The sequence below is a fragment of the Comamonas sediminis genome (assembly GCF_041107495.1).
In the GTDB taxonomy this organism is placed as follows: Bacteria; Pseudomonadota; Gammaproteobacteria; order Burkholderiales; family Burkholderiaceae_C; genus Comamonas; species Comamonas sediminis.
Window position 1 is genome coordinate 57,672 of the sequence record NZ_JBGBDC010000006.1, and the last position, 56,044, is coordinate 113,715.

General features: G+C 64.3%; 53 protein-coding genes (2 of these 53 only partly in view). 38 read left to right on the top strand and 15 right to left on the bottom strand.

Annotated features, from left to right (window positions below):
• The 8 genes in view from AB7A72_RS14330 to AB7A72_RS14365 are tightly spaced (at most 11 nt apart) and all read right to left on the bottom strand, a layout consistent with a single transcriptional unit that may run on beyond the window.
• A protein-coding gene (locus tag AB7A72_RS14330) for an EamA family transporter (RefSeq protein ID WP_239810661.1) crosses the window boundary here: on the bottom strand, positions 1 to 146 show its 5' end (the start). It extends 289 nt beyond the left edge of the window; 146 of the gene's 435 nt are visible here — the first part of the coding sequence; its start codon is at positions 144 to 146; its stop codon lies beyond the left edge, outside the window.
• Positions 147 to 150: 4 nt separating this feature from the next.
• Entirely contained in the window at positions 151 to 525 is a 375-nt protein-coding gene (locus AB7A72_RS14335) for a hypothetical protein (RefSeq protein ID WP_369460377.1), read from the bottom strand.
• Positions 515 to 1,450: an alpha/beta hydrolase gene (locus AB7A72_RS14340; protein ID WP_239810663.1), complete on the bottom strand. Its 936-nt coding sequence runs from the start codon at positions 1,448 to 1,450 to the stop codon at positions 515 to 517. The genes AB7A72_RS14335 and AB7A72_RS14340 overlap by 11 nt, the downstream gene beginning before the upstream one ends.
• Positions 1,447 to 2,157 carry an MtnX-like HAD-IB family phosphatase gene (locus tag AB7A72_RS14345; RefSeq protein ID WP_369460378.1) on the bottom strand — a complete coding sequence of 237 codons (711 nt, stop codon included), beginning with the start codon at positions 2,155 to 2,157 and terminating at the stop codon, positions 1,447 to 1,449. The genes AB7A72_RS14340 and AB7A72_RS14345 overlap by 4 nt, the downstream gene beginning before the upstream one ends.
• Positions 2,150 to 3,079 carry an efflux RND transporter periplasmic adaptor subunit gene (locus AB7A72_RS14350; protein WP_369460379.1) on the bottom strand — a complete coding sequence of 310 codons (930 nt, stop codon included), beginning with the start codon at positions 3,077 to 3,079 and terminating at the stop codon, positions 2,150 to 2,152. Before AB7A72_RS14350 ends, AB7A72_RS14345 begins: the two co-directional genes overlap by 8 nt.
• Entirely contained in the window at positions 3,076 to 3,804 is a 729-nt protein-coding gene (locus AB7A72_RS14355; RefSeq protein ID WP_369460380.1) for an ABC transporter ATP-binding protein, read from the bottom strand. Before AB7A72_RS14355 ends, AB7A72_RS14350 begins: the two co-directional genes overlap by 4 nt.
• Positions 3,805 to 3,815: 11 nt before the next feature.
• Entirely contained in the window at positions 3,816 to 4,961 is a 1,146-nt protein-coding gene (locus tag AB7A72_RS14360; protein WP_369460381.1) for an ABC transporter permease, read from the bottom strand.
• The gene (locus AB7A72_RS14365) at positions 4,958 to 6,382 is read right to left on the bottom strand and encodes a TolC family protein (RefSeq protein ID WP_312529253.1); all 1,425 of its coding nucleotides are present in this window, start codon (positions 6,380 to 6,382) and stop codon (positions 4,958 to 4,960) included. Before AB7A72_RS14365 ends, AB7A72_RS14360 begins: the two co-directional genes overlap by 4 nt.
• Before the next feature lie 239 nt (positions 6,383 to 6,621).
• On the opposite strand from AB7A72_RS14365, the gene AB7A72_RS14370 reads away from it, so the two are divergent.
• From AB7A72_RS14370 to AB7A72_RS14495, 26 genes are all read left to right on the top strand, one after another.
• Entirely contained in the window at positions 6,622 to 7,347 is a 726-nt protein-coding gene (locus AB7A72_RS14370; RefSeq protein ID WP_239810669.1) for a response regulator, read from the top strand.
• Positions 7,332 to 8,501 carry a HAMP domain-containing sensor histidine kinase gene (locus tag AB7A72_RS14375; protein WP_369460382.1) on the top strand — a complete coding sequence of 390 codons (1,170 nt, stop codon included), beginning with the start codon at positions 7,332 to 7,334 and terminating at the stop codon, positions 8,499 to 8,501. Before AB7A72_RS14370 ends, AB7A72_RS14375 begins: the two co-directional genes overlap by 16 nt.
• A gap of 144 nt (positions 8,502 to 8,645) precedes the next feature.
• Entirely contained in the window at positions 8,646 to 9,401 is a 756-nt protein-coding gene (locus AB7A72_RS14380) for an RNA pseudouridine synthase (protein WP_369460383.1), read from the top strand.
• 319 nt (positions 9,402 to 9,720) lie between these two features.
• Positions 9,721 to 10,824, top strand: coding sequence for a CobW family GTP-binding protein (locus AB7A72_RS14385; protein WP_369460384.1), 1,104 nt, complete (start codon positions 9,721 to 9,723; stop codon positions 10,822 to 10,824).
• A gap of 438 nt (positions 10,825 to 11,262) precedes the next feature.
• On the top strand, positions 11,263 to 11,745 hold the full coding sequence (gene dksA, locus AB7A72_RS14390) for an RNA polymerase-binding protein DksA (RefSeq protein ID WP_027010726.1): 483 nt from the start codon (positions 11,263 to 11,265) through the stop codon (positions 11,743 to 11,745).
• Between the two features lie 42 nt (positions 11,746 to 11,787).
• Entirely contained in the window at positions 11,788 to 13,452 is a 1,665-nt protein-coding gene (locus AB7A72_RS14395) for a hypothetical protein (RefSeq protein ID WP_369460385.1), read from the top strand.
• Positions 13,453 to 13,564: 112 nt separating this feature from the next.
• Entirely contained in the window at positions 13,565 to 14,110 is a 546-nt protein-coding gene (gene hslV / locus AB7A72_RS14400) for an ATP-dependent protease subunit HslV (protein WP_239810674.1), read from the top strand.
• A gap of 91 nt (positions 14,111 to 14,201) precedes the next feature.
• Complete coding sequence (gene hslU, locus AB7A72_RS14405) at positions 14,202 to 15,518, top strand: ATP-dependent protease ATPase subunit HslU (RefSeq protein WP_239810675.1); 1,317 nt, start codon at positions 14,202 to 14,204, stop codon at positions 15,516 to 15,518.
• A 387-nt stretch (positions 15,519 to 15,905) separates the two neighbouring features.
• The gene (gene mraZ / locus AB7A72_RS14410; RefSeq protein ID WP_312417427.1) at positions 15,906 to 16,331 is read left to right on the top strand and encodes a division/cell wall cluster transcriptional repressor MraZ; all 426 of its coding nucleotides are present in this window, start codon (positions 15,906 to 15,908) and stop codon (positions 16,329 to 16,331) included.
• A 7-nt stretch (positions 16,332 to 16,338) separates the two neighbouring features.
• On the top strand, positions 16,339 to 17,268 hold the full coding sequence (gene rsmH, locus AB7A72_RS14415) for a 16S rRNA (cytosine(1402)-N(4))-methyltransferase RsmH (RefSeq protein ID WP_407064989.1): 930 nt from the start codon (positions 16,339 to 16,341) through the stop codon (positions 17,266 to 17,268).
• 43 nt (positions 17,269 to 17,311) lie between these two features.
• Complete coding sequence (ftsL, locus tag AB7A72_RS14420) at positions 17,312 to 17,596, top strand: cell division protein FtsL (protein ID WP_239812616.1); 285 nt, start codon at positions 17,312 to 17,314, stop codon at positions 17,594 to 17,596.
• Positions 17,593 to 19,338 (top strand): peptidoglycan D,D-transpeptidase FtsI family protein, encoded by a 1,746-nt coding sequence (locus AB7A72_RS14425; RefSeq protein WP_312529263.1) that lies wholly within the window; start codon positions 17,593 to 17,595, stop codon positions 19,336 to 19,338. The genes ftsL and AB7A72_RS14425 overlap by 4 nt, the downstream gene beginning before the upstream one ends.
• Positions 19,335 to 20,870, top strand: coding sequence for a UDP-N-acetylmuramoyl-L-alanyl-D-glutamate--2,6-diaminopimelate ligase (locus tag AB7A72_RS14430; protein WP_369460386.1), 1,536 nt, complete (start codon positions 19,335 to 19,337; stop codon positions 20,868 to 20,870). Before AB7A72_RS14425 ends, AB7A72_RS14430 begins: the two co-directional genes overlap by 4 nt.
• A gap of 2 nt (positions 20,871 to 20,872) precedes the next feature.
• Complete coding sequence (locus AB7A72_RS14435; protein WP_239812617.1) at positions 20,873 to 22,288, top strand: UDP-N-acetylmuramoyl-tripeptide--D-alanyl-D-alanine ligase; 1,416 nt, start codon at positions 20,873 to 20,875, stop codon at positions 22,286 to 22,288.
• Complete coding sequence (gene mraY, locus AB7A72_RS14440; RefSeq protein WP_239810679.1) at positions 22,282 to 23,460, top strand: phospho-N-acetylmuramoyl-pentapeptide-transferase; 1,179 nt, start codon at positions 22,282 to 22,284, stop codon at positions 23,458 to 23,460. The genes AB7A72_RS14435 and mraY overlap by 7 nt, the downstream gene beginning before the upstream one ends.
• 5 nt (positions 23,461 to 23,465) lie before the next feature.
• Entirely contained in the window at positions 23,466 to 25,451 is a 1,986-nt protein-coding gene (murD, locus tag AB7A72_RS14445; protein ID WP_407064985.1) for a UDP-N-acetylmuramoyl-L-alanine--D-glutamate ligase, read from the top strand.
• Positions 25,448 to 26,716 carry a putative lipid II flippase FtsW gene (gene ftsW, locus AB7A72_RS14450; protein WP_239810680.1) on the top strand — a complete coding sequence of 423 codons (1,269 nt, stop codon included), beginning with the start codon at positions 25,448 to 25,450 and terminating at the stop codon, positions 26,714 to 26,716. Before murD ends, ftsW begins: the two co-directional genes overlap by 4 nt.
• A complete protein-coding gene (murG, locus tag AB7A72_RS14455) occupies positions 26,713 to 27,777 on the top strand; it encodes an undecaprenyldiphospho-muramoylpentapeptide beta-N-acetylglucosaminyltransferase (protein WP_312458341.1) in 1,065 nt (354 codons plus the stop codon). The genes ftsW and murG overlap by 4 nt, the downstream gene beginning before the upstream one ends.
• Entirely contained in the window at positions 27,774 to 29,207 is a 1,434-nt protein-coding gene (gene murC / locus AB7A72_RS14460; protein WP_369460387.1) for a UDP-N-acetylmuramate--L-alanine ligase, read from the top strand. Before murG ends, murC begins: the two co-directional genes overlap by 4 nt.
• Positions 29,204 to 30,178 (top strand): D-alanine--D-alanine ligase, encoded by a 975-nt coding sequence (locus AB7A72_RS14465; protein ID WP_369460388.1) that lies wholly within the window; start codon positions 29,204 to 29,206, stop codon positions 30,176 to 30,178. The genes murC and AB7A72_RS14465 overlap by 4 nt, the downstream gene beginning before the upstream one ends.
• A gap of 30 nt (positions 30,179 to 30,208) precedes the next feature.
• The gene (locus tag AB7A72_RS14470) at positions 30,209 to 30,994 is read left to right on the top strand and encodes a cell division protein FtsQ/DivIB (protein WP_239810684.1); all 786 of its coding nucleotides are present in this window, start codon (positions 30,209 to 30,211) and stop codon (positions 30,992 to 30,994) included.
• Between the two features lie 59 nt (positions 30,995 to 31,053).
• Positions 31,054 to 32,283, top strand: coding sequence for a cell division protein FtsA (gene ftsA / locus AB7A72_RS14475; protein WP_230770449.1), 1,230 nt, complete (start codon positions 31,054 to 31,056; stop codon positions 32,281 to 32,283).
• Positions 32,284 to 32,448: 165 nt separating this feature from the next.
• On the top strand, positions 32,449 to 33,696 hold the full coding sequence (ftsZ, locus tag AB7A72_RS14480) for a cell division protein FtsZ (protein WP_021026171.1): 1,248 nt from the start codon (positions 32,449 to 32,451) through the stop codon (positions 33,694 to 33,696).
• Positions 33,697 to 34,023: 327 nt separating this feature from the next.
• The gene (gene lpxC / locus AB7A72_RS14485) at positions 34,024 to 34,947 is read left to right on the top strand and encodes a UDP-3-O-acyl-N-acetylglucosamine deacetylase (RefSeq protein ID WP_182325531.1); all 924 of its coding nucleotides are present in this window, start codon (positions 34,024 to 34,026) and stop codon (positions 34,945 to 34,947) included.
• Between the two features lie 14 nt (positions 34,948 to 34,961).
• On the top strand, positions 34,962 to 35,138 hold the full coding sequence (locus AB7A72_RS14490) for a hypothetical protein (protein WP_239810686.1): 177 nt from the start codon (positions 34,962 to 34,964) through the stop codon (positions 35,136 to 35,138).
• Between the two features lie 254 nt (positions 35,139 to 35,392).
• Positions 35,393 to 35,875 carry an RcnB family protein gene (locus AB7A72_RS14495; RefSeq protein ID WP_312417419.1) on the top strand — a complete coding sequence of 161 codons (483 nt, stop codon included), beginning with the start codon at positions 35,393 to 35,395 and terminating at the stop codon, positions 35,873 to 35,875.
• Between the two features lie 251 nt (positions 35,876 to 36,126).
• Here AB7A72_RS14495 and ruvC read toward each other — a convergent pair whose 3' ends face one another.
• The 6 genes from ruvC to AB7A72_RS14525 form a co-directional block, all read right to left on the bottom strand.
• Positions 36,127 to 36,675 (bottom strand): crossover junction endodeoxyribonuclease RuvC, encoded by a 549-nt coding sequence (gene ruvC / locus AB7A72_RS14500; RefSeq protein WP_230770451.1) that lies wholly within the window; start codon positions 36,673 to 36,675, stop codon positions 36,127 to 36,129.
• 33 nt (positions 36,676 to 36,708) lie between these two features.
• Entirely contained in the window at positions 36,709 to 37,497 is a 789-nt protein-coding gene (locus tag AB7A72_RS14505) for a transglycosylase domain-containing protein (RefSeq protein WP_239810688.1), read from the bottom strand.
• A gap of 47 nt (positions 37,498 to 37,544) precedes the next feature.
• Positions 37,545 to 38,390, bottom strand: a complete 846-nt coding sequence (aroE, locus tag AB7A72_RS14510) for a shikimate dehydrogenase (RefSeq protein ID WP_369460389.1) — start codon at positions 38,388 to 38,390, stop codon at positions 37,545 to 37,547.
• A gap of 134 nt (positions 38,391 to 38,524) precedes the next feature.
• Positions 38,525 to 39,397, bottom strand: a complete 873-nt coding sequence (locus AB7A72_RS14515; RefSeq protein WP_369460390.1) for an energy transducer TonB — start codon at positions 39,395 to 39,397, stop codon at positions 38,525 to 38,527.
• A 9-nt stretch (positions 39,398 to 39,406) separates the two neighbouring features.
• Positions 39,407 to 41,473, bottom strand: coding sequence for a ribonuclease catalytic domain-containing protein (locus AB7A72_RS14520; protein WP_369460391.1), 2,067 nt, complete (start codon positions 41,471 to 41,473; stop codon positions 39,407 to 39,409).
• A gap of 104 nt (positions 41,474 to 41,577) precedes the next feature.
• The gene (locus tag AB7A72_RS14525; protein ID WP_239810692.1) at positions 41,578 to 42,168 is read right to left on the bottom strand and encodes a YqiA/YcfP family alpha/beta fold hydrolase; all 591 of its coding nucleotides are present in this window, start codon (positions 42,166 to 42,168) and stop codon (positions 41,578 to 41,580) included.
• 151 nt (positions 42,169 to 42,319) lie between these two features.
• On the opposite strand from AB7A72_RS14525, the gene rodA reads away from it, so the two are divergent.
• The 9 genes from rodA (at position 42,320) to AB7A72_RS14570 (ending at position 52,716) form a co-directional block, all read left to right on the top strand.
• Entirely contained in the window at positions 42,320 to 43,492 is a 1,173-nt protein-coding gene (rodA, locus tag AB7A72_RS14530; protein WP_239810693.1) for a rod shape-determining protein RodA, read from the top strand.
• A 146-nt stretch (positions 43,493 to 43,638) separates the two neighbouring features.
• Entirely contained in the window at positions 43,639 to 45,129 is a 1,491-nt protein-coding gene (tldD, locus tag AB7A72_RS14535) for a metalloprotease TldD (RefSeq protein ID WP_312529284.1), read from the top strand.
• Positions 45,130 to 45,554: 425 nt separating this feature from the next.
• A complete protein-coding gene (locus AB7A72_RS14540) occupies positions 45,555 to 46,709 on the top strand; it encodes a 3-deoxy-7-phosphoheptulonate synthase (RefSeq protein WP_312417414.1) in 1,155 nt (384 codons plus the stop codon).
• A 57-nt stretch (positions 46,710 to 46,766) separates the two neighbouring features.
• Complete coding sequence (locus AB7A72_RS14545) at positions 46,767 to 47,078, top strand: hypothetical protein (protein ID WP_239810696.1); 312 nt, start codon at positions 46,767 to 46,769, stop codon at positions 47,076 to 47,078.
• A gap of 202 nt (positions 47,079 to 47,280) precedes the next feature.
• Positions 47,281 to 47,988: a response regulator gene (locus AB7A72_RS14550; protein WP_312417411.1), complete on the top strand. Its 708-nt coding sequence runs from the start codon at positions 47,281 to 47,283 to the stop codon at positions 47,986 to 47,988.
• A complete protein-coding gene (locus AB7A72_RS14555; RefSeq protein WP_369460392.1) occupies positions 47,985 to 49,472 on the top strand; it encodes a sensor histidine kinase in 1,488 nt (495 codons plus the stop codon). The genes AB7A72_RS14550 and AB7A72_RS14555 overlap by 4 nt, the downstream gene beginning before the upstream one ends.
• Positions 49,473 to 49,626: 154 nt before the next feature.
• Entirely contained in the window at positions 49,627 to 50,628 is a 1,002-nt protein-coding gene (locus AB7A72_RS14560; protein ID WP_407064986.1) for a Bug family tripartite tricarboxylate transporter substrate binding protein, read from the top strand.
• Positions 50,629 to 50,749: 121 nt separating this feature from the next.
• Positions 50,750 to 51,193, top strand: coding sequence for a tripartite tricarboxylate transporter TctB family protein (locus AB7A72_RS14565; protein ID WP_369460393.1), 444 nt, complete (start codon positions 50,750 to 50,752; stop codon positions 51,191 to 51,193).
• Positions 51,190 to 52,716, top strand: coding sequence for a tripartite tricarboxylate transporter permease (locus AB7A72_RS14570; RefSeq protein ID WP_312529299.1), 1,527 nt, complete (start codon positions 51,190 to 51,192; stop codon positions 52,714 to 52,716). The genes AB7A72_RS14565 and AB7A72_RS14570 overlap by 4 nt, the downstream gene beginning before the upstream one ends.
• Before the next feature lie 95 nt (positions 52,717 to 52,811).
• On the opposite strand, the gene mpl is transcribed toward AB7A72_RS14570, so the two are convergent.
• On the bottom strand, positions 52,812 to 54,215 hold the full coding sequence (gene mpl / locus AB7A72_RS14575) for a UDP-N-acetylmuramate:L-alanyl-gamma-D-glutamyl-meso-diaminopimelate ligase (RefSeq protein WP_312833770.1): 1,404 nt from the start codon (positions 54,213 to 54,215) through the stop codon (positions 52,812 to 52,814).
• 103 nt (positions 54,216 to 54,318) lie between these two features.
• Here mpl and AB7A72_RS14580 point away from each other — a divergent pair, with 103 nt between their 5' ends.
• From AB7A72_RS14580 to accB, 3 genes are all read left to right on the top strand, one after another.
• A complete protein-coding gene (locus AB7A72_RS14580) occupies positions 54,319 to 54,915 on the top strand; it encodes a hypothetical protein (protein WP_312529303.1) in 597 nt (198 codons plus the stop codon).
• A gap of 114 nt (positions 54,916 to 55,029) precedes the next feature.
• A complete protein-coding gene (locus tag AB7A72_RS14585) occupies positions 55,030 to 55,506 on the top strand; it encodes a TlpA disulfide reductase family protein (protein ID WP_369460394.1) in 477 nt (158 codons plus the stop codon).
• 117 nt (positions 55,507 to 55,623) lie between these two features.
• Positions 55,624 to 56,044, top strand: partial view of an acetyl-CoA carboxylase biotin carboxyl carrier protein gene (accB, locus tag AB7A72_RS14590; RefSeq protein ID WP_239810704.1) — the 5' portion only. It continues 35 nt past the right edge of the window; 421 of the gene's 456 nt are visible here — the first part of the coding sequence; its start codon is at positions 55,624 to 55,626; its stop codon lies beyond the right edge, outside the window.

Here is a 56,044-nt window from a genome sequence, read left to right on the forward strand (position 1 = left end):
ATCCAGGGCTGGGCAAACACGCGCCAGAGCCAGGAGGGGCTGAACTCCAGCGGCAGTGCGGCATCGCCCGCCTTTTTGAAACTCAGCTGGGCCAGCGTGTCGAAGGCCATCAGCACCAGAAAGCCGACCAGGTAGAAGCGCTTCATGCCGTTACCCCTTGAGCCCGACGACGGCCACACCGATGGAGACCAGTACGATGCCTGCGACCCGCAGCGGTGCCAGCTTTTCCTGGAAGAACAGGCGCCCGGCCACCATGATGGCCACAATGTTGATGCTGCCCAGCAGTACGCCATCGGACAGCGGGACCAGAGACAGAAAGGCCAGCCAGGCAACGAATTCCACCACGTAGCAGGCACCGCCGATCCAGATCCAGGGGCGTGCCAGCATGAAGCGCCAGTGGGCCATGCCGGTGGCCGTGCTGGGGGTCTGGGTGGCAGCGGCCTTGAACGCCAGTTGCCCGCCGCTGTCGACCAGGATATTGATCAGCCACAGGCTGACCACCAGCGGCGTGATGTCAGCGCCCATGGGCCACTGCCTGTGTGCGTGCGCCGCCGATACGGGCGACAAAGTCATGCACCTTGGCGATCACCGTGCGGCGCTCGCGGTCGATCGTGATCATGTGGTAGCAGTTGTCGAGCAGCACGACCTCGACCCTCGCATGGACCGCGCCGGTGGCGATGTCCTCGGCATTGGAGCGGTGGGAGATGTCGTCCTCCCTGGCATGGATGGCCAGGCAGGGCGCGCGCAAATCCCGCAGGTGGCTGCGAACATGGGCCGAAAGCCTGCGCAGCTCGATGATGGACCACCAGGGATTGCCAGGCAGGCCGGCAGCAGCGCTGTCGCCGCTGTGCATCTGCGCCACCACCCTTGCGCGCAGGGCCTCGTCCTTGATGCCGTAAGGGGGGGCTTCCATGAACACGCGGTCGCGGCCGATGCCCAGCAGCCGAAACAGCGGCAGCAGAAAGGCCAGCCTGGTGTAGCGCGGAATGCTCCAGCCGTCATAGCGGAAGGTGGTGGACAGCGCCGCCACCCCGGCGACCTGGCGCGGGTGCGAGGTGGCCACCGCCAGCGACAGCAAGGCGCCCATCGACAGACCGCCGACGACGACCCGGTCCACATGGGGTGCAAAGCGCAGCAGCGCCGATTGCACGCTGGCGAGCCAGTCGGTCCAGCGCGTCTGGACCAGGTCCTGCATGCTGCCGCAGTGGCCTGCCAGCTGCACCGCGTAGACGGTAAAGCCTTCGCGGTTGAGGCCCTTGGCCAGCAGGCGCATTTCGGCTGGGGTGCCGGTCAGGCCGTGCACCAGCAGCACGCCGGTGCGTGCGGCCGTGCCGGAGCCGGGCAGGGCGAATTCGTGGGGTGTCAGGCACAGGGTTTGCAAGGCTGCTTCTGCGGCCCTTTCCTGCGGTTGGCCCGCCAGATGCTGGGCCAGTGCGTCATGGGGATTCATGCGAGGGCCTCCTGCTGCTGCATGAACTGCTGCAGCCACGGGGTGGCGTCACTGAAACCGAGGAACGGTGCATGCGCAATGCCATGCCGTTCGCAGTGGCCGATCAGCCGGTGCTTGGCCAGCACATAGTCGGCCTCGTGGGCGACGCAAAAGTCTGAGGTGCTGTCGCCCACATAGAGCACGCGCCCGGTGATTGCCTGCTGCGCCGCCAGGCGCTCGCACTTGCAGTTGCCGCTGGCACGCTTGCAGTGCGGGCTCGCCCAGGGGGCCTCCAGTGCCCAGCGCCGGGTGTCTTTCTGCACGAGGCGGTTGGCAATGACCTCCAGGTGGCCCAGGCCATGGCGTGCCAGCACGCGCTGGATCGCATAGTCGATTCCGTCGCTGACCACCTGTACCCGCAGACCCAGCACTTGCGCTGCCTGCACAAAGCCGGGGAAGCCGGGGTCGATGGCGATGCCGTCCAGGTGGGCGTCCAGCTCCTGCTGGTCCATGTCCAGCAGCGCGACCTGGCCTTGCATGCAGTCACGCGATCCGATGTCGCCACGCTCCCAGGCGTCTTCCAGACCGGTCCAGCCAGGCAGGCCAAAGCGCTGCAACAGGCTGTCGGTGACATCGACCAGGCTGATCGTGCCGTCAAAGTCGGACTGGATCATCCAGCCAGCGGCGTTGTGGCAGGCAGGCGCCTGCGCAGGCAAGTGTTTATTCATGGAAGCTCACTCTCACGTTCTGGCCCACACGCACATTGCCGGGAGCCGTCTCGAACTCGAGCACGCACTCGACCACGCGCAACGGTCCGCGCTGGGCGTCGTCCTGCAGGGTGGAAGGCCCATACATGGGGTTGATGCGCAGCACCCGGGCCTCGGGCAGCGCGGTGCTGCTGTCGTTGTCCAGCACCACGCTGGCGCGCATGCCTTTTTGCACCGTGCCGGCAAAGCTCTCGTTGAGCTCTGCGCGGATGCGCAGCGGGCGCAGCGGCAGCAGCCGCATCGCCGCCTGGCTGGTGTGGACCTGGCTGCCGACCTGGGCGCGCAGATGCACCACGGTGGCGGCCTCTGGCGCATGCAGGGCATACAGGCGCTGGCGCTCGCGCAACTGCTGGGTCTTGGTCTGGGCCAGCTTCACCTCGGCCTGTGCCACCTCGGCCTCGGATTGCGCATTGCGCAGCGCGGCCTGGGCGTTGTCCACCTCCTGCAGATCGGCCGCGCCATCGCGGGCAGCGGCCTGCAGGCGCTTGAGCTGGGTCTGCAGCAGCGGCAGCTTGGCGGCCAGCGCCTTGTGCCTGGCCTGGGCCAATTGGTACGAGGACTGGGCTACGGACAGCTCTGCACGCAGGTCCTCGTCATGGACCTTGAGCAGCAGCTGGCCGGCCTGGACCTGCTGGCCTTCGCGGACGGCAATCTGCTGCACGGTGCCGTCGACGGCGGTGGCCAACTCCAGCAGACCGCCGTCGACCTCGATCTTGCCCCGGGCCACGGCCACCGGCTTTTGGTGCTGCTGGGTGGTGTTGGCAACGGCCGGGCTATCGGCTGCCGGTGTGCAGCCTGCGAGCCCGCCGCCTGCCAGGCACAGCAGGCCCAGCAGATGCCAGGCATGCGGAACGGGCCAAGAGGTTGTGTGGGTCTTGGTCAAGTTGGGTTCTCCATCATGGTGTTTTGGCGCCGGTCGCGGTACACGGCGCCGTCTTCCATATCCAGTACGCGATCGGCATGCCCCACCAGGCGCGGATCGTGGCTGACGCAAAGCACCGTGGTGCCGTGGCTGCGGGCTACGCGGTGGAGGATGTCGATCACGCGTTGTCCGCTTTCGGCGTCCAGCGCGCTGGTTGGCTCATCGGCAAACAACAGCTGCGGGGCCTTGGCCAGCGCGCGGGCGATGGCGACGCGTTGCTTTTCGCCGCCGGACAGCTCGGCCGGCCGCATGTGCGCGCGGTGGGACAGGCCGACTTCATCGAGCGCGTCCTGCGCCCGTTTCAAGGTCTCGGCGCGCCGTATGCCGAGGTACCCTAGCGGCAGCTGGACCTGCTCCAATGCCGTCAGCGCCGGAAACAGGTTGAAGCCCTGGAACACAAAGCCGGTGTGCAGCAACCGAAAGCGCTCCATCTCGCGGGCGGGCATGGTCGTCAGGTTCTGGCCCAGTGCAAACGTCTGGCCTTCATCGGGCGTGAGCAGGCCCGACATCAGCGACAGCAAGGTGCTTTTGCCGCAGCCCGAGGGGCCGGAGATCAGCGTCAACTCGCTGGAATACAGATCCACCGAAAGGTCCTGCAGAACCTGGATGCGGATGGCGCCGGACACATAGCTTTTGCGCAATCCGACGGCCTGCAGCGTGGGGGTGGAGCGGGGGGGATGGGTCATCGCACCACCTCTCATCGCAGCAGGGTGGCCGGATCGGTGCGCAAAAGCACACGCATCGCGCCAAGGCCCGACAGCAACGCCAACGTAGCGACCAGTGCGGCGCAGGCCAGCACTGCTTGCAGATTGAGCGCGACAGGCACCCGGTAGACTTGGGCCAGCGAGACCAGCGCCACGCTGGCGATGGTGGTCAGCAGCAGGCCGGCGGCGCCGATCCAGCATGCCTGCTCCACGACCACCCGGCCCAGCGCTGCACGGCTGACGCCCAGCGCATTGAGCACCGCATACTCGCGCACCGAACCGGCGATCACGCCCTTGAGTGACTGGCTGGTGACGACAGCGCCGACCAGGCAGACGACGATGGCCATGAACAGCACGCCGGCACCGGCGCCGGTATCGAGCATCCAGTAGCGCTGGGAGCGGTGCGCAAAGCTGTCGGCAGTCCAGACTTCGTGCGGGCCGAAGCTGCGCGACTCGCTGCTCAGGCGCTGTTGCACGGCGTGGTTGTCCACCCCTTTGCGCACGCGCGCCAGCAGGTAGGTGCTGCCCTGGCTGGGTGCACTGCCCGCGATCTGGTGTGCGCTCTCCAGCGAGGCCAGTACGTTGACGCCTCCCAGACCCCGCAAGCCATCGACGGCGGCCACCACCCGGACGCGGTGGTTGTTGATCCAGGCGGTGCCGCCCTCATGGGTGGCCAGACTGGCCAGATCGGCGCGGTCCACGATGACGGCGCCGGGCTCGCGCAGCAGCTTGCGCTGCCACGGCGCAATGACCCGGTCGAACACCATGGCGGTGCCGGAGGTGGAGATGCCCGAGAGGTAGACCGATACTGCACCGGCGGCCTGGCCCGTGCCCTGGTCGGCGCGCCAGTCGCCATCCACCCAGACATACGGTTCGACCGCGCGGATGTCCGGATCCATGCGCAGGCGCATTTCCACATCCGGGCCGATGTTGCGGCCAAAGTTCACGCTTTGGGTGCCGGGGTAGCCGACCCACAGGTCGGCCGAGCTGGCGGTGATGTAGATCGCCGCCGAGCTGAAAATGCCCAGCACCAGCGCAGCCTGCATGACCAGCAGCACACCGGCAAAGCCCACCGCGAAGACCGACGGGACAAATCGGCGCCACTCGTAGACCAGGGTTTTGCGCGCCAGGGCAATCATCGTGTGGCTCCCGGCGTGTCAGGTGGGGCTTGCGCTGGCAGCGGGGCGCCGCCCAGCGCCTGGAACAGGGCCACAAAGGCCAGTGCCTGCGCGGCCTGGGCCACACTTTGTTGGCTTTGGTGCAGCAGCAGCTGGCGGCGCGGCTCCAAGGTGTCGAGCTCACTGGCCAGGCCCAGCTGCTGGCGGCGCTGCAGCTGCTGGGCGCGGCTGCGCAGCAGCGGCGTCTGGGCATCGAGCGATTGCTGGCGCAGCTGTTGTGCGCTCAAGCCTGCCAATGCGGTTTCCACCTCGGCCACACCGTCCAGCACGCTTTGCCGGTAGGCCTTGACGGCGTTGTCCATCTGCAGCGCGTCGGCATCGGCCTGCGCACGCCGGCGGCCCCAGTCGAACAGTGGAATGTCGATGACCGGGCCGAGCATGGGCTCGTGGTTGGAGCTGGAGCGGCGGTTTTGCGTCAGGTTGTAGGAGAACAGCAGCGAGCCACCGAGCGCAAAGCGGGGGTAGAGCGCCGAGTTCGACAGGCCCGCAGCGGCAGCGGCGCGCTGCACCGCGGCTTCGGCCGCGAGGATGGCCGGGCGGCTGCGCAGCAGCTCGGCCGGCAGCACCTGCAGCTTGAGCGCTGCTGCGCTGGGGATGTGGGGGGTGCTGGAGGCGGCCAGCCAGGCGGCGTCAGGCTCGCTGCGGCCCAGCAGCGCCGCCAGCGCATGCGCGGCGCGCGCCTGGTGCTGCAGCAGTTCCGCCTCCTGGCCGCGGCTGCGGTTGAGTTCCAGGTGGGCCTGCTGCACCTGCTCGGTGCTGCCCATGCGCTGCTGCACCCGGACCTGCTGCAGCTGCAGCCGGCGCGTATCGAGCTGCAGTTGCTGGTCCAGCCCAAAGCGTTGCTGCTGCGCTACGCAGATCTCCAGATAGCGTTGCACCACATTGGCGACGAGCTGGATTTTGGCTGCTTGCAACTGCGCCTGGGCATCGAGCAGCTGGCCCTGGCCGTCGAGCGCGGTGGATTCAGCGGCGCCAAACAGGCCGAGGTTCCAGCTCATGTCCAGGCTGGCATGGAAGTAGGAGTCGAGCGCGGCCACGTCCTGCAGCGTGCGCACGCCCGCAGTGAGCTCTGGCTTGTAGGCGGCGGTGGCCGTGCCCAGCAGGATGCGCTGGGCCTGCAGCCGGCCTTGGGCCTGGGCCAGGTCCAGGTTCTGGGCCAGCGCCTGCTCCACCAGCCTGTCCAGGGCCGGATCGCCCAGGAGTTTCCACCAGGCGGCCAGATCGGCAGCCTGGATGGCGCGCGCATCGGCCGCGCTGGTGCCAGCCTGGCGCCACTGCGCCGGGGTGTCAGGCTGGAGCGAGGGCTGCGGCGGCGTCATGCAACCGGCCAGCAAAGCGGCGGGTGCCAGTGCCAGCAGTGTTTTGCAGAACAAGGGTTTCACGTGCAATGGAGTCGGTTCTTGGCCGGTGGCGGCCGTGGCGGCCTGGCCGCGCAGGCAGGACAAATATGCGGTCCATTCAACCCTGCCAAGCTTGCGCAAGCTTGCACAATTGATGGAGGAAACATGGAGGCCGCCCAGGCGTGCAGCAGGCGGTCGGCACGGTCATAATGGCTTGTTTCAACAGCGTGCGGGCCTCTTTTTGATGGTGCCGCTGGAGCCTATTTGTGAATGCGTCCGCGATGAAACTACCTACGCCACCTGTGGCGGCTCCGCTGGTGCTCGTCGTGGAGGACGAGCCCGGCATCGCCACGATCTTGGTGGCCTACCTGGAACGCGATGGCCTGCGCACCTTGTTTGCGCGCGATGGCGAGCAGGCCGTGCAGCTTTTCCGCCAACACCAGCCCGACCTGGTGCTGCTGGACATCCATCTGCCCGGCATGGACGGTGTCGACGTACTGCGCTTTATCCGCGACCAGGGCCAGACCCCGGTGATCATGGTGACGGCACTGGCTGACGATGTGGACAAGCTGGTGGCCCTGCGCCTGGGTGCGGATGATTACGTGGTCAAGCCTTTCAACCCCGCCGAAGTGGTGGCGCGCGTGCGTGCGGTGCTGCGCCGCAGCCAACCCAAGGCTGCGTCCGTGCCGATGGCGCCGATCCGCGTAGGCGCGCTGGAGATAAACCCGGCCGAGCACAGCGCCCGGGTCTATGACCTGGCCGGGCAGGCCATACCGTTGCCGCTGACACTGACCGAGTTCCGCCTGCTGGCGTTGCTGGCCTCGCAGCCCCGGCGCTGCTTTTCCCGTGCGCAGCTGATCGAGCATTGCCTGCCCGAGAGCGATGCGCTGGAGCGGGTCATCGACTCGCACCTGTCCAAGCTGCGGCGCAAACTGCAGCTGGCCGGCCAGGAAGAGCTGATCGAGACCGTGCGCAGCATTGGATACCGTCTATGGCCCGGGGACTGAACCGCATCTGGGTCCGCTTTGGCTTCTGGATCGCCGGCACTCTGCTCAGTACGATTGCACTGCTGAGCGCCTGTGCCTGGGCGTTCAACGCGGTGCAGTACAACCAGTTCTACCAAAGCCTGCCCACATCGGTGCGGGTAGAGCTCGATGACCTGATCGAGCGCGACCTGGACAACAGCCCGCGCGCGATGCAGATCTATGGTGAATACTGGCGCGGCGAAGTGTTCTTTGGCGAGCAGGTGTCGCTGTTCATCGGCCTGCTGGTCTGCCTGCCGTTTGGCCTGGCGATGGGCTTTTTTGTATCGCGCTACATCACGCGGCCGCTGGCATCGATGGTGGAGGTGGCGCAGCGTGTGGCGCACGGGGATTTCAGCTCAACCCGGGTGGTCGAGGAGGGCGCGCACGGCGAGCTCAAGGAGGTGGTGCATACCTTCAACGCGATGATCGATGCGCTGCAAAAGCTCAATGCCGAGCGCCAGGCCTCGGCCGCGTCCATCTCGCATGAACTGCGCACGCCGCTGTCGGTGCTCAAGACCCATCTGCATGCGATGTGCGATGGCGTCATCGTCCCCAGCGAGCTGGAGTTTCGGCTGCTGCTGGCGCAGACCGAGCACCTGGGCCGGCTGATTGACGACCTGCATACCTTGGCGATGGCCGAAGCGGGCGAGATGTCGCTGCGCAAGGAGCGCCTGAGTATGGGCGCGCTGGTGCGCGAGAGCCTGCAGGAGCTCCAGCCTCAGCTGCAGCAGGCCGAAATGGCGCTGTCGCAGGTACTGCCCGAGGACGATGCCATCAGCGTGATCCGCGCTGACCCTTTGCGCATGCGCCAGATCATTGCCAACCTGGTCGGCAATGCGCTGCGCCACGCGGCCAGCGGGCACTGGCTGGAGGTGGAAGTGCGCAGTACGCGGGATGCGCAAGGGCATGTCTGGGTGGAGCTGCTGGTCAGCGATGCCGGCCCTGGCCTGCCGCAGGAGTTGCGGGCCCACCCTTTCCGGCGCTTTGCGATGGCGCCGGGGCGGCGCAAGCGGGAGGGCTCGGGCCTGGGGCTGTCCATTGTGCAGGCGCTGACCGAGTTGCAGGGGGGCGTGGCGCATGCCGAAAGCTCGTCCCGAGGCGGTGCACGCTTCCGTTTGCGTTTTGCGCCCGCTTGAGCCGGCCCGGGCTCGCAGTACCCGCGCAGGGCGCTGGCGACGGCAGGCGCTTAAAATAGCCCATGTGCTCTGCAGCTGCAGAGCTTTGCTATTTTTGAAGGAGCGGATGGTGCGGTACCGTGCCACGCCGCAGTGTTGCTGCCCATGCAAGCCCAAGACCCCCAAGCCATTCGCCTGTCCAAGCGCCTGGCGAGCGACATCGGTTGCTCGCGCGCCGAGGCCGAGCACTATATCGATGCCGGCTTTGTGACCGTGGATGGCCAGATCCAGGACACCCCGGGTGCCCGTGTGTTGCCCAGCCAGACGGTCTTGTTGCAGCCAGGCGCCGATCTGCGTCCGATCCAGCCGGTGACCTTGCTGCTGCACAAGCCGGCGGGCTACAGCCTGCGCGCGCTGGAGCCCGGCCGCCCCGGCCTCGGTGCGCTGGACCTGCTGACGCCGGAGAACCTGGCTGAGGTAGACACACCGCAGCCCGTTCGGCCTTTGCCGCGCCATTTTCGCCACCAGCAGTTCTTGCTGCCCATTCCCCGCGCTGCCAGTGGCCTGGTGGTCTACAGCCAGGATCCCCGCATCATCCGCCACCTGAGCGACGAGGCCGACTTGCTGGAGCAGGAATGCCTGGCCGAGGTACAAGGCGAGATGATCGAGGAGGGCCTGGCCCTGCTGGCCAATGGTCTGTATGTCGATGGCGAGCGCCTGCCTCCTCTCAAGGCCAGCTGGCAAAACGAGACCCATCTGCGATTTGCGCTCAAACGCGTAGCCCCTGAATGGCTGCCCGCCATCTGTGCCGCGCTCGGACTGGAGCTGGTGTCGCTCAAGCGTTTGCGGATCGGCCGGATATCGCTGAGCAAGCTGCCCCCAGGGCAATGGCGCTATCTGCAGGGTTACGAGCGGTTTTAAAGGGCCCAGGGCGGGAATACGCCCGCAGTGTGCAGCTGGCTGCAGGTTGGTATTAATTTGATAGCAAATTGCTTCGATCTCACTAGGCTTTGATGAAGGCCAATGCCTGCGGCCAGGCCGCAGGCAAAACATGCCACAATAGCCCGCTTCTGGCATGGCCGCAGAATTTACTGCAGCGGTCTTGATATTGCCTGGCATGGCCCCACATAACGGTGTTTGATACAAAGGCCTGTGCTTGCGCGATGGGCCGGTGGGCGGACAGGCCGGGCGCGTGGCGCGGCTTGCGATGGCCACCTTATGTGTAACTATCAGGGGTCCTATGTCACTCATTCCAGTCACCATCCTCACGGGCTTTTTGGGCTCGGGCAAAACCACGCTGCTCAAGCGCGTGCTGCATGAGTCGCACGGCATGAAGATCGCCGTGATCGAGAACGAGTTCGGCGAAGAAAACATCGACACCGACATCCTCAAGACGGAATCGAAAGAGCAGATTCTGCAGATGAGCAATGGCTGCATCTGCTGCACCATCCGTGAAGACCTGCGCGAAGCGCTGCAGCTGCTGGCCGCCAAGCGCCGCAAGGGCATGGTGGATTTCGAGCGCATCGTGATCGAGACCACGGGCCTGGCCGACCCGGGCCCGGTTGCGCAGACCTTCTTCATGGATGAAGAGATCGCCGAAACCTATTTGATCGACTCCATCATCACCCTGGTGGATGCCAAGCACGCCGGCCAGCAGCTCGATACCCGTCAGGAAGCACGCCGCCAGGTGGGCTTTGCTGACCAGATCTTCCTGTCCAAGACCGACCTGGTGAGCGAGGCGGACAAGGACGCGCTGGTCCACCGCCTCAAGCACATGAACCCGCGCGCACCGATCCGTGCGGTGCATTTTGGCGATGTGCCGCTGAAGGATGTGTTCGATCTGCGCGGCTTCAACCTGAATGCCACGCTCAACATCGACCCGGACTTCCTCAAGGAAGAAGGCCATGACCACGCGCATGTGCATGACGAGCATTGCGGCCACGACCATGACCATGTGCACGACGAAAACTGCGGTCACGACCATGGCCACGACCACGAACATGGCGAGCACTGCAACCACCCGCACCACCACCACCATGACGACGATGTGAAGAGCTTCGTCTACCGCGTGGACAAGGCCTTTGACCCGGCCAAGCTCGAGGACTTTCTGGGCGCCATTGTGAACATTTATGGCCCGCGCATGCTGCGTTACAAGGGCGTGCTGGCGATGAAGGGCACCGACCGCAAGGTCATTTTCCAGGGCGTGCACCAGCTCATGGGCAGCGATTTGGGACCCGAGTGGGGTGCCGACGAGCGCCGCCAGAGCAAGATGGTCTTCATTGGCATCGATCTGCCGCAGGACATACTGCGCCAAGGTCTGGACCAGTGCGTGGTCGAGGCCTGATCCCCGGCCGCAGGCTTTGCCAGCGGTAGCCCTCGGGGAAACCCCGCGTTGCATCGGGGCTGCAATCACTTGTTGCCGTGCCGCGATGCCATATACAATCGCGGCCCGAAATGCAGCAAAGCAGGCAAGCGGTAAGGCACGGGGCCGTGCTTGACCCAAGAGATGTCGATGAGAGGGCGCTGTGGCGCTGGGGCAGGGGCCCGTGCACAGCGTTGATGGAGAAGGAGGCTTGTGCAAGCGAGCTGAACGCTGCCAGCGAGTGGCGTCGGCCTGCAAGATGACGGAGATGCGGGCACCTGCCCGACTTCATAGATGTGCCAGGATCCTGCCGGATCCGGGCGAGTTGATCAGGGGGCTGAGCCTGCCGGGCTTGGCACCTTTTGTAACGAGACGGACATCCGTCGCATGTAAGAACTGCGCTAGCCAGTCGAGAGAACTATGCCTACCACTACGCAAACCATCCCTAAACGCGACGCCAAGCTGGCCAATGCCTGGAAGTCCAAGACGGTAGACACCCTCACTGACGATGAGGTGCTGTCCATGCCGGAGAGCGAATACATGAACGACATCCAGTTGGCGTTCTTTCGCAAGAAGCTGGTGGAACTGAAGACCGGTATCCACCTCAATGCCGATGCCACGACGGAAAACCTGCGCGAAGACACCGTCGTCGTGCCCGATCCGGCAGACCGCGCTACCATTGAGGAAGAGCATGCGCTTGTCTTGCGTACGCGCGACCGCGAGCGTAAGCTCTTGAAGAAGATCGACCAGTCGATCAGCCGCATCGATGCGGGTGACTACGGCTATTGCGACGAGACGGGTGAGCCCATTGGTGTGGGCCGTCTGCTGGCGCGTCCTACGGCCACGTTGTCACTGGAGGCGCAGCAGCGCCGCGAACTGAAGCAAAAAATGTTTGGTGACTGAAGCTGAGGCAGCGCACCGGACACATAAGGGGAGGGAGTAACCATGAGTGAGGCTCAGAAGCCAAACAAGGGTTTGTTGTCCAAAGTGGTGCGCTTTGTTACCAAACCCACGACACAGTGGTCGGAGCTGGACAGGACGCCGGAGCCGGAGAATCCAGAGGCGCAGTTTTCCAAACAGGCGCTCAAGGAGATCATGGAGCGCAAGCGCCGCAACGACTTTGTGCGCAAGCTGGAGTTTGACCAGCTGCGCAAGATCCGTCGCGAGGCCAACAAGTCCAGCAGCGCAGGCGCCGATGGTCTGGGCGCTGCCAGCTCGGCAGCGATGCTCGAGGGCGGCGCCGCGCCCGATGGCGCTGCCATTGCCGCGGGCAAGCCTGCCCATCCTTCGCACACCATCGAGAAAATCAACCAGATCGAGCGGCAGATGTCCAAGCAGTGGTGGTCGGGCGACAGCGCCAGTGCGCCGGCGGCCGCGCCCAGCGCTACGACTGAAACTGCACCTGCCAGTGCCCCTGTGCCGGTTGCGCCTGCTGCTGCACCGCTGGCCGCAGAACCTGCCGAGCCGGCCGCAGTGCCTGCAGTGGCTCCTGCGCAGGCCACCTTGCCTCCAGCCGCTTTCGATGCGCAGGTCGAATCCGCCCGCTTCATCCACGATACCGATCTCGAAGAGGCGGCAGTGCTGTTTGCCAATGGTGATGCAGCGGGCGCCGAGGCATCGCTGCTGGCGCTGGTGCAGCAGCGCCGAGGCGACCTGATGGGCCAGCTGACGATCTGGTTGACGCTGTTCGACCTCTACCGTGCGACCGGCGACCAGACCAAGTTTGATTTCCATGCGATCGAGTTCGCCAGCAAATACGGCCGCTCGGCACCGGTGTGGTTTTCGATGCCGCAGGAGCTGGGCGCCAAGGCTTTGCAAGGGGGGGATGCGCCGGCAGAAGAGGTGCGGCTGCTCAACTGGCAGGCTCCGCCGGTGCTCAGTGTCGCTGCACTCAATGGCCTGTTGGGCAACCTCAAGCGCTTTGCGCCACCCTGGACCTTGAACTGGTCCCGCGTGACCGAGGTGCGCGACGAGGCGGTAGTGCCGTTGCTGGCACAGTTTCGCGCCTGGGCGGACAAGCCGGATGTGCGCCTGGTGTTTGCCGGGGCAGACCAGTTGTTGTCGGTGCTCGAAGCGCAAACACCTGTTGGTGACAACCAGGTGCGCCAGGACCTGTGGTCGCTGCGCATGGCGTTGCTGCGATTGCTGCGGTTGGAGCAGGATTTTGAAGCCGCTGCGCTCGATTACTGCATTACCTATGAGGTATCACCACCGTCCTGGGTGCCACCTCGGGCAGAGATGAGCAGTGACAGCACCCGCTCGGGCGCACCGTTCGCGCCCGATTTGTCCCTGGTGCTGGATCTGCCGGAGAGAAAGCCAGCGGTTGCCGACAGCCCGCAGGCCGTGCTTGAAGGCGTTGTTGAAGGGGACGTCTCCCGGCAGTTGGACACCTTCAGCCCGATGGTGCAGCCCGACATGCCGTTCACCGTGCGCTGCGACCGCCTGATGCGCATCGATTTTGTGGCCGCCGGCTCGGTGCTGAACTGGGTGGCCGAATGCCAGCAGAAGAATGTGCTTGTTCGCTTTGGCAATCTGCACCGTCTGAATGCCGTGTTCTTCAACCTGATTGGCATCAACGAGCATTCCATCGTCAACCAGCGCGAGAACTGAAGGGGCTGCGATGCCTCGCGACGAACGCACCCTCGGGTGCGTTTTTTAATTTGCGCCTGCCCTGCCGCTGGCGCCTTGGAAAACGGGTGCATGGCTCTATATAGGCAGAACTATGGAACAGTATCACGGCACAACCATTCTCAGCGTGCGGCGCGAAACCCCGCAAGGCATCCAGGTCGCCATCGGCGGCGACGGCCAGGTCACCCTGGGCAACATTGTGGTCAAGGGCACCGCGCGCAAGGTGCGCAAGCTCTATGGCGGCAAGGTGCTGGCCGGCTTTGCCGGCGCCACGGCCGACGCCTTTACCTTGTTCGAGCGTTTTGAGGCCAAGCTCGACCAACACCAGGGCCAGTTGACCCGTGCAGCGATCGAGCTGACCAAGGACTGGCGCACCGACCGGGTGCTGCGCCGTCTGGAAGCGATGCTGGCGGTGGCTGACCACTCGGCCTCGCTGATCATCACTGGCAATGGCGATGTGCTGGAGCCCGAGCAAGGCATCGTGGCCATTGGATCCGGAGGCGCCTATGCCCATTCGGCGGCCAAGGCGCTGCTGAACAACACCGAGCTGTCGGCTGAAGAGGTGGTGCGCAAATCGCTGGGCATCGCCGGTGAGCTGTGCATCTACACCAATATGCACCACACCATCGAGACCCTGTAAGCGCCTTGCAGGCCGCTGCACCCCTGCCACCCGCTCCTACTGATCGACAGCTGCACCCGTTGCCCGGCGGGTGCCAACCGGAATTTGCACTATGTCCTCGATGACACCCCAGGAAATCGTTTCCGAACTCGACAACCACATCGTTGGCCAGGCCAATGCCAAGCGCGCAGTCGCCATCGCGCTGCGCAACCGCTGGCGCCGCCAGCAGGTCGCCGATGGCCTGCGCCAGGAGATCACCCCGAAAAACATCCTGATGATCGGCCCCACCGGTGTCGGCAAGACCGAAATTGCCCGCCGCCTGGCCAAGCTCGCCGATGCGCCTTTCATCAAGGTCGAGGCGACCAAGTTCACCGAGGTGGGCTATGTGGGCAAGGATGTGGATGCCATCATCCGTGACCTGGCTGAAGTGGCGGTCAAGCAAACCCGTGCATCGGATGTGAAGAAGCTGCGCGTGCGTGCCGAGGATGCCGCCGAAGAGCGCATCCTGGATGCGCTGCTGCCGCCCGCGCGCACCGGCGAGGCCGCATCCGATACCGGCACGCGCCAGGTATTTCGCAAGAAACTGCGCCAGGGCGAACTCAACGACAAGGAGATCGAGATCGAAGTGGCCGAGGCCAAGCCGCAGCTCGAGATCATGGGACCCCAGGGCATGGAGGAGATGGCCGAGCAGCTGCGCGGCATGTTCAGCCAGATGGGCCAGGAAAAGCGCAAGGTCCGCAAGCTCAAGATCAGCGAAGCGCTGCAGCTGATCACCGATGAGGAGGCGGCCAAGCTGGTGAACGAGGACGATGTCAAATCCCGCGCGATCGAGAACCTGGAGCAGAACGGCATCGTCTTCATCGACGAGATCGACAAGGTGGCGACGCGCCAGGAAACCAGCGGCAGCGATGTTTCCCGCCAGGGGGTTCAGCGCGATCTGCTGCCCCTGGTCGAAGGCACGTCGGTGTCGACCAAGTACGGTATCGTCAAGACGGACCACATTCTGTTCATTGCCTCCGGCGCTTTCCACCTGGCCAAGCCCAGCGACCTGATCCCTGAGCTGCAGGGGCGTTTTCCGATCCGGGTGGAGCTCGGTTCGCTGTCGGTGCAGGATTTCGAGGCCATTCTGACGCAGACCCATGCTTCGCTGATCAAGCAGTACGAAGCGCTGCTGGCCACCGAAGGCGTGAAGCTGCAGTTCGAGGCCGAGGGCATCACGCGCCTGGCGCGCATTGCCTTTGATGTCAACGAGCGGACTGAAAACATCGGCGCTCGCCGTCTGGCGACGGTGATGGAGCGTCTGCTCGAAGAGATCAGCTTCGATGCCGTCAAGCTGGGCGGGCAGACCGTGGTGATCGACGCTGCCTATGTGGACCAGCGCCTGGGTTCCCTGAGCCAGAACGAAGATTTGTCTCGTTACATTCTCTAACGCTGATTGCGCTTTGTGGCGCCGTTTGCTGCAAGTGCCCGCCCTGGTTGGCGGGCACTTGCTTTTGGGCCAAGCGCCACATGTGGGCGTGTAGGAGAGCTTCTACTTTTGTAACAAAAGGCCGGAAGCTGCTCATCGCCCGTTCTGCCAATTTTGCTAAGAGTCTGGATATAGAGGCGATTGTAAGTGCCTATCAAATAAAGAGAATTTCATAGCGGATTTTGCGCGAAGTACGTTATAAGTTATTGATTTACTTGTATTTTCATTGCAAATCATTGTGGTGGAGTGTGGCGCGATCAGGAATTCCTGATACAGTGGGGAAAAGTGCAGTTTTGTGGGAAATCGTGCACTTGCTTGTCCTCCGAAACCCCAACCAGAGTCCACGCCGTGTTTCAAGGAGCTTCTTCACTCAGTCTCGATGCGAAAGGTCGGTTGTCGATACCGACCCGGCATCGTGACGCGCTGACCAAGCCCGGACCGACCCTCACGATTACCCGCCACCCCCATGGTTGCCTGATGATTTTCCCCCAGGATGAATGGGCGGTTTTCAGCGCGCGCATCGCGCAGGTGAAGATGGGTGAGCAGGTGCTCAAGCGGATTTTTCTCGGCAGTGCGATGGATGTGGAGATGGATGGAACTGGCCGTGTACTGGTCTCTCCCGAGCTGCGCGCTGCTGCCAACATCACCAAGGACGCCATCCTGATGGGGATGGGCAGCCATTTTGAATTGTGGGACAAGGCGACATACGAGAAGCAGGAGGCGGAAGCCCTGCAGAATCTGCCGCCCGATGCCCTGGATAACTTTGCATTCTGAGGTGCATGTGGAAACCAAGAACTACCTGCACACGACCGTCCTGCTGAACGAGGCCGTGGACGCCTTGTTGGAGGCCAGGGTTGCGATGGACCCGGTCTTTGTCGATGGGACTTTTGGCAGAGGCGGGCACTCCCGCCTGGTGCTGTCCAAGTTGCCGGCCGAGGGCCGGCTCATTGCTTTTGACAAGGACGTCGAAGCGATTGCCGAGGCCGGCAAGATTGCGGACGCCCGTTTTTCCATTCGCCATGAGGGCTTCAGCCACATGGCACAGCTGCCCGCCGCTTCGGTGGCAGGCGTGCTGCTGGATCTGGGGGTCAGCTCCCCGCAGATCGACAGTCCCGAGCGCGGCTTCAGTTTCCGCTTCGATGGCCCGCTCGACATGCGCATGGATACCACCCGTGGCCAGAGTGTGGCCGAGTGGTTGCAAGAGGCGGAAACACAGCAAATAGCGGAGGTGATACGTGACTTCGGTGAAGAACGGTTTGCTGGGCCCATTGCAAAGGCGATTGTTGCGCGGCGGGAGGCTGGCTCGCCAGTCGCCACCACTGCCGATCTGGCCGAGCTCGTGGCTGGCACAGTCAAGACCCGCGAGGCTGGGCAAAACCCTGCCACGCGGACATTCCAGGCTCTTCGGATTTTCATTAATGCCGAGCTTGAAGAGCTCGAGCAGGCGCTAGAGGCCAGCCTGCGCGTGCTGGCGCCCGGCGGCCGTCTGGTGGTGATCAGCTTTCACTCGCTGGAAGACCGCATCGTCAAGCAGTTCATTGCCAAGCATTCCAAAGAGGTGTTCGACCGCCGCGCACCCTTTGCCGCGCCCAAGCCGATGCTGCTCAAGGCGCTGGACCGCATCAAGCCGAGCGACGCAGAAGTGACCGCCAATCCACGCGCCCGCAGTGCGGTGATGCGCGTGGCCGAACGCACCGAGGTGGCTGCATGACCACGCGCCGCCTGCCCGGACGATGCCACAAGGAGGCGCCGTGCTGCTGCGCCTGAACATTCTGCTGCTCATCGTGACAATCGTCAGCGCGATGGCGCTGGTGCAGTCGCAGTATGAATCGCGCAAGCTGTTCACCGAGCTTGACCGTGCGCTGGCCGAGTCGCGCCAGCTGGAGACCGACCACCAGCGGCTGCAGGTGGAAAAGCGGGCCCAGGCCACGCCGCTGCGGCTGGAGCAACTGGCCCGCGAGAAATGGGGCATGCAGACGGCCACCCCTGCGGTCACTGTCTATGTGTCTGAGCCGGGCGCTGGAGCGGTGGCACCATGAGCAAGGACATGCGCTACTCCACCAGTCCCTTGCTGGCCGAGCGCACGCCGATGTGGCGCAGCCGCTTCATCATGATCGGTCTGGCATTGGCCTTTACCGGTCTGATCGGCCGCGCCGCCTATGTCCAGGTCATCGGCAATGATTTCTTCCTGCGCCAGGGCGAGGTGCGCTTTGCCCGCACGATCGAGCTGCCGGCCAACCGGGGCCGCATTCTGGACCGCAATGGCCTGATCCTGGCCTCCAGCGTGCCTGCGGCCAGCATCTGGGCGATTCCGGAAGATGTGGACCAGGACGACCCGGCCATCAAGGGCAAGCTGGCCGAGATTGCGAAGCTGATGGGCATGCCCAAGGCGCAGTTCGATGCGAAGCTGGCGGACGAGGACAAGTCCTTTGTCTGGATCAAGCGCCAGCTTGACTGGGACATCGGGCAGAAGATCAAGGCGCTCGATGTCAAGGGCATCTACCTGCGCAAGGAATACAAGCGCCAGTATCCCGAAGGGGAATCAGCCGCCCACGTGGTGGGCTTCACCAATGTGGAAGACCAGGGCCAGGAGGGCATGGAGCTGGCCTTCAATACCGAGCTGGGCGGCAAGGCCGGTTCGCGCCGGGTGATCAAGGACCGCCTGGGCCGCATTGTCGAGGGCGTTGGTGTCGAGACACCGCCGCAAGAAGGCCAGGACATCCAGCTGTCCATCGACAGCAAGGTGCAGTTCTTCGCCTACCAGAAGCTGCGCGACCAGGTAGCGGCCTTCAAGGCCAAGGCCGGCAGCGTGGTGGTGATGGACGCCCACACCGGCGAAGTGCTGGCGCTGGCCAACTACCCCAGCTATGACCCGAACAACCGCTCGCGCCTGACCGGCGAGCAGTTGCGCAACCGCGCGATTACCGACACCTTCGAGCCCGGCTCGACGATGAAGCCGATCACCGTGGGAACGGCGCTGGAGCTGGGCCGGGTCAAGAACAACACCATCATTGACACCACGCCCGGCCGCTATGCGATCGGCGGTTTCACGATCAGCGACACCCACAACTATGGTGCGTTGACGGTGGACGGTGTGATCCAGAAATCCAGCAACGTCGGTGCGTTGAAGGTGGCGCAGAAGATGTCGGCGCAGGAGATGTGGAATGTGCACTCGGCGCTGGGCTACGGGCAAAAGCCCCAGATTGCCTTCCCTGGTGCGGCCAGTGGGCGTCTGCGTCCCTGGAAGAGCTGGAAGCCCGTCGAGCAGGCCACCATTTCCTATGGCTATGGCCTGTCGGCCTCGCTGTTCCAGATGGCGCGCTCGTACACGGTATTCTCGAACGACGGCAATGTGATTCCGGCAACCATGCTCAAGCGCAGTGGCCGCCCCGCAGGCACGCCGGTGTTCTCCAAAAAGACGGCCGAGCTGGTGCGCCACATGCTGTGGCTGGCAGCTGGCCCTGGCGGTACCGGCCAGAAGGCGCAGACCGTGGGCTATTCCATCGGTGGCAAGTCGGGTACGGCCCGCAAGCAGCAGGGCCGTGGCTATGCCGCAGGCAAGTACCGCGCCTGGTTCACCGGCATTGCGCCAATTGAGAACCCGCGCATCATCGTCGCCGTGATGGTCGACGAACCCAGCCAGGGCAGCTTTTACGGTGGTACCGTCGCCGGCCCGGTCTTCAGTGAGGTGGTGCAACAGACCTTGCGCCTGATGGGGGTGCAGCCCGATATGTCGGTCAAGCCGCAGATCGTGGCCAACGATGTGGAGGAGCCGCTATGAGCGCCACCACGACTGTGACCACCGTCCACAGCACCGCCGCCGCCGTTGAATGGCTGCGCGAGCGTGTGACCAGCGGCACCTTGCACACCGACAGCCGGCAGGTGCAGGCCGGCGATGCCTTCATCGCCTGGCCGGGTGGCGTCAACGATGGCCGCGCCTATGTGGCGCAGGCCGTGCAGCGCGGCGCTGCCGCGTGCCTGGTGGAGCAGGCGGGCCTCGATCAATTTGATATGCAAGGCATGCCGGTTGCGGCCATGCCGGGTTTGAAGGCCGCCACCGGCCCGATCGCCAGTGCCTGGTTTGGCCAACCCAGCGAGCAGCTGGATGTGCTGGCCGTGACGGGTACCAATGGCAAGACCAGCATCAGCTGGTGGCTGGCCCAGGCGGTCAGCCAGCTCTGCGAAGCCGGCGTGCTGCAGCACCGGGGCTGCGCCATGGTCGGCACCCTGGGTGTCGGCATACCGCCGCACCAGCTGGATGTGACCGGCATGACCACCCCCGATCCGGTGCTGCTGCAGCGCGCCTTCCGGGGTTTTGCCGATGCCGGCTACGGCGCTTGCGCGATCGAGGCCTCGTCCATCGGCATTGCCGAGCACCGCCTGGCGGGCGCCCGTATCCGGTTGGCCATCTTCACCAATTTCACGCAGGACCACCTGGACTACCACGGCAGCATGGATGCCTATTGGGCCGCCAAGGAGGCGCTGTTCCATTGGCCCGGCCTGCAATCGGCCGTGGTCAACCTGGACGACGCCCGGGGCGCGGCGCTGGCGGCCTCGTTGGCCGGTGGCGCGCTGGATCTGTGGACTGTCTCGGTGGATAACTCCACCCAGGCCCGTCTGTCTGCCCGGTCCATCCGCGCGGGCGACCGTGGCTTGGTGTTCGACATCGTAGAGGCCGGCGCCGAAGGTGCTGCCGTGACCTTGCACAGCCAGGTGATTGGCCAGTACAACGTGCTCAACCTGTTGCAGGTGATGGCCAGCCTGCGGGTGCTGGGAGCAAGCTTGGAGCAGGCTGCGCAGGCCTGCGCGGTGCTGGCGGCAGTGCCAGGCCGCATGGAGCAGGTCGGCCAGCCCGGTGCGCCGCTGGTGGCCATCGACTATGCCCACACCCCCGATGCACTGGACAAGGCCTTGCAGGCGCTGCGCCCGCTGGCTGCGCAGCGCGGCGGCCGGCTGTGGTGTGTGTTTGGCTGTGGTGGGAACCGCGATGCCGGCAAGCGCCCGCTGATGGGCCGCATTGCCCAGGCAGGTGCAGACGAGGTGGTCGTGACCAGCGACAACCCGCGCGGCGAGCAGCCCCAGGCCATCATCGACGACATTTTGCGCGGCATGACGCCCGATGCGCATTGGCATGTCCAGGCCGACCGTGCAGCCGCCATCGACGAGGTGGTGCTGCGCGCGGCCAGCCAGGATGTGGTTTTGCTGGCCGGCAAGGGCCATGAGGATTACCAGGAAGTGGCCGGCGTGAAGCTGCCCTTTCTCGATGCCGCGCACGCCCGTGCTGCGTTGGCCAAGCGGAAAGAACCCCTATGAGCATGATGACCCTGCAGCAGGCGCTGGGCTTCATTGAGCCCCTTGTTCCCCAGGCCCGCCTGGTGGGCGATGGTGCCGTGCCGCTGCTGCGCGTGCACTCGGACTCGCGCAGCCTGCAGGCGGGCGATTTGTTTGTGGCGCTCAAAGGCGAGCGCTTTGATGCCAACCAGTTTCTGGCCCAGGCCCAAGCGGCCGGCGCAGCGGCTGCGCTGTGCCATGCCGACCCTGCCGACGCAGGCCTGCCCGGCATTGTGGTGCCCGACACCTTGGCCGCGCTGGGGGCGTTGGCCACCGGCTGGCGTGCCCAGTTTGCGCTGCCGCTGATCGCAGTGACCGGCAGCAACGGCAAGACCACGGTGACCCAGATGCTGGCGTCCATCCTGCGCGCCCATGCCGGCGATGCCGCCTGGGCCACGCGTGGCAACCTGAACAACGAGATTGGCGTGCCGCTGACCCTGCTGGGCCTGACGGCTGCGCACCGCGCTGCGGTGGTGGAGCTGGGCATGAACCACCCTGGCGAAATCGCCGTGCTCGCCGCGATGGCGCAGCCCCGGGTGGCCCTGGTCAACAACGCGCAGCGCGAGCACCAGGAGTTCATGCACACGGTGCAAGCCGTGGCCCGTGAAAACGGCAGCGTGCTGGCCGCGCTGCCGGCCGATGGCGTGGCCGTGTTCCCTGCCGGCGATGTCTATACCCCGCTGTGGCAGGAACTGGCAGCGGGCCGGGCGACCTGCCTGTTCGGTGCGCAGGCCGATGGTGCCCAGGCCTATGCCAGCGATGTGCTGTGGCGTGATGGCGCCTGGCAGCTGCAGCTGCACCTGCCCGATGGCGCAGCGCCGGTGGTGCTGCAGATTGCCGGCCGCCACAACGTGCGCAATGCGCTGGCAGCGGCCGCCTCGGCCCATGCTGCCGGTGTGCCGCTGGCGGCCATTGCCCGGGGGCTGTCGGCGTTCGAGCCGGTCAAGGGCCGCTCGCGTGCGCTGGCGATGCCCGTCGCGGGCCGCAGCCTGACGGTGGTCGATGACAGCTACAACGCCAACCCGGATTCGGTCAAGGCGGCGATCGAGGTGCTGGCCGAGCTGCCCGCAGCCCGGCTGCTGGTGCTGGGCGACATGGGTGAGGTGGGCGACCAAGGACCCCAGTTCCATGCCGAGGCCGGCGCGCTCGCCCGCGAGCAAGGCATTACGCAGTTGTTTACGCTGGGCGCCCAAAGCCAGTCGGCCGCCGAGGCCTTTGGCGATGGCGCTCAGCATTTCGAGAGCATGCCTGCGTTGCAGGATGCGGTGTGCAAATTGATGCCTCAATTGGGCAGTGTGTTGGTCAAAGGTTCGCGGTTCATGAAGATGGAGCAAGTGGTGCAGGCGATGCAGTCGTGCGCAGACAAGGGGCCCAGCGCCCGTGAGGAGGCCGCATGCTGATTGTGCTCGCCAGCTGGTTGCAAAGCCTGTCGCCTGAATTCGGCTTTCTGCGCGTCTTCCAGTACCTGACCTTCCGCGCCGTGATGGCGGCGATGACGGCGCTGGTGATCGGCCTGGTGGCCGGTCCCCGCGTCATCCGTACCTTGTCGGCGCTGAAGATCGGCCAGCCCATCCGGGGCTATGCGATGCAAAGCCATTTGAGCAAGAGCGGCACCCCGACGATGGGCGGCGTGCTGATCCTGCTGGCGATCACGATCTCGACGGTGCTGTGGTTTGACCTGTCCAACCGCTTTGTCTGGATCGTGCTGATTGTGACCTGGGGCTTTGGTGCGATTGGCTGGGTGGATGACTGGCGCAAGGTGGTCAACAAGGACCCCGAAGGCATGCGCTCGCGCGAAAAGTATTTCTGGCAGTCGGTGCTGGGTCTGGCTGCAGCGCTGGCCCTCGTCTTCTGCATCTCGGAGAACACCAATGCCGAGGTCTGGAGCCTGTTCGTCAGCTGGGTGCAATCGGGCTTCTCGCTGGATCTGCCACCCAATGCCGGCCTGATGGTGCCCTTCTTCAAGCAGGTGAACTACCCGCTGGGCGTGCTGGGCTTTGTGATCCTGACCTACCTGGTCATCGTCGGTGCCAGCAATGCAGTCAACCTGACCGACGGGCTCGACGGTCTGGCCATCATGCCGGTGGTCATGGTCGGCTCGGCCCTGGGCGTGTTCGCCTATGTGACCGGCAGCGTTAATTTCTCGCGCTATCTGTTGTTCCCGCACATTGGCGGCACCGGTGAGTTGCTGGTGTTTTGCTGCGCGATGACCGGCGCGGGCCTGGCCTTCCTGTGGTTCAACACCCACCCGGCCCAGGTCTTCATGGGCGATGTGGGCGCGCTGGCCTTGGGCGGCGCGCTGGGCACGATTGCGGTGATCGTCCGGCAAGAGATTGTGCTGGCCATCATGGGCGGCATCTTTGTGGCCGAGGCCGTGTCCGTGATGATGCAGGTGGTCTGGTTCAAGTACACGAAGAAGCGCTATGGCGAAGGCCGCCGCTTGTTGAAGATGGCCCCGTTGCACCACCATTTCGAAAAGAGCGGCTGGCGCGAGACCCAGGTCGTTGTGCGTTTCTGGATCATCACGATGCTGCTGTGTCTGATCGGTCTGTCTACCCTGAAGCTGCGGTGAGCACCATGTCAACCGAGCACCTCCACCCCCTTGATCCCTCGGCAGAGGCCGCGGCTGCGCCATTGACGCCGGCAGTGGCGCCGGTGGCTGCGGCAGGCGTGGCCCAGCCTGACGGGCTGCAGCCTGAAGCGGCAGCACCTGGCGCCGATGCACCGCCGCCGGCCCCGCCTTTGCCGGCGGATGGCGTGCCGGTGGAGGCTGCTGCAGAAGAGGCAGCCGCTGTCGCCACCGATGCTACAGATGCTGCAGCGGCGCCGGCTGCCGAAGCGCCGGCGGTGGATATGGCGCCGGTTCCCGATGTGTCGACCCTGACGGCCGCCAAGGACGCGGCCGCCTTTGTGGCGCAGATTTTCGCCGATCCTGGCGTGTCCGATGCGGCCAGCAGTGAAGTGACCGCCGTGGATATACAGCCGCAGGAGGCCGAGGTGGTTTATGCCCCGGTGCCTGCGCAGTGGCCGCAGGGGCAGGAGCATGCGCTGCAAGGACAGCATGTGCTGGTGCTGGGCCTGGGTACTTCCGGGCTGGCGATGGCGCGCTGGTGTGCGCGCTGCGGCGCCCAGGTGACGGTGGCCGATACACGCGAGGCTCCGCCCCAGTTGGCACAGCTGCGCAGCGAGCTGCCCGATGTGCGCTTTTTCGCGGGCGCTTTGACCGCCGCGCTGGTCGATGGCCAGCCGGTGCGCGTGGTCTACCGCTCGCCCGGCCTGAGCCCCGAGACCGTGGCGCCTGTCGTCGATGCAGCGCGCGCCATTGGCTTGCCGGTCAGCGGTGAGCTGGATCTGTTCAGCCTGGCCCTGCAGTCGCTGGCCCAGGCGCACGGCTATGTGCCCAAGGTGCTGGCGATCACGGGGACCAATGGCAAGACCACGGTGACCTCGTTGACGGGGCAGCTGCTGGCCCATGCCGGCATGTCCACCGCTGTGGCCGGCAATATCGGCCCCAGCCTGCTTGACACGCTGTCACAGCACATCGATGCGCAAAGCCTGCCGCAGGCCTGGGTGCTGGAGCTGTCCAGCTTCCAGCTCGAAGATGCGCATGCCTTCAACCCGACGGCAGCGACGGTACTCAACCTCAGCCAGGACCACCTGGACTGGCATGGCAGCATGGCGGCCTATGCTGGTGCCAAGGCCAAGATTTTCGGCAGCGATGCGCTGATGGTGCTCAACCGCGACGACCCGGCCGTGATGGCCATGCTGCCGCCACCGGTGCGCATCAAGCTGCAGCGCCCCCAACTGCGCCCGCACATCAGCTTTGGGCTGGATCTGCCCACCCAGCCGGGCGACTATGGCCTGGAAGTGGTCAACGGCATGGCCTGGCTGGTGCGTGCACAGGACGATGGCAACAGCGCCAGCAACAAGCGCAACCAGACGGCAGCGGACGATGTGTTCCTGCAGCGGCTGATGCCTGCTGACGCGTTGCGCATCCGGGGCCGCCACAACGCGATGAATGCGCTGGCTGCGCTGGCGCTGGGCCATGCCGCAGGCGCCGGTTTTGCGCCGATGCTGTTTGGCCTGCGCGAATACCGGGGCGAGCGCCACCGGGTCGAGCCCATCGGCATCGTCAGCGATGTGGAATATTTTGACGACAGCAAGGGCACCAATGTGGGTGCCACCGTGGCCGCGTTGATGGGCCTGGGTGCCGAGCGCCGCATCGTGCTGATCCTGGGCGGCGAGGGCAAGGGCCAGGATTTCTCGCCGCTGGCCGCGCCTGTGCTGCGCTACGCGCGCGCCGTGGTGCTGATTGGCCGCGATGCGCCGCTGATCGAGGCTGCACTGGCCGACACCGGTGTGCCCCTGCTGCACGCGCCCAGCATGGACGAAGCCGTGCTGCTGGCCAGCCAGAAGGCCGTCGCCGGCGACGCGGTGCTGATGTCCCCCGCCTGCGCCAGCTTTGACATGTTCCAAAACTACGGCCACCGCGCCGAGGTGTTTTGCCAGGCCGTGGCGGCGCTGGCTGAAGAGCGCGGCACCAGTCTGGAGGTGCAGCCATGAGCACCGAGACCGGACTGCGCGGCAGGTTTTCGGGCTGGTTCAAACCGGCCGGGGAAAAGCCCGTCGATATTTTGCCGGTGCGTGTCGGCGGCAATGAATACCGCCAGACCCCATCGAACACGACCAATATCTTTGGCGCCGACCAGGTACTGATCTGGCTGGTGGTGGCCATCCTGTCCTGGGGCATCGTCATGGTGTTCTCGGCCTCGATCGCGATGCCGGACAACCCGCGCTTTGGCAAGATTGCCCATTACTACTTCTTCCAGCGCCACCTGATGAGTGTGGGCCTGGGCTTTGTGGCAGCGGTGCTCACTTTCCAGATTCCGATGAAGGTCTGGGAGCACTGGGCGCCCTGGCTGTTCATCGCCTCGATCCTGCTGCTGATTGCGGTGCTGATTCCGCATGTGGGCACGGTGGTCAATGGCGCGCGCCGCTGGCTCTCGCTGGGCATCATGAACTTCCAGCCGTCCGAGCTGGCCAAGATCGCGGTCATCATGTATGCCGCCGATTACATGGTGCGCAAGATGGAGGTCAAGGAGCGCTTCTTCCGCGCGGTGCTGCCGATGGGGCTGGCCGTGGGCATTGTCGGCGCGCTGCTGCTGGCCGAGCCCGACATGGGCGCCTTCATGGTGATCGCCGTGATCGCCATGGGCATCCTGTTCCTGGGTGGCGTCAACGCCCGCATGTTCTTCCTGATTGCGCTGGTGCTGGTGGCCGCCTTTGCGCTGATCGTGATGACCTCGGAATGGCGGCGAGAACGCATCTTTGCCTACCTCGACCCCTGGAGCGAAAAGCATGCGCTGGGCAAGGGCTACCAGCTCTCGCATTCGCTGATTGCCATTGGCCGGGGCGAGATCTTTGGCGTGGGCTTGGGTGGCAGCGTCGAGAAGCTGCATTGGCTGCCCGAAGCCCATACCGACTTCCTGCTGGCCGTGATCGGCGAAGAGCTGGGCCTGGTCGGCATCATTGCGCTGCTGGGTCTGTTCTTCTTCATGATACGCCGCATCGTGGAAATCGGCCGCCAGGCGATTCGCATGGACCGCATTTTCTCCGGCCTGGTGGCGCAAGGCATTGCGATCTGGCTGGGATTCCAGACCTTCATCAATGCCGGTGTGAACCTCGGCGCCTTGCCCACCAAGGGACTGACCTTGCCGCTGATGAGTTTCGGCGGGTCGGCGATTCTGATGAACCTGGTGGCGATTGCCATCGTGCTGCGCATCGACTGCGAAAACAAGGCCATGGGTGCCGGGGGGGCGCGATCATGAGCGGCAAGACGGCACTGATCATGGCGGGCGGCACCGGCGGCCATATCTTTCCCGGCCTGGCCGTGGCCCAGGAGCTGCGCAGCCGTGGCTGGACCGTCCACTGGCTGGGCGCGCCCGACAGCATGGAAGAGCGCCTCGTGCCGCCCCAGGGCTTTGCACTGGAGCGGGTGGCGTTCTCGGGCGTGCGCGGCAAGGGCCTGCGCTCGCTCGCCGGCATGCCGCTGCGCCTGTTGAAGGCATTGCAGCAGGCGCGCGCCGTGCTGCGCAAGGTCCGTCCCGATGTGGTCGTCGGCATGGGCGGCTACATCACTGTGCCAGGCGGCCTGGCGGCCCGGCTGGCCGGTGTGCCGATCGTGCTGCATGAGCAGAACTCGGTGCCCGGCATGGCCAACAAGCTGCTGGCCCGCATGGCCCAGCGCGTGTTCAGCGCCTTCCCGAATGCGATTGCCGGCGGCCAGTGGGTGGGCAATCCGCTGCGTGCCGAGTTCCTGCAGCAGCCCGAACCGGCACAGCGCTTTGCCGGCCGCAGCGGCCCGCTGCAGCTGCTGGTGGTGGGCGGCAGCCTGGGTGCCAAGGCCTTGAACGAGGTGGTGCCCCAGGCGCTGGCGCTGATGGCGCCCGAGACCCGCCCGGTGGTCACCCACCAAAGCGGCGCCAAGCAGATCGATGCGCTGCAGGCCAACTATGCGGCCGCTGGCGTGCAAGCCAGCCTGACCCCTTTCATCGACGACGCGGCCAAGGCCTATGCGGATGCCGATGTGATCGTCTGCCGCGCAGGCGCCAGCACGGTGACCGAGCTGGCCGCCGTGGGAGCTGCGGCGGTGTTTGTGCCGTTTCCGGCAGCGGTCGATGACCACCAGACGGCCAATGCGCGCTTTTTGGTAGATGCCGGCGCCGGCTGGTTGGTGCAACAAAGCGTTTTGACCGCGGAAAACCTAGCTCAGATGCTAGAGAATATGCAGCGGACGGGCCTGGTGGACATGGCCCAAAAGGCGAAGAAAATGCAGAAATTGGAAGCCGCCCAGGTGGTGGCGGATGCCTGCGCGGAGGTGGCACGATGAAACACGCCATCCAGCGCATTCATTTTGTAGGTATTGGCGGTGCAGGCATGAGCGGCATTGCCGAAGTGCTGCACAACCTGGGCTATGCCGTATCGGGCTCGGACCTGTCGGACAGCAGCACCATGGCGCATCTGCGCGATGCGGGCCTCACCACCTTTGTGGGCCACGATGCAGCGCATATCGCCAGTGCCCAGGCGGTGGTGACATCGACGGCCGTGCAGGCCGACAACCCCGAAGTCGTGGCCGCCCGGGCCATGGGCATTCCGGTGGTGCCGCGCGCGTTGATGCTGGCCGAGCTGATGCGCCTGCGCAAGGGCATCGCGATTGCCGGCACCCATGGCAAGACGACGACCACCAGCCTGGTGACCAGCGTGCTGGCCGAGGCCGGCCTGGACCCGACCTTTGTCATTGGCGGCAAGCTCAACAGCGCCGGCGCCAATGCGCGCCTGGGCAGTGGCGAGTACATCGTGGTCGAGGCCGATGAATCGGATGCTTCGTTCCTGAACCTGCTGCCGGTGATGGCCGTGGTCACGAACATCGATGCCGACCACATGGACACCTATGGCCATGACTTTGGCCGGCTCAAGACGGCCTTTGTCGATTTTCTCAACCGCATGCCCTTTTATGGCAATGCCGTGGTCTGCATCGACAGCCCGGCCGTCGGCGACATCATCGAGCGCGTGGCCTGCAAGGTCACGACCTATGGCCTGGGCGAAAACGCCCAGATCCGCGCGGTGAACCTGCAGGCCGACAACGGGCAGATGCGCTTTACCGTGCAGCGCCGCCTGGCCCAGCCCTTGCCCGATCTGGAGGTGGTGCTGAACCTGCCTGGCGAGCACAACGTGCTCAATGCGCTGTCGGTGGTCGGGGTGGCCGCTGCCATCGGCATTGATGACGCGGCCCTGCAGCGGGCGCTGCAAGGCTTCAAGGGCGTGGGCCGCCGTTTTCAGCGTTATGGCCAGGCCCGGCTGCCCCAGGGCGGCGAGTTCACGGTTATTGACGATTACGGCCATCACCCTGTCGAAATGGCTGCCACCATTGCGGCCGCGCGCGGCGCGTTTCCGGGGCGCCGGCTGGTGCTGGCCTTCCAGCCGCACCGCTACACCCGCACGCGGGATTGTTTTGAGGACTTTGTCCAGGTGCTGGGCGGCGCCGATGCGGTGCTGCTGGCCGAGGTCTATGCCGCCGGTGAAACACCGATCGTGGCAGCCGACAGCCGTGCGCTGGCACGCGCGGTGCGTGTGGCTGGCAAGGTGGAGCCGGTGTTTGTCGAGCAGATCAGCAGCCTGCCCCAGCAGATTCTGGACCAGGCGCAGGACGGCGATGTGCTGCTGTGCATGGGCGCGGGATCGATTGGTGCGGTGGCTGCCAAGGTGATGGCATTGGCCGATGGGCAAGAGCGTGTAGCGCCGCAAGGGAGCGCGGTATGAGTGAAACCATGAACAATATTGATGTGAAGGCCTTAGGCAAGGTCGCGGTGCTGATGGGCGGGAGCTCGGCAGAGCGCGAGGTGTCGCTGATGTCCGGCAAGGGCGTGCTGGCTGCGCTGCAGTCCAAGGGCGTGGACGCGCATGCGTTTGACCCGTCGCAGCAGGATTTGGGCGAGCTGCGCAAGCAAGGCTTTGCGCGCTGCTTCATCGCGCTGCATGGCCGCCATGGCGAAGACGGCACGGTGCAAGGCGCGCTGGAGCTGCTGGGCATTCCCTACACCGGCCCTGGCGTGATGGCCTCGAGCATCGCGATGGACAAGATCATGACCAAGCGCATCTGGCGCTTTGAAGGCCTGTCCACCCCCGAGTGGCGCATGGCCGCCAGCGAGCAGGACACGCGCGATGCGCTGGCCGCGCTCGGCGCGCCGATGATCGTCAAGCCCGCACGCGAGGGCTCGACGATTGGCCTGTCTAAGGTCAGCAGCCCTGAAGAATGCGCCCAGGCCTATGCGCTGGCCTCCCGCTATGACCCCGAAGTGCTGTGCGAGCAGTTCATCGAGGGCATGGAAACGACGTGCGCGGTGCTGGGCCAGGGCCGCAGCGCCAAGGCGCTGCCGGTGATCAAGATCGTCGCGCCGGACGGCAATTACGACTACCAGAACAAGTATTTCACCGACACCACCCAGTACTTCTGCCCCAGCGAGCTGCCCGCAGAGATGGAGGCGGCGATCCGCGACCTGGCGGAAAAGGCGTTCCGCACCCTGGGCTGCCGGGGCTGGTCGCGTGCCGATGTGATGGTGCGTGCCTCGGACCAGCAGCTGTTCCTGCTGGAGATCAATACCTCGCCGGGCATGACCAGCCATTCGCTGGTGCCGATGGCAGCGCGTGCCACCGGCATGAGCTACGAAGACCTGTGTTTGCACCTGGTGGCCCATGCATCGACCGATGCGGCCCAAGGCGCGGAGCTGTAAGACAAGGAGATGCGATCCATGGAGCAGACCATGCCAGTCCCCTTCGACGTCAAGCTGATGAACATGCTGGCCACGGCATTGTTCCTCGGCTGCGGCGCGTTGCTGGTGCTGGCAGGGGTGCGCTGGGCCATCCACCATCCGGCGCTGAGCATTGCACGCATCGTGGTGCAGGGCGAGATGGAGCACAACAGCGCGGTGTCGCTGCAGGCCAATGTGATGCCATCGCTCAAGGGCAACTTCTTCACGATGGATCTGGATGAGACACGCCGCATCTTCGAGCAGGCGCCCTGGGTGCGCCAGGCGCGGATCAAGCGCGAGTTTCCGAGCACCTTGGCGGTGACGATCACCGAGCAGGACGCGGCCGCGATCTGGGGCGCCGAAGGCGAGTCCCGGCTGCTCAACAGCGAAGGCCAGATGTTCGAAGGCGATTCCACCGACCCGGATCTGCTGCATCTGCCGCACCTGTCGGGCCCGGCAGGCCGCTCGCAAGAGGTGCTGGCCATGTTCCGGGCGCTGGCGCCGATCTACGCCAAGCTGGACAACGCGCTGGTGGCGCTGGCGGAGTCGAACAGCGGCAGCTGGAAGGCCACCTTGCAGTCCGGCGCGGTCATCGAGATGGGCCAGGGCCGGGAGGAGGTCCTGAGCGAGCGGGTACGTAAATTTGTTGAATCTTTGCCTGAAGTCACCGGTACCTACAGGCGCAGCGTGGCATCGCTGACGTCGGCGGATCTGCGCCATGCCGGGGGCTATGCGGTACGCATGCAGGGGGTGACCACGGGCACCCCGACATCGGGCCGGGCGCCAGTCAAAAAATAGAACACAGAGATGCGAAACATGAACCATACCAATCACTTGATCAGCGAGGGCAACTGACTATGGCGCGAGATAGCAAAGACGTGGTAGTCGGCCTGGACATCGGCACCGCCAAGATCATGGTGGTCGTCGCCGAGGTGCTGGGCAATGGCGAGCTCAAGCTGGCCGGGCTGGGCGTTGCGCCCAGCAACGGGCTCAAGCGCGGTGTGGTGGTGAACATCGATGCCACGGTGCAGAGCATCCAGCAGGCGCTCAAGGAGGCCGAGCTGATGGCCGACCTGAACATCCAGCGGGTCTACACCGGCATCACCGGCAGCCATATCCGGGGCATCAATTCCAGCGGCATGGTGGCCGTCAAGGACAAGGAAGTCTCGGCCGCCGATGTGGCACGCGTGCTGGACACCGCCAAGGCGATCAACATCCCTTCGGACCAGCGCCTGCTGCTGGTGGAGCCGCAGGAGTTCGCGATCGACGGCCAGGATGTGCGCGAGCCCATCGGCATGAGCGGGCTGCGCCTGGAGTCCAAGATCCACATCGTGACCGGCGCGCAGAGCGCAGCCGAGAACATCATCAAATGCGTGCGCCGCTGCGGCCTGGAGGTGGAGCAGCTGCTGCTCAACCCGCTGGCTTCCAGCCAGGCGGTGCTGACCGATGACGAGCGCGAACTGGGTGTGGCCGTGGTCGATATCGGCGCGGGCACCACCGATGTGTCGATCTTCACCGGTGGCGCGATCCGCCATACGGCGGTGATCCCGATTGCCGGTGACCTGATCACCAGCGACATCGCGATGGCGCTGCGCACGCCGACCAAGGACGCCGAGGACATCAAGGTCGAGAGCGGCTGCGCCAAGCAGCTGCTGGCCGATCCCGATACGCAGGTGGATGTGCCCGGTCTGGGTGACCGGGGCCCGCGCCTGTTGAGCAAGCAGGCGCTGGCGGGCGTGATCGAGCCGCGCGTCGAAGAAATTTTCTCGCTGGTGCAGCAAGTCATCCGCGAGTCTGGTTATGAGGAGGTGCTGTCGTCGGGCATTGTGCTCACCGGCGGCAGCGCGGTGATGCCGGGCATGGTCGAGCTGGGGGAAGACATCTTCCTCAAGCCGGTGCGGCGCGGCATTCCGAAGTATTCCGGCACCCTGGCCGAGATGGTGGCGCAGCCCCGTGCTGCCACCGTCATGGGCCTGCTGGAAGAGGCCCGCATGGCCCGCATGCGTGGCTACAAGGTGGCCCAGAAGTCCGGTTCGGTGAAATCGGCATTTGGGCGTTTGAAGGACTTTATTGTGGGGAACTTTTAACCATGCATGACACCACTTGTTGGCTGGCGCAAAGCAGCCCTTCAAGGCTCAAAGGGTATGACCCTTGGAGACCTAAAGGGCCACCAAGCAACCAATGTTCATTAAAGAGTGAATTATTCGTAACCCATTTTTCTCATGTTGACGCGAGAGCGAGAGGAGCAGGCAATGACCATCGAAATGTATGAAGGCAACACATTCAACCAAGGCACCCAGATCAAGGTGATCGGCGTCGGTGGCGGTGGCGGCAATGCGGTCGAGCACATGATCGCCAACAGCGTGCAAGGTGTCGAATTCATTTCGGCCAACACCGATGCGCAAGCGCTGGAGCGTTGCCATGCCCACCGCGTGATCCAGCTGGGTGAGACCGGCCTGGGCGCGGGCAGCAAGCCTGAGAACGGCCGCGAGGCTGCCGAATCCGCGATCGAAGACATCCGCGCTGCGATCGTGGGCTCGCACATGCTGTTCATCACTGCCGGCATGGGTGGTGGCACCGGCACCGGCGCTGCGCCGGTGATCGCTCGCGTGGCCAAGGAGATGGGCATCCTGACCGTGGGCGTGGTGACCAAGCCTTTCGAGTGGGAAGGCAAGCGCCGCATGTCCAATGCCGATGGCGGCCTGAGCGAGCTCGAGGCCAATGTCGACTCGCTGATCGTGGTGCTCAACGAAAAGCTGCTCGATGTGCTGGGCGATGACATCACCCAGGACCAGGCCTTTGCCCATGCCAACGATGTGCTGAAGAACGCCGTGGGCGGCATCTCCGAGATCATCAACGACCACGGCTACATCAACGTCGACTTTGCCGACGTGAAGACCGTGATGAGCGAGCCCGGCAAGGCGATGATGGGTACGGCAACGGCCAGCGGCCCGGACCGTGCACGCATCGCTGCGGAACAAGCCGTTGCCTGCCCACTGCTGGAAGGCATCGATCTGTCGGGTGCCAAGGGCATCCTGGTGTTGGTGACCGCAACCAAGGGCAGCCTGAAGCTGGCCGAATCGCGCCAGGCGATGAGCACCATCAATGCCTACGCCTCGCCAGAGTCGCACGTGATCTTCGGTGCGGCTTACGACGAGACGCTGGGCGACGAGATCCGCGTGACTGTGCTGGCCACTGGCCTGTCGCGTCCTGTGGCCAAGCGCCAGCCTATCTCGGTGATCCAGGGCAGCGCCGGTCTGCGTACCGGTACCGACGATATCGCCTACACGCCCCAGTCGGTCAACAGCCCCGTCTCGGGCCTGGGTGTGCAAAATGCGGTGCCGATGGGCAATGCCTTTGCCAACGACTTTGCCGACAAGAAGACCCCATCGGTCTGGCGCACGGGCCGCAATGCGGCTTCGGCCCGCGTCGATGCGATGTCGTCGAGCGGCATGGAAGACCTGGAGATCCCTGCGTTCCTGCGCAAGCAGGCGGATTGATCGTCTTGCAGGGCTTTTGCAAAAGCCGGTCCAGACCTTGAGATGGACCGGCTTTGAATACGACGCGCTGAAACCTTTCGGGGGTTCAGCGCGTTGTTATTTAAAACCTGTTTAAAGTCTTCTCGCGCCGCGACAGTGTTTGAACAGGTTCTTATAGGGCTGCGTGGTTGTTCGCTGTCCGCCGCCTGCCGTGGCAGTCACTGCATGGGCGGCTTTGTGCACAGATTGGCCGACAAGGCAAGTGTTTGTCCTACAAGGCTTGCGCTATCTGGGTGATTGGCATATTTACGCGTCCCGAGTGGACGTACGGCGTAAAATCAACAAGTTATGCTCCAGCAACGAACCATCAAGTCTTTAACCCGTGCCGTCGGCGTGGGCCTGCACAGCGGCCAGCGGGTCGAGCTCACCCTGCGCCCGGCCCAGCCCAATACGGGCATTGTGTTTCGCCGGGTCGACCTGCCCGAGCCGGTGGACATCCCGGTCAACGCCGAAGCGGTGGTGGACACCCGTATGGCTTCGACCCTGGGCAAGGGCGATGTGCGCATCCATACGGTCGAGCATGTGATGTCGGCCTGTGCCGGCCTGGGCATCGACAACCTCTATATCGACGTGACGGCCGAGGAGATCCCGATTCTCGACGGCTCGTCCGCCTCCTTTGTGTTTTTGCTGCAGAGCGCTGGCATTGAGCTGCAGAATGCGCCCAAGCGCTTTTTGCGGCTGACCAAGCCGGTCGAGATCCGCCAGGGCGAGGGCGCTGCCGAAAAGTGGGCGCGCCTGGACCCCTACCATGGCTACAAGCTGCGCTTCGAGATCGATTTCTCGCACCCGGCGGTGGATTCCACCGGCCAGACCTATGAGTTCGACCTGGGCATCGGCAACTACAGCCGCGATATCGCCCGGGCCCGCACCTTCGGTTTTACCAAGGATGTGGAGATGCTGCGTTCCAACGGTCTGGCGCTGGGCGGTGGCCTGGACAATGCCATCGTGATGGACGATTACAAGGTGCTCAACAGCGACGGCTTGCGCTATGACGACGAGTTCGTCAAACACAAGATCCTCGATGCCATTGGTGACCTGTACATCGTGGGCTATCCCTTGCTGGCCGCCTACAGCGCGTTCCGCTCGGGCCATGGCCTCAATAACCTGCTGCTGCGCGAGCTGATGCAGCGCCAGGATGCCTGGGACATCGTCACCTTCGACCATGTGCGTGAAGCCCCGCAGGGCTTCGCGCAATCTGCGCTGGCCTGGTAAGGCGGCTGGCACCGATGCTGCTGTTCCGCTGGGTCTTCATGCTGCTGGTGCTGCTGGCGGCCCTCAGCTTTTGCTTTTACCTGGGCACGGGCCAGCGCCGCTACCGGCAGTGGTCGCTGCTGCTGATCAAATGGACCGTCGTCGCGGGCCTGGCCTTCTTTGCTGTGCTCTTTGTGGGCCGCATGGTCTGAGGCCGCACGCCGTTTTTTGCAGGTGCGCGACAGGTAAAGTGCGGTAAACCCCGGGCGGCAGCAGGCGCGTGCATTCCCGCCCCAGCCGTCTGCCCATGCGGTTTTCCCCATCCTCCCCAACTTTACAAAGGGCGCCGGCGGTGCCCGTACGCCCTCGGCGGGTAAACGGTGGCGCGCTGAAGGGCGTTAAACCTCCATGGGGGCACCTTGCCGCTCGCACCAGCCACTGCTGGTTCACCTGAAAGGATTCCGTCATGATCAACCACCAAAGCCGTTTCAGCCGCCTGGCGGGCCTGGGCAGCCTGGCCCTGGCATTGGCCGGTGCGCTGGCCTTCAGTGCGCCCGTACAGGCCCAGCCTGATGGCCGCCATGGTGACCGCCATTACCAGCGCGATGACCGCCGTGGCCACGGCGATCACCGCCGCTGGGAGCGCGAACGGGAGCGGGACCGCCGCTACCATGAGCAGCGCCGGGACTACCGCCATGACCACCGTCCGCCTCCCCGCGTCGTGGTCGTTCCAGACCGTGGCCGTGGCGTAGGTCCGCGCAACGACTGGTACCGCGGCGGCTATGTGCCAGCTCCGTACCGGGGCTACAGCTATGTTGTCGGTGACTGGCGCGGCCACCGCCTCAGTGCACCACCCCGTGGCTACCAATGGATCCAGTATGGCGGTGACTACCTGCTGATCGCCATTGGCACCGGGTTGATCGCCAATATTGTCATCAATGGTTATTGAGGCGCTGCGAAGTCGCGATAATTGAGGGTTTGCATGGCGCCATCAACGAACCTTTAGAGGGCGCCTTACTCCAAAGCTTACTTTGGTGGTTGCACCTTATGCCGAGCGCTGCTTCACGGAGCGCACGGATCCACGCATAAGGAGCCTGTAGCCGGCCAGACCTGTGCACGCTAGCGATGCACAGGTTTTTTTTTGCCCGCGCGCTGCGGGCGGTGAGGGTTGCCGGGCCGCTCTGGCTGGGGCCGTGTCCGCTAGTAGCTGCGCCCGGCCTTGTACATCGCGTGCTGGCGGCGCTGCAGGGGGCTGGCCTCGGCCACGCGCGCCATCGCCAGCCCGGCATGGGCGTGGGTAATGGCCAGGCCCAGCGCATCGGCCGCATCGGTGCCGGGCAGGCCCGGCAGCTGCAGCAGGCGGCGCACCATCTCCTGGATCTGGTTCTTGGCGGCACGGCCATGGCCGACCACGGCCTTTTTCATCTGCAGCGCGGTGTACTCGGCAACCGGCAGGTTTTGCGACACCAGCGCCGTCAGCGCGCAGCCCCGGGCCTGGCCCAGCAGCAGGGTCGATTGGGGATTGACATTGACGAACACGATTTCCACCGAGGCCATGTCCGGCTGGTAGCGCTGGCTGACTTCGCAGATACCGTCAAAGATCATCTTCAAGCGGCCGGGCAGGTCGCCCAGGTTCAGCGTGGTGGTGCGGATGGTGCCGCTGGCCACATAGGACAGGCGCTGGCCATCGACGTCGATGACGCCAAAGCCGGTGGTCTGCAGGCCAGGATCGATACCAAGGATTCTCATGCGGTTCAAAAGGGGTAGCGAAGGTGTCGCCGGTCAGGGGAGCTCAGCATAGCGCATGCGTGCAGCAATGGTGGCGGTGCGGCGGTTCAGGTAGGCGGAGTTGGGGTTCTTGTCCGCGCCCTTGGGGTTGGGCAGCATGACGGCCAGGCGCGCTGCCTCGTAAGCATTCAACTGGGCGGCCGATTTGCCAAAGTAGCGCTGCGCAGCGGCCTCGGCGCCAAAGATGCCATCGCCCCATTCGGCATGGTTCAGGTACAGCTCCAGAATGCGCTGCTTGGTCAGCAGGAACTCCAGGCTGTAGGTCAGCAGCAGCTCCTGGCCTTTGCGCAGCAGGCTGCGCTCGGACGACAGCAGCAGGTTCTTGGCCAGCTGCTGGGTGATGGTGGAGCCGCCCATGATCTTGACCGGCGGGCCCGCTTGCACCGAGCTCGGGTCAAAAGCCTCACCGCGCCGCTCAGCCTGGGCCTGGGCGCGCGCCACCGCTTTTTCCTGGCGCTGCTCGGCGCGCTCCATGGCCTTGGCATTGCGCGCGCGGGCCTTTTCAATCGCATCCCAGAGCACGCCGTCGTGGTTGACAAAGTCGTCGTCTTCGGAAGCGATCACGGCGCGCTGCAGGTTTTGCGATATCTGCGTCAAAGGCCGCCATTGCTGGCGCCAGTGCAGCTGCCCGTCCTGGCGCAGCTGCCGCCAGGCTTCGCTGCGCTCGAAGGCGGTGGAGGCCGGATCCACGCTGGCCATCACCGCGATGCGTGCGATGAAGAACAGCTGCAGCGCGATGCCCAGCAGCAGTGCCCATCCGATCCAGCGTGCAATCGCTTTCATGGATGGGACCTGCCGGGAAGAAAGCGGGTGGGCATCGGCGCTTGCGCTCAGTGGGCGTCCAGTTCGCTGCGCAGCTGCGCCAGCACGGGCTGCGACGGAGGGCGCACGCCGCGCCACAGCGCAAAGGCTTCGGCCGCCTGCTCGACCAGCATGCCCAGGCCATCGCGGCCCTGGGCACCGTGTTGCGCGGCCCATTGCAAAAAGGGCTGGGCAGCGGGGCCGTACATCATGTCGTAGGCCAGCGCGCCGGGGCGCAGCACATGGCCAGCCACCGGAATGGCCGCGCCCTGCAGGCTGCTGGCAGTGGCGTTGATCACCACATCGAAGTGGCCTTCGAGTGCGCCGGCTTCCAGCGCCAGCAACTGGGTGGCCGAGCCCTCGACCAGGTCGGCATGCTGGGCCACCAGATCCTGGGCCTTGGCATGGGTGCGGTTGCAGACCACGAGCAGCGCCGGTGCCTGGGCGATCAGCGGTGCCAGCGCACCGGCAGCGGCGCCGCCGGCACCCAGCAGCAGCACGCGCTGGCCGGCCAGTGCCACACCCGCATTGCGCACGATGTCGGCCACCAGGCCCAGGCCATCAGTGTTGTCGGCATGGACGCGGCCATCGGCGCCTACCACCAAGGTGTTGGCCGCGCCCGCGCGGCGCACCCGGTCGCTGCGGCTGTCGGCCAGGCGTGCGGCGTCCAGCTTGAAGGGCACGGTCACATTCATGCCGCGGGTGCCTGTTTGCACCAGCTGGCGCAGGGCCGCGTCAAATTCGTCCAGCGCCACCAGCTCGGCCTCATAGACCAGCGCCTGGTCGGTCAGCTGTGCAAACAGCGTGTGGATGCGGGGGGAGCGGCTGTGGGCAATCGGGTTGCCCATCACGCAATAGCGGTCTGGAAGGGGCATGGTGGTAGGGGCCTGGGCCATGGCGGCTGCGCATTGAGGACGCTGGCCGCGCATCGCATAAAAAGGGCATGCGCTTGGGGATACCGTGGCGACCTGTCGACGCCTGTCAGGATGCCGCTCAAGCGCCTGCCACTTTACTGCAAATTGGCCGTTTCCAATGTCTGCTCGCGGGTGAAGCGGAATTTGGAGACCACGGCAATCTGGTCGGCCTTGGCGCGCAGCGCGGGCCCGAAGTGGCCAAAAGGCCCGCTGCTGACGGCAATGGCCTCGGCCCGGCGGTCCAGCTGCTGGTTGCCCGAGCTTTTGTAGACCTCGGTGCCCAGCACGCGGCCGTCATGGTTGACGGTCATGATCATCACCAGCTCGCCATAAAGCTTGCGGCCACCGGCTTCGGGGAAATTGCTGGTGCCCCGGTCCTCGACCTTGCGGCGCAGCTGGTCGTAGTAGATGGCAAACACTTCTTCACGCGTGGCGGGGCTGATGTAGCGCTTCTTGGGGCGGGCGTTTTCTTCGTGGATGCGCTTTTCGATCTCGGCCAGCATCTTGAGCAGCTGCTTGTGCTTTTCTTCCTGCTCGATGTCGGCCTGCGAGGCGCTGGCCTTGCGCGTATCGGGCGGCTGGTACTGGGCCAGCTGGTTGCGCAGGTCGGCCAGCAGCTGCATCTGCTGCGCCTGCATCGCATCGAGCTGGCGCTGGCGCTCTTCAAAGTCATCACCCATGTTGGTGATGGCCGAGTAGGGCATGGGGCTGGTGGCGCGCTCCTGGCTGTTGGCCGATTCGCCGCCTCCGGCCAGGTTGGCCTGGGCGACGGCCTGGGCCTTGTCAGGCGGCGCGTCGTTGGACTTGGCGTTGACCAGAATCACTTCGAGCGGGGTGTCCTCGAACACCCGGTCAAAGGCCTGGGGGTCGACAAAGCGGATGCTCAGGATGGCAGCGTGCACCAGCACAGACACGGCCAGCGCCAGTTGCAGCGTGGACAGCGATCGAAGAAATTGCAAAAACTTCACGGTTCCGGGTTAATCGGTTTTTGTGGTCGCCGCGTCCTCACCGTCGCTCATGTCCACCGCGATTGCGATGGGCCCAGCCACAGCCTCCTCCTCGTCTTCTGGCGACTCTGTCTCGGCTTGGTTGGCCTGTTCGTCGTCCAGTCTCTCCAGCACCGTTCCTGTCACATCCAGCGTGATCTCGTCGATCTCGCCGAGCTTGACCCGGACCTGGGCACCACGCGGCAGACTCTGCGCACCCAGCACCGGAAACACCAATGGTAGTTCATCTGCGCGCACCAGCATGCTGCCCGCCGGGCCTTCCTTCATAACTGTTGCGGTGAGGTCACTGATGTGGTTCTGGGTCAGGTACTTCAGGGTCCAGTAGCGCTCCATGCCGGCCTGGTAGCCGTTGTAGGCACTGTAGGCGGCGTCAAAGCCGCTGATGATCGAGAACAGCTCCGCATCCTTGGGCTTGAACGGTGCAACCAGGGCAGCGGTGGCGCCGTGGCGGGCACAGGCAATGATTTGCCACTGGTTGACCAGGTCGGTGTAGCGGCGCAGCGGCGAGGTGGCCCAGACATAGCTCTTGACGCCAATACCCGCGTGCGGCAGCGCCTTGGTGGACATGCGCACCTTGATGCCCGGTGCCAGACTGGCCTGGCTGCGGTAGATACCGGGCACACCATAGTCGGCCAGCAACTGGCCCCAGCTGCTGTTGGCGACGATGGCTGCTTCCGCCACGATCAAATCGAGCGGTGCGCCGCGCTTGCGCACGGAGATCTGCACGGTCTCGGTGCCGTCGGGCACCTGGTCGCCATGGCCTTGCAGGCGGAAGTTGTAGTCGGGGCGGTTGAAGTTCTCGGGCTTGCCGCGCACCTCTTCGCGGCCCGCCTTGAGGTGGCGCGAGAGGCGGTAGAGAAAGCTCAGCTCGGCGCGCTTGTCCAGCAGGGACTGGGGCGTGTCTTCGACCTGCAGCGCCGGATCAGTCAGCCAGGCTTCGGTGGCGATATGGTCGAGCTTGTCGTAGCGGAAGTTGGTGACGACGGGCACGCGCTCCAGGCGCGTTTCCTTGTTCAGCACTTCCAGCGTTGCTTCGTCATAGGTGACGTAGAGCGACACTGCCGGGTTGGCGCGGCCTTCATCCAGCGTGTAGATCTGCACCACTTCGTCGGGCAGCATCGTGACTTTGTAGCCCGGCATGTAGACGGTGGAATAGCGGCTGCGGCCCAGGTGGTCGAGCGCCGAGCCGGGCTCGATCGCCAGACCAGGCGCGGCAATGTGTACGCCGACGATCACCTGGCCAGAGCCCAGGCCCTGTACCGACAGCGCATCGTCGATTTCGGTCGTGGCCGAATCGTCGATGGAGTAGGCCTCCACCGTGGCCAGCGGCAAATCGGCCGGAGGCAGCGGCGCCGTGACCGCGGGAAAGCCCGTGCCCTTGGGAAAGTTGTCAAACAGGAAGCGCTGCCAGTGGAACTGGTAGGACGAATCGATGGCGCCGGCCTTTTGCAGCAGCGCCAGCGGTGCCAGCTGCGCCTTGCGGCTGGCCTCGACGACCGCCTTGTACTCTGGCGCGTTCTTGTCGGGGCGGAACAGGATCTTGTAGAACTGCTGCTGCACCGGGGCCGGGCACTGGCCATTGACGAGCTCGACCGCCCAGGCGTCGATCTGCGCCTGGAGCTGGGCCTTTTTCTCGATCGCGGCCAGCGCTTGCTGCACGATCTCGGCCGGCGCCTTCTTGAAGCGGCCCTTGCCCGCGCGGCGGAAGTAGTGCGGTGCCTCGAACAGTTTGAAGAGCGCGGCCACCTGTTCGGTGATCGAGGCGTTCTCGGAGAAGTAGTCGCGTGCCAGGTCGGCAAAGCCAAACTCCTGCTCGGGCGCAAACTCCCAGGCGAGCTGGGGGTCGATGTCGTCCGACAGGGTTTGCGCCTGTGCGATCAGCTCGGCAGGCGTGGGCTTGTCAAATTTGAGAAGCAGGTTCGCGGCCTTGACCTTGACCCGTTTGCCGGAGTCCAGTTCAATTTGTGCAGAGCTTTCAGCTTCGGAGAGGATACGGCCGGCCAGAAATTTGCCAGCGTCGTCGAACAGTGCATACATAGCCGCGCATTTTCCCATGCGGGATGGTCCCGGGGCGCGGCCGCAGGTTTTTTTGCGTGGGGGTTCTGGCCGGCCCCCTGCGGGCGGGCCAGCCGGCGCGGGTTTTACCAGCCCAGAAACTTGTCGATCTGCGGCAAGTAGCTCTCAAAATTGGACAGCGCGTGGTCGCTGCCCTCGTCCAGCAGCAGCTGTGCGGCAGGGTAGCGCGCCACCATGTCCTGCCAGTGCAGCACCTCGTCGCCCATCGCAGCGATCAGCAGCTGGGCAGCAGCGGGGGGCTGGCCGCCGACATTCAGCGCCTGCAGCTCGTCCAGGTATTCCGGACGGAAGAAGAAAGATTCCTCCGGCTTGTGCCAGGCGGTTTGCTCGCCCAGGTGCTGCTCGAGCGTGACCCAGGGCGTTGTCGACGGGTTGATCATCACGCTCTTGCAGCGCAACTGCTGGGCCACCCAGCTGGCATAGAAGCCGCCGAGCGAGGAGCCGACGACTGCCAGGCTCTCGGGAGGCAGGCCGGCCCAGCTGCGGGTGGTCTCCAGCAGCAGATCGGCTGCCTGCCGGGGCGACGGGGGGAGCTGTGGTGCGCACCACACGACATGCGGGCGGGTGTCTTCTATATGGCGCTGCAGGCGCTGGGCCTTGGCCGATTGGGGGGAGGAGCGAAAGCCGTGTAGATAGAGCAAGTGGGTGGTCGTCATGCACAAATGATAGCGCGCAGACCGCCACCGCTAAGGCATTGACAACCTTAGTTGTTTTGTTGAATGGATGTGGTTCGGGTGACACATGTAAAACCGTTCTTTACCGCTAGCGCTTTCGGGCGTTCTGTGCCAAGCAGGGATAATGGCGGCCATGTCCGAAGTTCTTGATAAACCGAATCTGTTCCAGCGTCTGTTGCCGATGCTGCGCGGTTATGACTGGCCACTGATCTTCATCATCGGCATGCTGGCCGCCATCGGACTGACGGCCATGTATTCCGCCGGATTCGACCATGGCAGCCGCTTTTCCGACCATGGCCGCAACATGCTGCTGGCGCTGGGCATCCTGCTGGTGGTCTCGCAGATCCCTCCGCACCGGCTGGCCAGCTTTGCATTGCCGTTGTATGGCTTGGGCGTTGCGTTGCTGGTTGCGGTGGCCCTGTTTGGTATCACCAAGAAAGGCGCGCAGCGCTGGGTGAACCTGGGCATTGTCATCCAGCCCAGTGAGCTGCTGAAGATTGCGATGCCGCTGATGCTGGCCTGGTGGTTCCAGCGCCGCGAAGGGGCCTTGCGCCCGGCCGACTTTGTCGTCGCGTTTGCGATTCTCATCATTCCCGTTGGGCTGATCATGAAACAGCCGGATTTGGGGACCTCTTTGCTGGTCATGGCCGCCGGCCTGGCGGTGATCTATTTTGCCGGCCTGTCGTGGAAGCTGATCATCCCGCCGGTGCTGGTGGGCGTGGTCGGGCTGCTGCTGATCGCCATCTATGGCCACCATCTGTGTGAAGACGGCATGGACCTGGTGGTGCTGCATGAATACCAGCGGCAACGCATCTGCACCTTGCTGGACCCGACCCGGGATCCGCTGGGCAAGGGCTTTCACATCATCCAGGGGATGATCGCGATTGGCTCGGGGGGCTTCATGGGGAAGGGCTTCATGGCGGGCACGCAGACCCATCTAGAGTTCATTCCCGAGCGCACCACCGACTTCATCTTCGCTGCGTTTTCCGAAGAGTTCGGTCTTGCCGGCAACCTGCTGCTGATCTTTTTCTTTCTGCTGCTGGTCTGGCGCGGGCTGGCCATTGCGATGCGCGCGCCGACCTTGTTTGGCCGCCTGATGGCCGGTGCGGTGGCGATGATCTTTTTCACCTATGCCTTTGTCAACATGGGCATGGTCAGTGGCATCCTGCCGGTGGTGGGCGTCCCCTTGCCCTTCGTCAGCTACGGGGGCACGGCCATGGTCACCCTGGGGCTGGCGCTGGGGATTTTGATGTCGGTCGCCAGATCGCAGCGCCAGTTGGCGCGGGAGCAGGCGCCGCGCCTGTGAGCCCCTTTGGGCAGCGTTGCCAGGGGCTCCGCCATTGAAAATACCCCCGTCAGCCGCAGATGCTGGGGAGGCAGCGGCTGCGTTGCTGGCCGCCACAAATCAACGCATGGGCCCACGGCCATTGCGCAAGCCCTAAAATCTCCGTTATGAATGCACCTTTTGACCTTGCTGTGGCCCAGCCGCTGGCGGCTTCCACCGAACAACGACTGGAGATGGCGCGCAGCCTGCTGCTGACACCCTTTGGTCTCGATGAAAGCCACCTCACGCGTGCGCTGGCGGACATCCGCGCCCACAAGGTGGACGATGCAGACCTGTACTTCCAATACACCCGGGCCGAAGGCTGGAGCCTGGAAGAGGGCATTGTCAAGACGGGCTCCTTCTCGATCGACCAAGGTGTGGGCGTGCGTGCCGTCGCCGGGGAGAAGACGGCCTTTGCCTATTCGGATGACATCTCGCTGGCGTCGCTGTTGGACGCCGCCCATACAGTGCGCAGCATTGGCGCGCAAAGCCAGTCGCGCCAAGTGCGTGTGCCGGGCAGGAAGATTGCACTGAGCCGCTCGCTCTACCCGGATCTGGACCCGATTGCCAGCCTCGACAGCAACGCCAAGGTGGCCTTGCTGGAGAAGGTCGAGAAGCTGGCCCGCGCCAAGGACCCGCGTGTCAAGCAGGTGATGGCCGGCCTGGCAGCCGAGCACGATGTGGTGCTGGTGGCCCGTGCCGATGGCACCCTGGCGGCCGATGTGCGCCCGCTGGTGCGCCTGTCGGTCACGGTGATTGCCGAGAGCAAGAGCCGCCGTGAAGTGGGCTCGGCCGGCGGCGGTGGCCGTTTCGGTCTGGCCTATTTTGACGATGCGCTGGTGCAGCAGTATGTCGACGAGGCCGTCAAGGCGGCGCTGGTCAACCTGGAATCGCGCCCTGCGCCTGCCGGTGTGATGACCGTGGTACTGGGCCCAGGCTGGCCTGGCGTGCTGCTGCATGAGGCAGTGGGCCATGGCCTTGAAGGTGACTTCAACCGAAAGGGCTCGAGCGCCTTCAGCGGCATGATCGGCCAGCGCGTGGCGGCCAAGGGTGTGACGGTGCTGGACGACGGCACGATCGCCGACCGCCGCGGCTCGCTCAATGTGGACGACGAAGGCCAGCCCACGCAGCGCAATGTGCTGATCGAGGACGGCATTCTGAAGGGCTATATCCAGGATGCGATGAATGCACGCCTGATGAAGGTCAAGCCGACAGGCAACGGCCGGCGCGAGAGCTATGCCCACATCCCCATGCCGCGCATGACCAATACCTACATGCTCGGGGGCGACAAAGACCCGCAGGAGATCATCGCGTCGATAAAAAAGGGCTTGTACGCGACCAATTTTGGTGGCGGCCAGGTCGACATCACCAGCGGCAAGTTTGTGTTCTCGGCCAGCGAAGCCTACTGGGTGGAAAACGGCAAGATCCAGTACCCGGTCAAGGGCGCCACCATTGTGGGCAGCGGCCCCGAGTGCCTCAAGCATGTCAGCATGATCGGCAACGACATGCGCCTGGACAGTGGCGTGGGCACCTGCGGCAAGGAAGGCCAGAGTGTGCCAGTCGGCGTGGGCCAGCCGACCATGCGCATCGATGGTTTGACAGTCGGCGGTACGGCCTGATGGCCCACGCCAGCCGCTTGATGGTCTGCGGCTAAAAGCCAGATGCAACCCAGCGCCTGCGCGGCTTGTGCCGCGCAGGCGTTTGTTTTTAGACATCTTTCTTCAGCGTGTCTTTCTGAGGACTGCAATAAAACTGCGTATAACGACAAATCGGCAATATATTGATGTGATTTCAATGTCGAAAACGGGATTTTTGCAATTTTTGTGCGTTTTGTACAAAATGATGAATTACGCCGCCCGCGGATGTGGTACATTGAAAAACATGCAAGCACGTAGCGCTTTTACCTTTTACTTTTGGTTCTCTGTCCCAGGCGGACGAGAGGTCTAAGAGCGCGCGAGCACCTAAACCTCCCAGACAACCGCCGAAGCTGCAAAGCCCGGCGGTTTTTTGTTGCATAAACCACCCACACATTCAGGATCCTCAGATGACTCAGCAAGCCCAACCCACAAGCGATGCTTGGTATCGCGGTGTCGAGAAAACCAGCCAAACCGACGACCAACGTATCAAGGACATTACTGTGCTGCCGCCACCCGAGCATCTGATCCGCTTCTTCCCCATCAACGGAACGCCCGTTGAATCGCTGATCAACAACACCCGCCAAAACATCCACAACATCATGTCCGGCACCGATGACCGCCTGCTGGTCATCATCGGCCCTTGCTCGATCCATGATCCGCAGGCTGCGCTGGAATACGCCCGCCGCCTCAAGGCCGTGCGCAAGCAGTACGAAGGCACGTTGGAGATCGTCATGCGGGTCTACTTCGAAAAGCCCCGCACCACGGTCGGCTGGAAGGGCCTGATCAACGACCCCTACCTCGACGAGAGCTACCGCATCGACGAAGGCCTGCGCATTGCGCGCCAGCTGCTGATCGAGATCAACCGCCAGGGCGTCCCGGCCGGCAGCGAGTTCCTGGACATGATCTCGCCCCAGTACATTGGCGACCTGATCAGCTGGGGTGCGATTGGCGCGCGCACCACCGAAAGCCAGGTGCACCGCGAGCTGGCCTCGGGCATCTCGGCACCGGTGGGTTTCAAGAATGGCACCGATGGCAATATCCGCATCGCCACCGATGCGATCCAGTCGGCCAGCCGCCCGCACCACTTCCTGTCGGTGCACAAGAATGGCCAGGTCGCCATCGTGCACACCAAGGGCAATACGAACTGCCACGTGATTCTGCGTGGCGGCAAGACGCCCAATTACGATGCCGCCCACGTCGCTGCGGCCTGCAAGGATCTGGAGGCCGCACACCTGCCCGCGACTTTGATGGTCGACTGCAGCCATGCCAACAGCAGCAAGCAGCACGAGAAGCAAAAAGAGGTCGCGCGTGATATCGCGCAGCAGATCGAAGGCGGCTCGCGCAGTGTGTTTGGCGTGATGATCGAGAGCCACCTGCAGGCCGGTGCGCAAAAGTTCACCCCGGGCAAGAACGACCCGGACAGCCTGGAATACGGCAAGAGCATCACCGACGCCTGCCTGGGCTGGGACGATTCGTTGGCCACCCTGGCTGAGCTGTCCGACGCCGTGCAGGCGCGCCGGGTGCGCGCAAACACCGAGGAGACCGCCGCTGCAACGGTGTAAGCTGGCGACTTTGGGGGCCGTTGCTTGCCCCCTCAGCACCATCAACAAGGGATTGTCATGCGCAATGAGGTACGGGTTCTGCTCGAGGATGGACAAGAGTTTGTCCATGGCTTTGACAGTGACGAGGCGATGTCCAACGAGGAGGGCCGCCGCTGGCTGGACCAGGAGTTTCTGCGCATGGACTGCGAGCCATTGCGCGCCAGCGGCAAGGTGCTGATCGTCGACAAGGTCGTCGTCGTTGCCAAGGCGGCCGGCGCGCAGTTGCTGGGCGATGCCCAGTGGCTGGCCCAGTTTGCCCGTGCCAGCGTGGGTGCGGTAGGCCGCCCCACGGTAGTGGTGAATACCAAGGCGATGACGGCCTCGTTCTGAGCCCTCGGGTGTCCGGTATGCGCTGACGTGCAAAAGCGGGGCTGCCAACGCCCGCTGGTGTGTCCAAAAAAACCTGCTTGTCTCCAGCAGGTTTTTTCTATTGTGGAGAATGCATCGTTAAACAGCCGCTATCAATGGGGCTGGGAAGGATGTCATTCGCATCAGCAGTGTCATCTGGTCAATGGCACTGGGAGAAAAGCCGATGCGAATACTGTTGGTGGAGGATGAACAAGACCTGGCGCATTGGCTTGCCAGGAGCTTGGCGCAGCAGTCCGGCATCCTCGTGGACTGGGCAGGCGATGGGCGGATGGCCGATCTGCGCCTGCAGCAGGAGGATTTTGATGCCGTGGTGCTCGATCTGGGTCTGCCCGGCATGGACGGCCGTACCGTGTTGGAGCGCATGCGCGGGCGCGATGACCGCACGCCGGTGATTGTGCTGACCGCGCGTGATTCCTTGACCGAGCGCGTAGGCACGCTGAAAAACGGCGCTGACGACTTTCTGGCCAAGCCCTTCCTGCTTGATGAATTGGAGGCGCGCCTGCAGGCGCTGGTGCGTCGCAGCCGGGGGCGGGCCCATCCCCGGCTGTCCTGTGGACCTTTGCTGTTCGATGTGGCAGCGCAGCGCTTTTCGATGGCCGGGGAGACCCTGCCGCTGACGCCGCGAGAGCATGCGGTGCTGCTGGCCCTGATACAGCGCAGCGGGGAGCCGGTGGGCAAGCAGAGTATTTTGGACCGCGTGTTCAACGGAGACCGCGATGTGAATCTCCAGGTCATTGAGGTTCTGGTGTTTCGGCTGCGCAAGAAGCTCGTTGGCCGTGGCGTTCAGATTGTCACATTGCGAGGAATGGGCTACTGCCTTGAGGAAGTGCACAGCCGCTTGATGGCCAGCGCCGCCATGCCGCAAGCATGATCTGGCAGAAGGCGGATTTTCTTGAGCTGGCGCAGTGGGGCACGCAGTCTCTCAAGGCTGCGCTGCTGATGTGGCTGGTGCCGGGCTTGCTGGTGGGCATGGGCGGCAGTCTGCTGTGGTCTGTCTACAGCCAGCGCACCCAGGTCGATGAGGCCTATGACCGCGCGCTGGCCGGTGCACTGCGCGCGATCAACTACAACATCTCCACGGTCAGCGGCGGCCTCAGTGTGGAGCAGCCCTATTTGTTGTTGGAATTCTTCGAGTTGACTGTCAATGGCCGGGTCTACTTTCGGGTCGCGACCGAGGAAGGACTGGTCGAAATTGGCAATCCTGGACTGCCTTTGCCTGATGGCGAACTGGAACCGGATGTGCCCCAGTTCTATGACGCCATGTACCTGGGCGAGCCGATTCGCGTGGCCGCCTGGGCACGCCTCGCAAACCCTCCGGTGTCTGGCAACCCGCAGGGCCGCATCATCGTGCAGGTGGCAGAAAATCTTCAGCAGCGCGCGCTGGTGGAGAGGCGCATGGTGGCGAATGCCATCCTGCGCGACATGCTGCTGGTCGCCATCAGTGTGGTGCTGCTGGTCGCTGGTGTGGTGCGCGCACTCAGGCCTCTGAAACACCTGCGCCAGCGTCTCGATGCGCGTGCCTGGGATGACCTGTCGCCTATCGACGCCGCCAGCTTGCCGGCAGAAGTGCGGCCACTGGTGCAATCGCTGAACCTCCTGGTGGAGCGCTATGCGCACAGCGCCGCCGCCCAGCGGCAGTTTCTGGATGATGCCTCTCACCAACTGCGGACACCGCTGGCGTTGCTGCGCACACAGATGGGCTATGCATTGCGTGAGCGAGACCCGGCCGAGATACGTGCTGCATTGCATGCGATGCAGGACGGTCTCGGACATGCTGAACGCCTGACCCAGCAGATGCTGGCGCTGGCGCGCGCACGGGATGCCGGGGCGGCCAACAGTCTCCGGTCGCAGTTTGCCCATGTCGATGTCGTGGTGCTGGCGGAGGAGGTCGTCGCGACGCTGTGGCCGCTGGCACGCGCCAAGCAGATTGACCTGGGGCTGGAGCTCAACGGTTTTGCAGACGGCCAGGAGCGCCGGATGCTGTCTGTGGAATGGCTGCTGCGCGAAGCCATCAGCAACCTGGTGGATAACGCGATTCGCTACACACCCAGGCATGGCCAGGTCACCTTGCAGGTAATCGGCCATGCCACATCGATCAGCCTGGTCGTCATCGACAGTGGCGGGGGGATGAGCGATCACGACAGGGAACGGGCCGGCAGCCGCTTCCGGCGTGGCGCGGCTGGAAAGCACCAACAAGGCGCAGGGCTGGGGCTCGCCATTGTGCAGACCATTGCAGGCATGCATGGCGCGGAGTTGACGCTGAGCAATGGACACGATGCGCAGGGAAAGCTGGGTTTGCATTGCCGGTTCCGATTGCCACGGGCGGCAGCAGACCTAGGAATAACCCCAAAATGAAAGGCTATTGAAAGCCATATCTATTTAGTCTTTGTCTACCTTGAAGGTGATTCCTTTGCCAGGCAAGGTTTCGCGTGCCGTCCGTCCTGCGTGTCGTGACCGGTACCGCAGCAACGGCGCTCAAGCGTTCATCCCAGTTCAGGAGACAAAGCATATGTTTACCAGCCGTTTATCAGGCCAGGCCTTGCGCCTCTTCACCAGCGCCGCCCTTGCAGCGGGCACGGTGGCGCCCGCGATGGCGCAGACCGAGCCCCGACGTCCGGAGTGCATTGCCCCGGCCCAGCCCGGCGGTGGATTTGATCTGACCTGCCGCCTGGCGCAGACCGGCATGCGCGAGTCCAAAGCGCTGCAACGGCCCATGCGCATCGTCTACATGCCGGGCGGCATCGGTGCGGTGGCCTACAACAGCATCATCACCCAGCGTCCTGCCGATGGTGGAGCCATCGCGGCGTTCTCCAGTGGTTCACTGCTCAACCTGGCACAGGGAAAATTTGGCAAGTACAGCGTCGACGATGTGCGCTGGCTAGCCACCGTCGGCGCCGATTATGGCGTAGCGATGGTGCGCGCGGATTCACCTTACCAGGACCTTCCCAGCCTGATGGCTGCCTTCAAGGCGGACCCTGCCAAGATCGTGCTGGGCGCCGGTGGCTCCATCGGCAGCCAGGACTGGATGAAGGCGGCGCTGACCGCCCGTGCCGCCGGCGTCGATTACAAGAAGATGCGCTTTGTCGCCTTCGAAGGCGGCGGCGAAGCGGTGACCGCATTGCGGGGTGGCCATATCCAGGCCTTCATGGGCGATGCGGCAGAGGCCGTCACGATGCTGGAAGGGGGCGCTCCGATCCGGGTGCTCGCGGTCTACCACTCGGAACGTTTGCCCGGTGCGCTTGCCCAGGTACCCACCGCGGCAGAGCAGGGCTTCAACATTGAATGGCCCATCATCCGTGGCTTCTATGCGGGCCCCAAAGTGTCGGATGCAGATTACCGCTGGTGGCAGCAAGCCTTTGACAAGGCCATGGCCACCCCGGAGTTCGGCAAAGCCCAGGCACAGCTGGGGCTCATGCCTTTCAATAAAACCGGCGCCGAGCTGGAGGCTTATGTGAAAGACCGCACACGGCATTACAGCGAATTGGCCCGCTCGTTCGATCTGCTCAAGTAAGGCCTTGTTCTATAGGGCGGCGCAATGGTCTTGCTTCGGCACGGGGCCGCAGGCAGGGGCTCTTGCCCCTCGCGGCGCAGCGACAGGTGTTCGTGGCCGCCACTCATCCGGAGATATACCGATGGTTCTCAATGATCGCGTTCTTGGCGTGGCAGCACTGCTGCTATCTGCTTTCTTGGCATGGTTTGGGCATGGACTAGAGGCGCCTTTTGCCTACGAGCCCGTGGGCCCACGGGCATTTCCGCTGTTGCTGGCGGCCGTGATTGCGCTGTGCGGTCTGCGCCTGGTCCTCAAGGGCGGCCACCCGGCAGCGCCTAACCCGATGGGCGCCAACATGCGCATCGCCTGGATGGTGGTGCTTGTGGTGGTGTATGCCGGGTTGTTCCAGGCCGTCGGCTTTGTCGTGGCAACGGCTGTCACGGCCGCTTGCGTGGGCCGGCTCTTCGGCGGCAGTTGGATGCAGTGCGGCATCGGCGGCGCCAGCCTGAGCCTGCTTTTCTATTTTCTTTTTGACCGCGTGCTGGACGTCGTGCTGCCGCTGGGCTGGTTGGAGGGCCTGTTATGAGTTCGATGCTGGACAACCTGTCGCTGGGTTTTGGCGTCGCCTTTTCAGGCACGAACCTGCTGGTCGCACTGATCGGCTCCTTTTTTGGCACCATCGTCGGGGTGCTGCCCGGCCTGGGGCCCACCAACGGTGTGGCGATGCTGGTGCCTATCGCCTTTGCCATGGGCCTGCCGGCAGATACCGCGTTGATCTTGCTCGCCGCAGTCTATGTGGGTGCTGAATATGGGGGCCGGATCACGTCGATTCTGATCAATGTGCCGGGCGAGGCCGCAGCGGTGATGACGACTTTGGATGGCTACCCGCTGGCGCGGCAGGGTCTGGGAAGCGTGGCCTTGTCGCTGTCGGCCTGGTCCTCCTTTGTCGGCTCGCTCATCGCGATCGTCGGCATCGCGGCGTTCGCGCCCTTTCTGGCGCAGTGGGCGTTGGCCTTTGGTCCGGCAGAGTATTTTGTCCTGATGGTGTTTGCCTTTTGTGCGCTGACCAGCCTGCTGGGTGAGCAGCCTGTCAAAGGCGTTTTGGCGGCTGCCATCGGCCTGTCGATTGCGACGATCGGCGTGGATGCCAACTCGGGCGTCTACCGCTACACCTTCGGAGTTCCGCACCTGACCGATGGCCTGGATTTTGTGGTGGTCGTCATTGGCTTGTTTGCCGTCGCTGAAATGCTGCAGATGCTGGAGAACAAGCTGTCGGGCCAAAGCGTTGAAGTGCCGCCGAGCCAACGCAAACTTTTCAATCTGCGTGAGCTGCGTTTGACCTCGGGCAGCACCGCACGGGGCAGCCTGCTCGGTTTTGTGCTCGGCGTGCTGCCCGGCGCTGGCGCCAGCGTCGCATCGGCCGTGGCCTACGCCAACGAGAAGCGCTATATAGAAGACAAGGACCCGGACGCCAAATTCGGCCAGGGGGATATGCGCGGCCTGGCTGCACCCGAGGCGGCCAACAACAGTGCAGCGACGGGCTCCTTCATTCCGATGCTCACCCTGGGCGTGCCCGGCTCGGGTACGACGGCGGTGATGATGGGCGCGCTCACGCTCTACAACATCACGCCCGGGCCGGTGCTGTTTGAGCAGCAGCCCGCGCTGGTCTGGGGTCTGATTGCCTCACTGCTGATTGCCAATGTGATGCTGCTGGTGATGAACATCCCGATGGTGCGGGTGTTTGCCGCGATGCTGTCCATCCCCGGCTGGCTGCTGGTGCCGGGCATCCTGGCGATCAGCTTCATTGGTGTCTACGCCATCAGTGCCACGACCTTCGACCTGATGGCGGTGGTCGCGATCGGCGTGGTCGGTTACCTGCTGCGCAAGCTCCACGTTCCGATGGCGCCGATGGTGTTGGGTGTCGTTCTGGGCACGATGATGGAGCAAAACCTGCGGCGCGCGCTGTCCATCACCAATGGCGATGTGTCCATTCTTTGGGCCAGCACGGTCTGCATGGTCCTCTGGGTGCTGGCTGCGGCCGTGGTGCTGGGGCCCATGGGCTACCGGTGGCTGGTAAAACGCCATCGAGCGCAGGAGGCCGCTGTCTGAGGCGGGGCAGCGGGCCTGGTGCGACACCGCTATCCAGACCAAGGCGAGCACCGGAGGCTCGCCTTTTTCTTGGGGAGGGCGGTCGCGCCGGCCGATCAGTGGCGGGCGGCGAGCGCCTTCAGCAGTTTGTCGTGGATACCGCCAAAGCCGCCATTGCTCATGCCAACGATCACATCGCCTGGCTGGGCTGCCTGCAGCACCTGGGCGATCAGGCTGTCGATGTCCCCTGCAGTCTGCGCGCGTGCGCCCATCGGGGCCAGCGCCTGCGCAGCGTCCCAGTCCAGGCCGGCGGTGTGGCAAAAGGCCAGATCGGCCGATTCCAGCGACCAGGGCAGCTGCGACTTCATCGTGCCGAGCTTCATCGTGTTGCTGCGTGGCTCGAACACCGCAAGAATGCGGGTTTGCGCACCCACCTGCTGGCGCAGGCCATCCAAGGTGGTGCGGATGGCCGTCGGGTGGTGGGCAAAATCATCATAGACCTGGATGCCGGCGGCACTGCCGCGCAGTTCCATGCGCCGCTTGACATTCTGAAAGCGCGACAGCGCTTGGGCCGCTTTTTCGGGAGCAACACCCACATGCTGGGCGGCGGCCATGGCCGCGAGTGCATTCATCTGGTTGTGCACACCGCTCAGGCTCCACTGCACCTTGCCGGCGGGCGCATCTTTGTAGAACACCTCGAAGTTCGACGGGTCACCCTCGGCGCGCATATCGTCGATGGCCGCGCCAAAACGCACGACCTCGCTCCAGCAGCCTTGGTGCAGCACGCGGGTCAGGCTCTCCTCGACGCCATTGGCCACCACCCGGCCGCTGGCGGGCACGGTGCGTACCAGGTGGTGGAACTGGCGCTCAATGGCAGCCAGGTCATCAAAGATGTCGGCGTGGTCAAACTCCAGGTTGTTCAGCACGGCCGTGCGGGGGCGGTAATGCACAAACTTGCTGCGCTTGTCGAAAAATGCGGTGTCGTACTCGTCGGCCTCGATCACAAACACGGGGCGCGGGTCGCCATCGCCGGGCCGGGTGGGCGCACCCAGACGGGCGGAGACGCCAAAATCCAGTGGCACGCCGCCGACCAGAAAGCCTGGCTGCAGGCCGGCAGCCTCCAGAATCCAGGTGAGCATCGAGGTTGTCGTGGTCTTGCCATGGGTGCCGGCCACGGCCAGCACATGGCGGCCCTGCAGCACATGCTCGGCCAGCCATTGGGGGCCGCTGGTGTACGGGGCGCCGGTATCCAGAATGGCTTCCATCAGCGGAAACTTGGGCGAGCCATCATCCAGGCGGGCCCGGCTGACCACATTGCCCACCACATACATGTCAGGCTGCAATGCGAGCTGGTCGGCGCCAAAGCCTTCGATCAGCTCAATGCCCAGCGCGCGCAACTGGTCGCTCATCGGCGGGTAGACGCCGCTGTCGCAGCCCGTTACCTTGTGCCCGGCCTCACGGGCCAAGGCGGCCACGCCACCCATGAAGGTGCCACAAATACCCAGAATATGAATGTGCATGGAGATCGATTCTACGGCGCGCCCAGGCAGAACCCGCGCTGATGGCGGCCGTAATTGCAAGCAAGTGCCGCGCAGCCCGCGCAAATCCGACACAATGGAACGCATGAAGACTGATGCAAGCTGGGAAATCGCCAATACCGCCGCACGCATGGTGGTGGAAGAAGGCCTGGAATGGGGGCCGGCCAAGAAGCGCGCCGTCAAGCAACTGGGGCTGCCAGGTCGCACCGCGCTGCCCGACAACGACCTGCTCGAAGCAGCGGTGCGCGAGTACCTGGAGCTGTTCTGTGGTGACACCCAGCCCACCGAACTGCGTGCATTGCGCGAACTGGCCGTGCTGTGGATGGAGCGCATGGAGGCCTTTCGGCCCTATCTGGCGGGGGCGGTCTGGAATGGCACCGCCACGCGGCTGTCAGACATATATATACAGTTGTTCTGTGATGACTCCAAATCCGCTGAGATTGCGCTGATTGACCATGGTGTGCGCTATGAGGTATCGTCGATCAACGGTTTCCACGGCGAGACCGTCGACGCCTTGTCGATCAGCAGTTTTTGCAAGCCGCTGAACGAAAACATTGGCGTGCACTACCTGGTCTATGACCTCGATGACTTGCGCGGTGCCTTGAAGCCTGATGCGCAGGGGCGCACCCCGCGTGGCTCGCTGGAGGCGGTGCGCCGCCTGTTGATCCCCGCCACGGAGTGATGCCTGATGCCGACACCTGAACGCCCACCTGTCGATACGCCGCAAACCTTGCCATTACCGCCTGCCAGCGCCGGCCGCAGGCGGCTGCTGACCGGAGGCGTGGCCGCAGCGGCCTTGGCCGCGGGAGCGGGCTGGGCCTGGTGGCGCCACCGTCTTTCCGAGCCCAGCAGCCCGGCGCTGGACGGGCTGTGGAACCAGACCTTTGCCGCACCGGGTGGCCAGGCCGAAGTGCGCATGCAGGCGTTCCAGGGCAAGCCGCTGCTGCTTAATTTTTGGGCAACCTGGTGCCCGCCTTGTGTGGAAGAGTTGCCGATGCTCAACGCATTCTATGCAGCGCAACAAAGCAAGGGCTGGCAGGTTCTGGGTCTGGCCGTGGACCAGGATGCTGCAGTGCAGCGCTTTTTGCAGCGTCTGCCCCTCGCGTTCCCCGTCGGCATCGCGGGCCTGAGCGGCACACAACTGACACGCGACCTGGGCAATTCTGCCGGCGGCCTACCGTTCACTGTGGTATTTGGTAGGCAAGGTAACGTACAGCATCGTAAAATGGGGCAACTTCTTGCATCTGACTTGCAAAATTGGGCAAGTCTATAAGGCATGCAAGCCGGGACGGCAGTGTTGCCGTTGATCAAAAATCGAAGATATTGAGTCAAATAGGGCGAAATTGGAGTAAATTTGCGCCCTGTTTGATTTTTAGCCGTTGGAGCTCCCATGGATTTACGCAAGCTGAAAACCCTGATCGATCTCGTGTCCGAGTCGAATGTATCGGAGTTGGAAATCACCGAAGCAGAAGGCAAGGTTCGCATTGTGAAGGGCGGCGGTGCTGTGGTGCAGCAAGTGATGGCTGCGCCCGTGCTGCCCGCTGCGGCCCCGGCAGCGGCAGCGCCTGCTGCAGCCGCTGCGCCGGCCGAGGCAGCTCCGGCTGCAGCGCAAGGCCATACGGTGAAGTCGCCGATGGTGGGTACGTTCTACCGCTCGTCGGCACCGGGCGCCAAGGCCTTTGTCGAAGTGGGCAGCCAGGTCAAGGAAGGCGATACCGTGTGCATCATTGAAGCGATGAAGATCCTCAATGAGATCGAAGCCGACAAGTCCGGCACGATCAAGCAGATCCTGGGTGAGAACGGCCAGGCCG

Excerpts from the sequence above, each read along its gene's own strand:
- AB7A72_RS14335 (WP_369460377.1), bottom strand. The coding sequence starts at position 525 with ATGGGCGCTGACATCACGCCGCTGGTGGTCAGCCTGTGGCTGATCAAT.
- AB7A72_RS14340 (WP_239810663.1), bottom strand. The coding sequence starts at position 1,450 with ATGAATCCCCATGACGCACTGGCCCAGCATCTGGCGGGCCAACCGCAG.
- AB7A72_RS14345 (WP_369460378.1), bottom strand. The coding sequence starts at position 2,157 with ATGAATAAACACTTGCCTGCGCAGGCGCCTGCCTGCCACAACGCCGCT.
- AB7A72_RS14355 (WP_369460380.1), bottom strand. The coding sequence starts at position 3,804 with ATGACCCATCCCCCCCGCTCCACCCCCACGCTGCAGGCCGTCGGATTG.
- AB7A72_RS14360 (WP_369460381.1), bottom strand. The coding sequence starts at position 4,961 with ATGATTGCCCTGGCGCGCAAAACCCTGGTCTACGAGTGGCGCCGATTT.
- AB7A72_RS14370 (WP_239810669.1), top strand. The coding sequence starts at position 6,622 with ATGAAACTACCTACGCCACCTGTGGCGGCTCCGCTGGTGCTCGTCGTG.
- AB7A72_RS14375 (WP_369460382.1), top strand. The coding sequence starts at position 7,332 with ATGGCCCGGGGACTGAACCGCATCTGGGTCCGCTTTGGCTTCTGGATC.
- AB7A72_RS14380 (WP_369460383.1), top strand. The coding sequence starts at position 8,646 with ATGCAAGCCCAAGACCCCCAAGCCATTCGCCTGTCCAAGCGCCTGGCG.
- AB7A72_RS14385 (WP_369460384.1), top strand. The coding sequence starts at position 9,721 with ATGTCACTCATTCCAGTCACCATCCTCACGGGCTTTTTGGGCTCGGGC.
- dksA (WP_027010726.1), top strand. The coding sequence starts at position 11,263 with ATGCCTACCACTACGCAAACCATCCCTAAACGCGACGCCAAGCTGGCC.
- AB7A72_RS14395 (WP_369460385.1), top strand. The coding sequence starts at position 11,788 with ATGAGTGAGGCTCAGAAGCCAAACAAGGGTTTGTTGTCCAAAGTGGTG.
- hslV (WP_239810674.1), top strand. The coding sequence starts at position 13,565 with ATGGAACAGTATCACGGCACAACCATTCTCAGCGTGCGGCGCGAAACC.
- hslU (WP_239810675.1), top strand. The coding sequence starts at position 14,202 with ATGTCCTCGATGACACCCCAGGAAATCGTTTCCGAACTCGACAACCAC.
- AB7A72_RS14425 (WP_312529263.1), top strand. The coding sequence starts at position 17,593 with ATGAGCAAGGACATGCGCTACTCCACCAGTCCCTTGCTGGCCGAGCGC.
- AB7A72_RS14430 (WP_369460386.1), top strand. The coding sequence starts at position 19,335 with ATGAGCGCCACCACGACTGTGACCACCGTCCACAGCACCGCCGCCGCC.
- AB7A72_RS14435 (WP_239812617.1), top strand. The coding sequence starts at position 20,873 with ATGATGACCCTGCAGCAGGCGCTGGGCTTCATTGAGCCCCTTGTTCCC.
- mraY (WP_239810679.1), top strand. The coding sequence starts at position 22,282 with ATGCTGATTGTGCTCGCCAGCTGGTTGCAAAGCCTGTCGCCTGAATTC.
- murD (WP_407064985.1), top strand. The coding sequence starts at position 23,466 with ATGTCAACCGAGCACCTCCACCCCCTTGATCCCTCGGCAGAGGCCGCG.
- ftsW (WP_239810680.1), top strand. The coding sequence starts at position 25,448 with ATGAGCACCGAGACCGGACTGCGCGGCAGGTTTTCGGGCTGGTTCAAA.
- murG (WP_312458341.1), top strand. The coding sequence starts at position 26,713 with ATGAGCGGCAAGACGGCACTGATCATGGCGGGCGGCACCGGCGGCCAT.
- murC (WP_369460387.1), top strand. The coding sequence starts at position 27,774 with ATGAAACACGCCATCCAGCGCATTCATTTTGTAGGTATTGGCGGTGCA.
- AB7A72_RS14465 (WP_369460388.1), top strand. The coding sequence starts at position 29,204 with ATGAGTGAAACCATGAACAATATTGATGTGAAGGCCTTAGGCAAGGTC.
- AB7A72_RS14470 (WP_239810684.1), top strand. The coding sequence starts at position 30,209 with ATGCCAGTCCCCTTCGACGTCAAGCTGATGAACATGCTGGCCACGGCA.
- ftsA (WP_230770449.1), top strand. The coding sequence starts at position 31,054 with ATGGCGCGAGATAGCAAAGACGTGGTAGTCGGCCTGGACATCGGCACC.
- ftsZ (WP_021026171.1), top strand. The coding sequence starts at position 32,449 with ATGACCATCGAAATGTATGAAGGCAACACATTCAACCAAGGCACCCAG.
- lpxC (WP_182325531.1), top strand. The coding sequence starts at position 34,024 with ATGCTCCAGCAACGAACCATCAAGTCTTTAACCCGTGCCGTCGGCGTG.
- AB7A72_RS14490 (WP_239810686.1), top strand. The coding sequence starts at position 34,962 with ATGCTGCTGTTCCGCTGGGTCTTCATGCTGCTGGTGCTGCTGGCGGCC.
- AB7A72_RS14495 (WP_312417419.1), top strand. The coding sequence starts at position 35,393 with ATGATCAACCACCAAAGCCGTTTCAGCCGCCTGGCGGGCCTGGGCAGC.
- ruvC (WP_230770451.1), bottom strand. The coding sequence starts at position 36,675 with ATGAGAATCCTTGGTATCGATCCTGGCCTGCAGACCACCGGCTTTGGC.
- AB7A72_RS14505 (WP_239810688.1), bottom strand. The coding sequence starts at position 37,497 with ATGAAAGCGATTGCACGCTGGATCGGATGGGCACTGCTGCTGGGCATC.
- aroE (WP_369460389.1), bottom strand. The coding sequence starts at position 38,390 with ATGCCCCTTCCAGACCGCTATTGCGTGATGGGCAACCCGATTGCCCAC.
- AB7A72_RS14520 (WP_369460391.1), bottom strand. The coding sequence starts at position 41,473 with ATGTATGCACTGTTCGACGACGCTGGCAAATTTCTGGCCGGCCGTATC.
- AB7A72_RS14525 (WP_239810692.1), bottom strand. The coding sequence starts at position 42,168 with ATGACGACCACCCACTTGCTCTATCTACACGGCTTTCGCTCCTCCCCC.
- rodA (WP_239810693.1), top strand. The coding sequence starts at position 42,320 with ATGTCCGAAGTTCTTGATAAACCGAATCTGTTCCAGCGTCTGTTGCCG.
- tldD (WP_312529284.1), top strand. The coding sequence starts at position 43,639 with ATGAATGCACCTTTTGACCTTGCTGTGGCCCAGCCGCTGGCGGCTTCC.
- AB7A72_RS14540 (WP_312417414.1), top strand. The coding sequence starts at position 45,555 with ATGACTCAGCAAGCCCAACCCACAAGCGATGCTTGGTATCGCGGTGTC.
- AB7A72_RS14545 (WP_239810696.1), top strand. The coding sequence starts at position 46,767 with ATGCGCAATGAGGTACGGGTTCTGCTCGAGGATGGACAAGAGTTTGTC.
- AB7A72_RS14550 (WP_312417411.1), top strand. The coding sequence starts at position 47,281 with ATGCGAATACTGTTGGTGGAGGATGAACAAGACCTGGCGCATTGGCTT.
- AB7A72_RS14555 (WP_369460392.1), top strand. The coding sequence starts at position 47,985 with ATGATCTGGCAGAAGGCGGATTTTCTTGAGCTGGCGCAGTGGGGCACG.
- AB7A72_RS14560 (WP_407064986.1), top strand. The coding sequence starts at position 49,627 with ATGTTTACCAGCCGTTTATCAGGCCAGGCCTTGCGCCTCTTCACCAGC.
- AB7A72_RS14565 (WP_369460393.1), top strand. The coding sequence starts at position 50,750 with ATGGTTCTCAATGATCGCGTTCTTGGCGTGGCAGCACTGCTGCTATCT.
- AB7A72_RS14570 (WP_312529299.1), top strand. The coding sequence starts at position 51,190 with ATGAGTTCGATGCTGGACAACCTGTCGCTGGGTTTTGGCGTCGCCTTT.
- mpl (WP_312833770.1), bottom strand. The coding sequence starts at position 54,215 with ATGCACATTCATATTCTGGGTATTTGTGGCACCTTCATGGGTGGCGTG.
- AB7A72_RS14580 (WP_312529303.1), top strand. The coding sequence starts at position 54,319 with ATGAAGACTGATGCAAGCTGGGAAATCGCCAATACCGCCGCACGCATG.